58 protein-coding genes (2 of these 58 cut by a window edge) are annotated in these 57671 nt (G+C 27.9%); 26 read left to right on the top strand and 32 right to left on the bottom strand.

Annotation, left to right across the window (positions count from 1 at the left end; translation table 11 throughout):
* The 3 genes in view from CQA44_RS00550 to CQA44_RS00540 are tightly spaced (at most 15 nt apart) and all read right to left on the bottom strand, a layout consistent with a single transcriptional unit that may run on beyond the window.
* Positions 1 to 343: the 5' end (the start) of an NAD+ synthase gene (locus tag CQA44_RS00550; protein ID WP_115545343.1), read on the bottom strand. The gene continues 413 nt to the left of window position 1, outside the view; the window shows 343 of its 756 coding nt (coding positions 1-343); it begins with the start codon at positions 341 to 343; the stop codon falls past the left edge of the window.
* Between the two features lie 15 nt (positions 344 to 358).
* Positions 359 to 1390: a glycosyltransferase family 10 domain-containing protein gene (locus CQA44_RS00545; protein WP_115545342.1), complete on the bottom strand. Its 1032-nt coding sequence runs from the start codon at positions 1388 to 1390 to the stop codon at positions 359 to 361.
* A 3-nt stretch (positions 1391 to 1393) separates the two neighbouring features.
* A complete protein-coding gene (locus CQA44_RS00540; protein ID WP_115545341.1) occupies positions 1394 to 3100 on the bottom strand; it encodes an ABC transporter ATP-binding protein in 1707 nt (568 codons plus the stop codon).
* Positions 3101 to 3233: 133 nt separating this feature from the next.
* Between CQA44_RS00540 and CQA44_RS00535 the strand changes: the two genes are divergently transcribed.
* The 6 genes from CQA44_RS00535 to murA are packed head-to-tail and all read left to right on the top strand — an operon-like array spanning position 3234 to position 9026.
* Positions 3234 to 3530, top strand: coding sequence for an ATP-dependent Clp protease adaptor ClpS (locus tag CQA44_RS00535; RefSeq protein ID WP_115545340.1), 297 nt, complete (start codon positions 3234 to 3236; stop codon positions 3528 to 3530).
* Positions 3531 to 3544: 14 nt separating this feature from the next.
* Positions 3545 to 5746, top strand: a complete 2202-nt coding sequence (locus CQA44_RS00530) for an AAA family ATPase (protein ID WP_115545339.1) — start codon at positions 3545 to 3547, stop codon at positions 5744 to 5746.
* Between the two features lie 4 nt (positions 5747 to 5750).
* Positions 5751 to 6524 (top strand): ATP-binding protein, encoded by a 774-nt coding sequence (locus CQA44_RS00525; RefSeq protein WP_115545338.1) that lies wholly within the window; start codon positions 5751 to 5753, stop codon positions 6522 to 6524.
* 1 nt (position 6525) lies between these two features.
* Positions 6526 to 7341 (top strand): UTP--glucose-1-phosphate uridylyltransferase GalU, encoded by an 816-nt coding sequence (galU, locus tag CQA44_RS00520; RefSeq protein ID WP_115545337.1) that lies wholly within the window; start codon positions 6526 to 6528, stop codon positions 7339 to 7341.
* Between the two features lie 2 nt (positions 7342 to 7343).
* A complete protein-coding gene (locus CQA44_RS00515; protein ID WP_115545336.1) occupies positions 7344 to 7763 on the top strand; it encodes a hypothetical protein in 420 nt (139 codons plus the stop codon).
* Positions 7764 to 9026: a UDP-N-acetylglucosamine 1-carboxyvinyltransferase gene (gene murA, locus CQA44_RS00510; protein ID WP_115545335.1), complete on the top strand. Its 1263-nt coding sequence runs from the start codon at positions 7764 to 7766 to the stop codon at positions 9024 to 9026.
* 42 nt (positions 9027 to 9068) lie between these two features.
* On the opposite strand, the gene CQA44_RS00505 is transcribed toward murA, so the two are convergent.
* The 15 genes from CQA44_RS00505 to secA all read right to left on the bottom strand — a co-directional run bounded on the left by CQA44_RS00505 (position 9069) and on the right by secA (position 27091).
* Positions 9069 to 9647, bottom strand: coding sequence for a type II secretion system protein (locus CQA44_RS00505; protein WP_181881727.1), 579 nt, complete (start codon positions 9645 to 9647; stop codon positions 9069 to 9071).
* Between the two features lie 97 nt (positions 9648 to 9744).
* Entirely contained in the window at positions 9745 to 10305 is a 561-nt protein-coding gene (locus tag CQA44_RS00500; RefSeq protein ID WP_115545333.1) for a hypothetical protein, read from the bottom strand.
* Between the two features lie 2 nt (positions 10306 to 10307).
* On the bottom strand, positions 10308 to 10814 hold the full coding sequence (locus CQA44_RS00495; RefSeq protein WP_115545332.1) for a hypothetical protein: 507 nt from the start codon (positions 10812 to 10814) through the stop codon (positions 10308 to 10310).
* Complete coding sequence (locus tag CQA44_RS00490; protein WP_115545331.1) at positions 10811 to 11728, bottom strand: hypothetical protein; 918 nt, start codon at positions 11726 to 11728, stop codon at positions 10811 to 10813. Before CQA44_RS00490 ends, CQA44_RS00495 begins: the two co-directional genes overlap by 4 nt.
* A 70-nt stretch (positions 11729 to 11798) precedes the next feature.
* Complete coding sequence (locus tag CQA44_RS00485; protein ID WP_115545330.1) at positions 11799 to 12680, bottom strand: tetratricopeptide repeat protein; 882 nt, start codon at positions 12678 to 12680, stop codon at positions 11799 to 11801.
* Positions 12681 to 12752: 72 nt separating this feature from the next.
* Entirely contained in the window at positions 12753 to 16274 is a 3522-nt protein-coding gene (locus CQA44_RS00480) for an autotransporter outer membrane beta-barrel domain-containing protein (protein ID WP_115545329.1), read from the bottom strand.
* Positions 16275 to 16304: 30 nt separating this feature from the next.
* Positions 16305 to 17501, bottom strand: coding sequence for an ABC transporter permease (locus CQA44_RS00475; RefSeq protein WP_115545328.1), 1197 nt, complete (start codon positions 17499 to 17501; stop codon positions 16305 to 16307).
* An 81-nt stretch (positions 17502 to 17582) separates the two neighbouring features.
* Complete coding sequence (cysD, locus tag CQA44_RS00470; protein ID WP_115545327.1) at positions 17583 to 18464, bottom strand: sulfate adenylyltransferase subunit CysD; 882 nt, start codon at positions 18462 to 18464, stop codon at positions 17583 to 17585.
* Positions 18465 to 18477: 13 nt separating this feature from the next.
* Positions 18478 to 19839, bottom strand: a complete 1362-nt coding sequence (locus tag CQA44_RS00465) for a sulfate adenylyltransferase subunit 1 (protein WP_115545326.1) — start codon at positions 19837 to 19839, stop codon at positions 18478 to 18480.
* 21 nt (positions 19840 to 19860) lie between these two features.
* Positions 19861 to 20532 carry a phosphoadenylyl-sulfate reductase gene (locus tag CQA44_RS00460; RefSeq protein WP_115545325.1) on the bottom strand — a complete coding sequence of 224 codons (672 nt, stop codon included), beginning with the start codon at positions 20530 to 20532 and terminating at the stop codon, positions 19861 to 19863.
* The gene (locus CQA44_RS00455) at positions 20522 to 21571 is read right to left on the bottom strand and encodes a sulfate/molybdate ABC transporter ATP-binding protein (RefSeq protein WP_115545324.1); all 1050 of its coding nucleotides are present in this window, start codon (positions 21569 to 21571) and stop codon (positions 20522 to 20524) included. Before CQA44_RS00455 ends, CQA44_RS00460 begins: the two co-directional genes overlap by 11 nt.
* A 4-nt stretch (positions 21572 to 21575) precedes the next feature.
* Positions 21576 to 22388 (bottom strand): sulfate ABC transporter permease subunit CysW, encoded by an 813-nt coding sequence (cysW, locus tag CQA44_RS00450; RefSeq protein WP_115545323.1) that lies wholly within the window; start codon positions 22386 to 22388, stop codon positions 21576 to 21578.
* Positions 22385 to 23215: a sulfate ABC transporter permease subunit CysT gene (gene cysT, locus CQA44_RS00445; protein WP_115545322.1), complete on the bottom strand. Its 831-nt coding sequence runs from the start codon at positions 23213 to 23215 to the stop codon at positions 22385 to 22387. Before cysT ends, cysW begins: the two co-directional genes overlap by 4 nt.
* Entirely contained in the window at positions 23212 to 24237 is a 1026-nt protein-coding gene (locus CQA44_RS00440; protein ID WP_115545321.1) for a sulfate ABC transporter substrate-binding protein, read from the bottom strand. The genes cysT and CQA44_RS00440 overlap by 4 nt, the downstream gene beginning before the upstream one ends.
* Before the next feature lie 301 nt (positions 24238 to 24538).
* Positions 24539 to 27091: a preprotein translocase subunit SecA gene (secA, locus tag CQA44_RS00435; protein WP_115545320.1), complete on the bottom strand. Its 2553-nt coding sequence runs from the start codon at positions 27089 to 27091 to the stop codon at positions 24539 to 24541.
* 99 nt (positions 27092 to 27190) lie between these two features.
* Here secA and lolA point away from each other — a divergent pair, with 99 nt between their 5' ends.
* The 3 genes from lolA (at position 27191) to CQA44_RS00420 (ending at position 29115) form a co-directional block, all read left to right on the top strand.
* Positions 27191 to 27700: a LolA-like outer membrane lipoprotein chaperone gene (gene lolA, locus CQA44_RS00430; RefSeq protein WP_115545319.1), complete on the top strand. Its 510-nt coding sequence runs from the start codon at positions 27191 to 27193 to the stop codon at positions 27698 to 27700.
* A 65-nt stretch (positions 27701 to 27765) separates the two neighbouring features.
* On the top strand, positions 27766 to 28404 hold the full coding sequence (locus CQA44_RS00425) for a superoxide dismutase (RefSeq protein WP_115545318.1): 639 nt from the start codon (positions 27766 to 27768) through the stop codon (positions 28402 to 28404).
* A 156-nt stretch (positions 28405 to 28560) separates the two neighbouring features.
* Positions 28561 to 29115, top strand: coding sequence for a phosphatase PAP2 family protein (locus CQA44_RS00420; RefSeq protein WP_115545317.1), 555 nt, complete (start codon positions 28561 to 28563; stop codon positions 29113 to 29115).
* A 66-nt stretch (positions 29116 to 29181) separates the two neighbouring features.
* On the opposite strand, the gene CQA44_RS00415 is transcribed toward CQA44_RS00420, so the two are convergent.
* The 5 genes from CQA44_RS00415 to CQA44_RS13070 all read right to left on the bottom strand — a co-directional run bounded on the left by CQA44_RS00415 (position 29182) and on the right by CQA44_RS13070 (position 31752).
* The gene (locus CQA44_RS00415) at positions 29182 to 29553 is read right to left on the bottom strand and encodes a twin-arginine translocation signal domain-containing protein (protein WP_181881726.1); all 372 of its coding nucleotides are present in this window, start codon (positions 29551 to 29553) and stop codon (positions 29182 to 29184) included.
* 368 nt (positions 29554 to 29921) lie between these two features.
* Positions 29922 to 30830, bottom strand: coding sequence for a PhzF family phenazine biosynthesis protein (locus CQA44_RS00410; RefSeq protein ID WP_115545315.1), 909 nt, complete (start codon positions 30828 to 30830; stop codon positions 29922 to 29924).
* Positions 30831 to 30844: 14 nt separating this feature from the next.
* Positions 30845 to 31048 (bottom strand): PhzF family phenazine biosynthesis protein, encoded by a 204-nt coding sequence (locus CQA44_RS00405; protein ID WP_115545314.1) that lies wholly within the window; start codon positions 31046 to 31048, stop codon positions 30845 to 30847.
* A gap of 330 nt (positions 31049 to 31378) precedes the next feature.
* Positions 31379 to 31513: a hypothetical protein gene (locus CQA44_RS13075; RefSeq protein WP_258864850.1), complete on the bottom strand. Its 135-nt coding sequence runs from the start codon at positions 31511 to 31513 to the stop codon at positions 31379 to 31381.
* A 104-nt stretch (positions 31514 to 31617) separates the two neighbouring features.
* Entirely contained in the window at positions 31618 to 31752 is a 135-nt protein-coding gene (locus tag CQA44_RS13070) for a hypothetical protein (RefSeq protein WP_258864849.1), read from the bottom strand.
* A gap of 174 nt (positions 31753 to 31926) precedes the next feature.
* Between CQA44_RS13070 and CQA44_RS00400 the strand changes: the two genes are divergently transcribed.
* Entirely contained in the window at positions 31927 to 32328 is a 402-nt protein-coding gene (locus CQA44_RS00400) for a hypothetical protein (protein ID WP_258864848.1), read from the top strand.
* A gap of 156 nt (positions 32329 to 32484) precedes the next feature.
* On the opposite strand, the gene CQA44_RS00395 is transcribed toward CQA44_RS00400, so the two are convergent.
* On the bottom strand, positions 32485 to 32853 hold the full coding sequence (locus CQA44_RS00395; protein WP_115545313.1) for a DUF1090 family protein: 369 nt from the start codon (positions 32851 to 32853) through the stop codon (positions 32485 to 32487).
* Between the two features lie 133 nt (positions 32854 to 32986).
* Here CQA44_RS00395 and hemE point away from each other — a divergent pair, with 133 nt between their 5' ends.
* Genes hemE through CQA44_RS00380 form a run of 3 tightly spaced genes read left to right on the top strand, consistent with a single transcriptional unit; the run spans position 32987 to position 35636 of the window.
* A complete protein-coding gene (gene hemE, locus CQA44_RS00390; RefSeq protein WP_115545312.1) occupies positions 32987 to 34018 on the top strand; it encodes a uroporphyrinogen decarboxylase in 1032 nt (343 codons plus the stop codon).
* On the top strand, positions 34015 to 34926 hold the full coding sequence (locus CQA44_RS00385; protein ID WP_115545311.1) for a radical SAM protein: 912 nt from the start codon (positions 34015 to 34017) through the stop codon (positions 34924 to 34926). The genes hemE and CQA44_RS00385 overlap by 4 nt, the downstream gene beginning before the upstream one ends.
* Before the next feature lie 38 nt (positions 34927 to 34964).
* Positions 34965 to 35636: an ankyrin repeat domain-containing protein gene (locus tag CQA44_RS00380; RefSeq protein WP_115545310.1), complete on the top strand. Its 672-nt coding sequence runs from the start codon at positions 34965 to 34967 to the stop codon at positions 35634 to 35636.
* A 326-nt stretch (positions 35637 to 35962) separates the two neighbouring features.
* Here the strand turns inward: CQA44_RS00380 and metE are convergent, their stop codons facing one another.
* Positions 35963 to 38230 carry a 5-methyltetrahydropteroyltriglutamate--homocysteine S-methyltransferase gene (gene metE, locus CQA44_RS00375; RefSeq protein ID WP_115545309.1) on the bottom strand — a complete coding sequence of 756 codons (2268 nt, stop codon included), beginning with the start codon at positions 38228 to 38230 and terminating at the stop codon, positions 35963 to 35965.
* Positions 38231 to 38409: 179 nt separating this feature from the next.
* On the opposite strand from metE, the gene hypD reads away from it, so the two are divergent.
* Genes hypD through CQA44_RS00360 form a run of 3 tightly spaced genes read left to right on the top strand, consistent with a single transcriptional unit; the run spans position 38410 to position 41212 of the window.
* Entirely contained in the window at positions 38410 to 39513 is a 1104-nt protein-coding gene (gene hypD / locus CQA44_RS00370) for a hydrogenase formation protein HypD (RefSeq protein ID WP_115545308.1), read from the top strand.
* A 9-nt stretch (positions 39514 to 39522) separates the two neighbouring features.
* Positions 39523 to 40080, top strand: a complete 558-nt coding sequence (locus CQA44_RS00365; RefSeq protein WP_115545307.1) for an isochorismatase family protein — start codon at positions 39523 to 39525, stop codon at positions 40078 to 40080.
* Positions 40081 to 40090: 10 nt separating this feature from the next.
* Positions 40091 to 41212 carry a PdaC/SigV domain-containing protein gene (locus CQA44_RS00360; RefSeq protein ID WP_115545306.1) on the top strand — a complete coding sequence of 374 codons (1122 nt, stop codon included), beginning with the start codon at positions 40091 to 40093 and terminating at the stop codon, positions 41210 to 41212.
* Between the two features lie 233 nt (positions 41213 to 41445).
* Here the strand turns inward: CQA44_RS00360 and CQA44_RS00355 are convergent, their stop codons facing one another.
* Together CQA44_RS00355 and CQA44_RS00350 are read right to left on the bottom strand one after the other, a co-directional pair.
* Positions 41446 to 42243 carry a glycosyltransferase family 10 domain-containing protein gene (locus CQA44_RS00355; protein ID WP_115545305.1) on the bottom strand — a complete coding sequence of 266 codons (798 nt, stop codon included), beginning with the start codon at positions 42241 to 42243 and terminating at the stop codon, positions 41446 to 41448.
* Positions 42240 to 43280 (bottom strand): GDP-L-fucose synthase, encoded by a 1041-nt coding sequence (locus CQA44_RS00350; protein WP_115545304.1) that lies wholly within the window; start codon positions 43278 to 43280, stop codon positions 42240 to 42242. Before CQA44_RS00350 ends, CQA44_RS00355 begins: the two co-directional genes overlap by 4 nt.
* A gap of 142 nt (positions 43281 to 43422) precedes the next feature.
* Between CQA44_RS00350 and CQA44_RS00345 the strand changes: the two genes are divergently transcribed.
* The 10 genes from CQA44_RS00345 to CQA44_RS00300 all read left to right on the top strand — a co-directional run bounded on the left by CQA44_RS00345 (position 43423) and on the right by CQA44_RS00300 (position 53532).
* A complete protein-coding gene (locus tag CQA44_RS00345) occupies positions 43423 to 43791 on the top strand; it encodes a DUF1104 domain-containing protein (RefSeq protein WP_115545303.1) in 369 nt (122 codons plus the stop codon).
* A gap of 33 nt (positions 43792 to 43824) precedes the next feature.
* A complete protein-coding gene (locus tag CQA44_RS00340; protein ID WP_115545302.1) occupies positions 43825 to 44520 on the top strand; it encodes a response regulator transcription factor in 696 nt (231 codons plus the stop codon).
* Positions 44510 to 45700, top strand: a complete 1191-nt coding sequence (locus CQA44_RS00335; RefSeq protein WP_115545301.1) for a HAMP domain-containing sensor histidine kinase — start codon at positions 44510 to 44512, stop codon at positions 45698 to 45700. Before CQA44_RS00340 ends, CQA44_RS00335 begins: the two co-directional genes overlap by 11 nt.
* A gap of 91 nt (positions 45701 to 45791) precedes the next feature.
* Complete coding sequence (locus tag CQA44_RS00330; protein ID WP_115545300.1) at positions 45792 to 46760, top strand: glycosyltransferase family 2 protein; 969 nt, start codon at positions 45792 to 45794, stop codon at positions 46758 to 46760.
* Positions 46757 to 48814, top strand: a complete 2058-nt coding sequence (locus CQA44_RS00325; RefSeq protein WP_115545299.1) for a glycosyltransferase — start codon at positions 46757 to 46759, stop codon at positions 48812 to 48814. The genes CQA44_RS00330 and CQA44_RS00325 overlap by 4 nt, the downstream gene beginning before the upstream one ends.
* A 2-nt stretch (positions 48815 to 48816) precedes the next feature.
* Positions 48817 to 49854, top strand: coding sequence for a D-alanine--D-alanine ligase (locus tag CQA44_RS00320; RefSeq protein WP_115545298.1), 1038 nt, complete (start codon positions 48817 to 48819; stop codon positions 49852 to 49854).
* Positions 49855 to 49869: 15 nt separating this feature from the next.
* On the top strand, positions 49870 to 50577 hold the full coding sequence (locus CQA44_RS00315) for an alpha/beta fold hydrolase (protein WP_115545297.1): 708 nt from the start codon (positions 49870 to 49872) through the stop codon (positions 50575 to 50577).
* Positions 50567 to 52006: a UDP-N-acetylmuramoyl-tripeptide--D-alanyl-D-alanine ligase gene (locus CQA44_RS00310; protein ID WP_115545296.1), complete on the top strand. Its 1440-nt coding sequence runs from the start codon at positions 50567 to 50569 to the stop codon at positions 52004 to 52006. The genes CQA44_RS00315 and CQA44_RS00310 overlap by 11 nt, the downstream gene beginning before the upstream one ends.
* 11 nt (positions 52007 to 52017) lie before the next feature.
* Positions 52018 to 52503: an HIT domain-containing protein gene (locus CQA44_RS00305; RefSeq protein ID WP_115545295.1), complete on the top strand. Its 486-nt coding sequence runs from the start codon at positions 52018 to 52020 to the stop codon at positions 52501 to 52503.
* A 69-nt stretch (positions 52504 to 52572) separates the two neighbouring features.
* Positions 52573 to 53532, top strand: a complete 960-nt coding sequence (locus CQA44_RS00300) for a flagellar basal body P-ring protein FlgI (RefSeq protein WP_115545294.1) — start codon at positions 52573 to 52575, stop codon at positions 53530 to 53532.
* A gap of 15 nt (positions 53533 to 53547) precedes the next feature.
* Here CQA44_RS00300 and CQA44_RS00295 read toward each other — a convergent pair whose 3' ends face one another.
* The 5 genes from CQA44_RS00295 to CQA44_RS00275 all read right to left on the bottom strand — a co-directional run.
* The gene (locus CQA44_RS00295; protein WP_115545293.1) at positions 53548 to 53883 is read right to left on the bottom strand and encodes a hypothetical protein; all 336 of its coding nucleotides are present in this window, start codon (positions 53881 to 53883) and stop codon (positions 53548 to 53550) included.
* Positions 53884 to 53922: 39 nt separating this feature from the next.
* Positions 53923 to 54438: a hypothetical protein gene (locus tag CQA44_RS00290; RefSeq protein WP_115545292.1), complete on the bottom strand. Its 516-nt coding sequence runs from the start codon at positions 54436 to 54438 to the stop codon at positions 53923 to 53925.
* Positions 54439 to 54618: 180 nt separating this feature from the next.
* Complete coding sequence (locus CQA44_RS00285) at positions 54619 to 56349, bottom strand: Na/Pi cotransporter family protein (protein WP_115545291.1); 1731 nt, start codon at positions 56347 to 56349, stop codon at positions 54619 to 54621.
* Between the two features lie 28 nt (positions 56350 to 56377).
* Entirely contained in the window at positions 56378 to 57289 is a 912-nt protein-coding gene (locus tag CQA44_RS00280) for an LPP20 family lipoprotein (protein WP_115545290.1), read from the bottom strand.
* Positions 57286 to 57671 carry the 3' portion of an LPP20 family lipoprotein gene (locus CQA44_RS00275; protein ID WP_115545289.1) on the bottom strand. It continues 190 nt past the right edge of the window, so the window shows 386 of its 576 coding nt (coding positions 191-576); its start codon lies beyond the right edge, outside the window — the gene reads right to left on this strand; the stop codon is at positions 57286 to 57288. Before CQA44_RS00275 ends, CQA44_RS00280 begins: the two co-directional genes overlap by 4 nt.

Raw genomic sequence — 57671 nt, 5'->3', positions numbered from 1 at the left:
TTCTGCTTCTAGCACATAGATTCCCTATCCTATGCAAGCTATATGAGCTATTATGAAGTCCTAGCGTTTGAATAAAACTTTGTTGCACTGAAGAAATATCGATTACTTCATAGTATAAACTTAAGCTACTTGCATATTTTATTGCATCTTGAGTATTAGTAGGATTAGTGCTAAGGGAGGGCATAATATAAGCTCTAGCTTTATCTTTAAATACTTCTGTGCAAAAATGTGCTACTACAGCACTATCAATCCCTCCACTTAAGCCAAATACCACACTGCTAAAACCTCTTTTTTTGCTTTCTTTATAAAGAAAACCTTTTATTTTATTGATTTTTTTTTGCATTATTATTCCTTCAAATTATTTTTTAAAGAATCTAAGATAAATCATATTTCTATAAATATTTGTCAGTTTTATTATTAAATCTCTTGCTTTTTGAAATTTTTTATATCTATTTTCTATATTCATTCTCCATTGTCCAAACCCTCTTCTATAAGCGAGATTTAGAGGTTTATTAAAGATGTTTGATAAAAATATAGCAAGATTTTTATCAAAATTTTCTTTATGATTTTTATCTTTGATTAAAGGCTCATTTAGCATTTCTAAATATGCTTTTTTATCATTATCAAGGTATTTTATAAAATCAATCATCTCTTTAATATCCCTAAAATTTACTAGATTTATAAATGCTTTAGGGTTAAAATCACTTACTTTATAGCAAGATTCCATATTCACCCCCCCCCACATATCATCTTTAGAATCTTTAGAGTAATTAGAATTTACACCACCCCAATATATGGGAATTGAGTTTGCAACTTTGGCGTGAATTATTTTTTCTGTTACATATCCATTTGTATATGAGTTTTCAAAGCAAAGATTAAATTTATAAGATGAGAGAAAATCTATTTTATCTTTTACATAAAATCCAATATTATTTTTATACTTTCCACCAGAATCTATCTTTTTATACTTGTTTAATTCTATAAAAGTTTCATTTCTTTTTTCATCAGCTTTTCCATTGCTAACAACGAATGAACAAAATTTTCTATTTGCAAATTCATTTCCTAAATTGCTTTTATTAAAACTTAGTTTAGAAAAATTACTATCTCTTAAATAGTATGGATACCTAAAATGCCTATCTTCAAAGTTTAGGTAATCAAAAGTTATTGCATAATCACAAAAGTTAAAATCAGCCCTACAATTTTCTACTGTATAAAAGATTCTAATACAATCATATTTAATATGTTTTGTTCCAAATACACTATATATTACATAATCCGGGCTAATTTCATCAACTATAAAATTAAATTTATCTCCAAGGATACTTTTTAAAAAATCTATATCATCATAACTTACTCCATCAATACAAGCAATTCTTATGTCTTTTTTCAAGCTCTATCCTTTAATTTTAATATTTTTTATTACACCTTCTTCCATATAAATAATTTTATTTGCTAGTTCAATTGTGCTTGGTCTATGTGCTATTAGAATTATGATTTTATCTTTGCGATTTAAATTTATTGCTTCTTTTATTAAATCTTCAGTTTTTAAATCTAGGGCACTTGTTACTTCATCAAGTATTAAAATATCAGGATTTTTATACATTGCTCTTGCAATTGCAATCCTCTGTCTTTGTCCTCCGCTTAAATTAGCCCCAAATTCATCTAATATTGTATGGATTCCATTTGGCATTTTTTCTACATATTCAAGCATTTGTGCTTCTTTTAATACTTGTATTACTCTTTTCTCATCCATTTTTTGCCCATAAGCTACATTGTTTGCTATTGTATCGTTAAAAATAAAAATTCTTTGTGTTACTATTGCAATATTTTCTCTTAAACTTTTTTGTGTGTAATCTTTGATATTTATATTATTTATTAAAACTTCTCCATTACTGCATTCATAAAGACGCAAAATTAAATTTACTAGAGTGCTTTTTCCGCTACCACTTTTACCAACAATTGCTGTTATTTCATTTCTCTTAAAATTAATGTTTATCCCTTTTAGTGCCACAATATCTTCATAATTAAAAAATGTATTTTTAAACTCAACTATATTTATTGGTTTTTTTAAATTTAATTTTCCATCATTAATTTTTGGGCTTTGATTTAGTATCTCATTAATTCTATCATTTGCTACAATTGCATTTTGCATATTTCCCCAAATATTAACTATACGTTTTAGAGGAGTGAAAATCATAAATAATGCTGTTGCAAATGAGCCAAACTCTTCTACACTTAATTGCCCTTTGCTAATTTGTGTTATTGCAATATATATTATAATAGCTAGGGCAATAGCTCCAAGAGATTCCATAATAGGCGTAGTAAGTTCACTATAACGCACAGATTTCATAGAGACTTTGAAAAATTGCTTATTTTGTTCCTCAAAATGTATAGCCTCAAACTTCTCTCCATTGCTAGCTTTGATTATTTCAATATTATTAAAGATTTCACTTAATTTTGCTGTTATATCTGCATTTTTTTCTTGTAATGTGCGAGAATATTTTTTAATTTTTCTAATAATCATATTTAGTGGAATAATGGAAAGAGGAATTACTACAAGCCCAAAAAATGCCAATTTTGGACTTTGATAAATCACTACGGCAACTAGCCCTATTATAGTTATAGTTTCTCTAAAAAATTCTGCAATATAATTTGATACAGCAGAGCGTATTAAGCTAATATCATTTGTTATCCTAGACATTAACTCTCCGCCATGCATTTTATTAAAAAAGCTTAGCTCTAAAGAAAGCATGTGATTAAGCATTCTATCTCTTATTTGACGAATTATATCTTGCCCAATATAATTCATAAAATATGATTGTATGTAAGTCCCACTTGCTTTTCCAAGATATAGAATAACGATTATTAAAGACATTCCAATTGCCAAGATATTATTTGTAGCTAAATCTTCAAATTTAAAAAACATAATATTTTGAGGGACTTTTCCATTTAGCGTCCCAAGCAAAGGATTTACCATATATGCAATTAGTGCATTGCAAATTGCAGTTAGAAGAGAACCAGTAATTGCGATTATAAATAACTTATAATGTCCTTTGATATATGGTGTAAATTGATTAAAAAACTTAATTAATATTTTCAAAGTTTTTATCCATAATTTTAAAAAGATACTTGAAAAATTATACAATAAATCAATTTTTTTTCATACAATATTTAGTTATGCTAAAATTTAAGTAATAATTTTCATTTTTTGGATTAGCAGGGAGTAATAATTTATGGAAGAATATAAAATTGATTATGAAGTTAAAACAAGAATTCTGTTACCAAAAATGTCAAAAGTAATAATGCTAAATGATGATTATACTGCTATGGATTTTGTTGTAGGTATTTTGAGGGAGATTTTTGCAAAGCAGCCAAGTGAAGCAGAACATATTATGCTAAAAATTCATACCGAAGGTAAGGGAATTTGTGGGATATACCCTTATGATATAGCACAAACTAAAGCAAGAGAAGCAAGAAGAAGATCAAAAGAGGCTGGATTCCCCCTTAGAATCTTAGTTGAAGATGAATAATTTAGGTGAAATTTATGTTAGATAAGAATCTTAATTTAATAATACAAGAAGCACTAGATACTGCAAATATGCTAAAACACGATATGATAACAATAGAGCATATTTTTTTAGCTTTATTAAACAATAATGATGGGGTTAAGTTTTTAACAGAGGTTGGTGCAAATATTGATGAGTTAAAATCTCAAGTAACACATTATTTAAAAACATTTTTAGAACCGAGCTTTGAGGCTACAAAGCCTGTTTATACTACAGCTTTAGAAAATGTTTTTGGAATTATGATAAATTTAGCAGATAATGCAAAGAAAGAATATATTGATATTTATGATTTATTAGTAGCTATTATGAGTGATGAGAATTCATATAGCACTCTTTTGTTGAAATCACAAAATATTTCAAAACTAGATATTTTGGAAGTATTAGTTGATAAAAAAGACAATAAGCAAGACAAAAAAGAGAATAAAAGTGAGCTAGATTTATATACAAGAGAGCTTGTAAAATTAGCAAAAGATGGCTTGATTGACCCTGTAATAGGGAGAGATAATGAAGTCTCTAGGGTGATTGAAATATTAAGTAGAAGAAAAAAGAATAATCCACTTTTAATTGGAGAGCCCGGTGTTGGAAAAACAGCCATAGCAGAGGGCATAGCACTAAAGATTGCGAATAATGATATTATAGATTCTCTTAAAAATTGCAAGATTTATGCCCTTGACTTAGGGTTATTAATTGCTGGGACTAAATATAGAGGTGATTTTGAGAAGAGAATGAAAATTATTTTAGATTTAGTTAAAAAAGATAGGAATGCAATAATTTTTATTGATGAGATTCATACCATAGTCGGTGCAGGTAGCTCTAATGGAGGTAGTTTAGATGCTTCAAATTTATTAAAACCTGCCCTTGCAAATGGCACTTTTCGTTGCATTGGGGCAACCACTTATAGTGAGTTTCGCAATCATTTTGATAAAGATAAGGCACTTTCAAGGAGGTTTGGAACTATAAATATTGATGAACCTAGTATTGATGTTTCAATAGAGATTTTACATTCTCTAGCACCTATTTATGAGAAATTTCACAATGTAGTTTATAGCAAGGATGCAATAGAATCTTGTGTTATTTTATCAAAACGGTTTATAAATGATAGATTTTTGCCAGATAAGGCTATAGATTTGCTTGATGAGGCAGGAGCGTATTATAAAATATATACTAAATCCATAAATAAAACTAAAAAAATTCATATTAATAGAAGTGATATTGAATATTTAATGACAAAAAATACAAAGATTCCAATTATTAAAAATAATAATGATGGAATCTTGCTAAAAAATCTAGTTAAAAAATTAAAAACAAGAATATTTGGGCAAGATAAGGCAATAGAAAATCTATACAAAAGCCTACTAAAAAATAAAGCAGGACTTGGTAATCCAAATAAACCAATAGGCGTATTTTTATTTACAGGACCAACAGGGGTTGGAAAAAGTGAGCTTGCAAAGGAATTATCTATAAATCTTAATATCTCTTTAAAAAGATTTGATATGAGTGAATATAGCGAACCTCATAGTGTATCAAAGTTTATTGGAGCTCCTGCAGGGTATGTTGGCTTTGACCAAGGAGGGTTATTGGTAGAAGCAATAAGAAAAGACCCATATTGCGTTTTGCTTTTAGATGAGATTGAAAAAGCTCATTCTTCAATTTATAATTTATTGCTTCAAGTATTTGATAATGCTTCTTTAGTTGATAATAGCGGCAATAAGGCAGATTTTAAAAATGTAGTAATTATTATGACTTCAAATGTTGGACAAGATGAACTTCCAGCACTTGGATTTAACAATAATGCCCCAAAAGATAGGGCATTAAAGGACTTATTTTCACCAGAATTAAGAAATAGATTAGATTCTATAATACATTTTAATTCTTTATCAAAATCACATTTAAAATTAATTTTACAAAAGCAAATTAATGATTTAAATATGAATTTAAAAAATATTAAATTATTACTTATGCCTAGTGCCTATGAGTATTTATTAAGCTTAGATTATGATAATTCTCTTGGAGCAAGGGAGATTGAGAGGATAGTAGATAATGAAATCAAAATTCCACTAAGTGAGATATTGTTATTTAATAAATTTAAAAAAGATACAATAATAAGAGTTACTTCATTAAATAATAAGTTAGAGTTTAAAAATATTATAAAATCTAAAGACGAAGTGAGGTTAAAATAAATTAATGATTAGGAAAATTGATACAAATTGGAAAATATGTGATGCCTTTATATGGCGTGGAGAGTATCTCCATCCTATAAGGGATTTTAATACATTTGATATGGATAAATTGATAGGAATTGATGAACAAAAAGAATTATTGCTTAAAAATACAGAATCTTTTATTAATAATAAAGGCGGCTTAAATGTTCTTTTGTATGGACCTAGAGGTTGTGGTAAAAGCACACTTGTTAGAGCTGTTTTTACAAAGTATTTGCAAACTAATTTAAAAATAGTTCAAATTTCAACACAAGATGTTTCAATAATCCCTATTTTTGTAGATGCTATGAGGATTCAGCCATATAAATTTATTATATTTTGTGATGATTTAAGTTTTGAGTCAGATGATAATTCATATAAAGCTCTTAAGGTTATTTTAGATGGTTCTATTGAGAGGATTCCAGATAATGTATTATTATATGCTACTTCAAATAGAAAGCATTTAATGCAGGAATTTCAAAGTGATAATACAAATACACAAATTATAAATAATGAAATTCACTTTCAAGATGCTGTTGAGGAGAGAATATCGCTTAGTGATAGATTTTCTTTAAATATACCATTTTATAAATCTAGTGTTGAGGAGTATTTAAAGATTGTGTCATTGTATTTTAATGATGAATTAAGCAATGAGCTTAAAACTAAGGCACTATCTTATGCTACGCAAAGAGGTTCAAAAAGTGGTAGGGTTGCACAGGATTTTTATAGAGCAATAAAAGTAGGCTTAATAAGGATTTAAAATGATTAGTAAATGTTTATTTCCAGCAGCGGGATATGGAACTAGATTTCTTCCAGCAACAAAAGCGATTCCAAAAGAAATGTTGCCGGTAAATACTAAACCATTGATTCAATATGGCGTTGAAGAGGCAATACAAGCAGGTTGCAATACTATGGCAATAGTTACAGGTAGGGGAAAAAGGGCGATAGAAGATCATTTTGATATAAGTTATGAGTTAGAACATCAGCTGAAAAGTGCTAAAAAAGAGCATTTATTAAAGGATATTAGAGAAATTATTGATAATAGCTCTTTTACATATATTAGGCAAAATGAAATGAAAGGTTTAGGTCATGCAATACTTACAGGAGAGAGGCTTATTGGTAAGGAATCTTTTGGTGTAATTTTGGCAGATGATTTATGTATTAATACAGGTTTGAGTGTTTTAGCACAAATGGTTAAACTATATGCTAAATATAAATGTTCTATTGTCGCAATACAGGAAGTAGAGGTAGAAAATCTCAATAAATATGGCGTAATTTGTGGTAAAGAAATTGAAAGTGATATTTTTGAAATATCAAATATGATAGAAAAGCCAGAACCCAAAGATGCTCCAAGCAATCTAGCAGTGATAGGTAGATATATCCTAACGCCAGATATTTTTGAGATTCTAAGAGATACATTACCAGATAAAAAAGGTGAGATTCAAATTACTGATGCATTAAATAAACAAGCGCAAGAAAAACGTGTTTTAGCATATAAATTTAAAGGTGTTAGATATGATTGTGGTAGCATTGAGGGATTTGTAAAGGCAAATGTAGATTTATTTAATAGTTTATAATAATGTATCAACCACTATATTTTTTAATATTTTATGCTATTAATATACTAGCATTTATCATAATCTTAATATTGTTATATATTTTTGTATTTTCTAATAATGAGTCTAAGCCCTCTCCTTCAAAAACTACATTAGATTTTTTATTAGAGCAGGTTAAAAATAGTAATAATAACAAGGAGATTTTAGATTCTGTTATGAGAGAGTTTTATTCACATTTTTATAATATCTATAAAACAAGCCCTATGATAAATACTTGGCTTTCTTTAATACAAAATATAACTATGTTAGATTATATGAGTGTTGAGCAAGTAGCAAAATTTAGAGATGACTTAATGAGTAAAAATAATAGTATTAAAAATGAAATAAAAATAGCTATTGGTGAGAGTTTAAAATATAGAGAAAATACAAAAAAGAAGAAATAAATGGATTATTTAGTAATTAAAGGAAATAATAAACTAAAAGGAAGTGTTAAAATAAGCGGAGCTAAAAACTCTGCTTTGCCGTTGATTGCAGCAAGTATACTTGCAAAAAAAGATATTAAATTCATCAATATTCCTAATATTACAGATATTAGGACTTTGATAAAGATTTTAGTAATGCTTGGAGCTTATAGTAGTGAGATTAATGGAAATGAGGTTGTAATAAATACAAATAATATCACAAATGTAAAAGTTATTTACGATATGGTGCGTAAAATGCGTGCTTCTATACTTCTTTTAGGACCTCTTCTTGCAAGGTTTGGTAAATGTCAAGTGAGTCTTCCGGGAGGTTGTGCCATAGGTGCTAGACCTGTTGATTTGCATATAAAGGCTATGCAAAAAATGGGTGCTAAGATTGATATTAAAAATGGTTATATTAATGCTACTGCTACAAATGGACTAAGAGGTGCTCATATAGTATTTGATAAAATAACGGTTACAGGCACAGAAAATGTAATTATGGCAGCAGCTTTAGCAAAGGGTAAAACAATAATTACAAATCCAGCCAAAGAGCCAGAAATAGTCCAGCTATGTGAGGTTTTAAGGCAAAATGGTGTTGAGATAGTTGGATATGGTAGTGATGAGATTACTATTATTGGCACAGATAGGGAGTTATTAGATATATCTAATGTTAGTATTATTCCAGATAGGATTGAAGCAGGGACATATTTATGTGCAGGTGCTATAACAAATTCTAATATTATTGTTAAAGGTGTTATTCCAAAACATCTAGAATCTATTATTAATAAACTTAGTGAAATTGGATTTAATTTTAATATTAATAAAGATTCTATAGAGATATTGCCATCAAAAGAGTTAAAATCTTTTGAGTTAAGCACAAGCGAATATCCAGGATTTCCAACAGATATGCAAGCACAATTTATGGCTTTAGCTACACAATGCAATGGAGTTAGTATTATTGAGGAGAAATTATTTGAGAATAGATTTATGCATATAAATGAGCTTCAAAGACTTGGAGCAAGTATTTCTTTGCTTGGAAGTATTGCTAAAATAAATGGTATTACAAAGTTAAAAGCAGCAGATGTAATGGCAACAGATTTGCGTGCTAGTAGTGCTTTAATCTTAGCTGGGCTTGTTGCAGATGGTGAGAGTGTAATACATAGAATATACCATCTTGATAGAGGTTATGAGAATATAGAGCAAAAACTATTAAACCTAGGTGTAAATATAAGAAGAGAAAAATAGTTAGGATTTTTATAGATTCTAGCTAGCTAGAATCTATAATAACTAAAACTCGATAGTTCCTGTTGAAGCTAGAGGAATGCTTTTGTTTCCATAGTCTGTAGAATTAGCATAAGAAGCACTTAAAAGTAGACAGAATGTCCCTGAACCACTGCCACTTACTCTATTAATATTTTGTGGTTGGAATTCTAGTGTTCCATTATTTGTATCAATACCTAGTATCATACCACAATAAACTCTTCCAGCTGTGCCATCGTTTAGAGTTCCATTACCCATAGGTCCAATTCCATTTGTAGTTGCTATTCCTATTATAGGATTATTGTTGTTAACTTGCCATCTACTTCTATCTAATCCACCAACTTCAATTAACCATTCACCCCAAGTAATCATATTACTTTTTGTAGGGTCATTTGGAGCTGGAACTTTGCTTGCTGTAGGGTCAATATTATCTGCAAAAACTTTAGCAACAACTGCTTTTTGAACTGAAGCTAAATCACTTCTTGCTGTTGCAACTTGTGCATCTGTCCTTGTAGCAACAAATCTTGGAACTGCTACTGCTGCTAAAACTCCTAGTATTACTATAACAAATACTAACTCTATCATACTAAAAGCATTTCTTTTCATTATATTGTCCTTTAATTTATAATTTTAATTTATAATTTTAATAAATTTCCTTTATAGATTTAAATAAATCTTAAAAGTAGAAGAAAAGAGGTTTTTATTATTGATATAATTCAGGTGATTCGTTAAGCATATATGTGCTAGTGTAGATGGCTATTGAAATTTCTAAATACAATATATTTTGTTTTTTATGGATAACTAACGGGAAAAATACCCTTATGCTAGCATCCAGTGAAGTTAGATTATTTATTAATTCTATGATATTATTAATACTGTTTGCATTTCCATATATTTTTATAGTATTGATTTTTATGTTATTTTCTAACTCTTTTGTTTCTAAATCTTCTAGTTTAGCATTTGATAGATATTTATTTACATAATTTTGTATATTTTCTATCTTAATATTACTTCTTAGATTTTTAAATATTACTGCATTTTCTTTTAATGTATTATTGTTATTTTTATTTAGCTGTCCTAGAGTATTTTTTACCTGCATATCTAAGTTATACATTTTTTTATATTCTGCTACTGTTGTTCTATAAGTATCTAACATAGGAATTAAGTAGAAAAATACACAAATAATAATAATATTAATATAAAGTATTAGGAATATTACATTCTTACCCCAATCAATTTCATTAATAATCTCTATAAATCTCATAATTAGTTTTTCTCTAATGTGCTAATAGAGGTAAAGTTATACCAGCCATTTTGTAATGGGAAGAAATCGACTCTGCTTGTTGTAAATACTGATTTTAATGGTGCTTGCAGTAAGAATGAATATGTCTCTCTTGTAGGGGTAATTCCTTTTATTACTAACTTCTTTTCTTCTAGTGAAATATATGTTATTGTAATTTGATCAGGTATTAGAGTAAATAATTTTAATAATGCATTTTTAAGTTCATTATTGTATTTGTTATTTGTAGAATCTAAATTTATTTCATATCTTAATCTTTCTATATTGCTATTTAACATATCTATATAGCTGTCTTGTGCATTTATATCAGCCTCTGAATGTTGTTGTGTAGTGGTTAATGCATCAATTTGTATATGAAGATAGATTCCATACATATAAATAATAACCACACTAAGTAATATATAAAATATCCATATTTTTGTTAAATGTGATATTATGGATTTTGGTAGAGGTGATGTGAAGCTATATTTCATAACCTTAGCTCCATTTTTACTAATTTTTCAATCTCATCACAAATATTGATTCTTAGAAATTGTGTATCAAGCATAATATTATTTGTTAAATATGTAATTGAGTTATCACTTATTCCACAAGCATCAAGTATCAATAGTTCTTCTATAAAATCACTTGCATATTTATCATCTTTATAAAAGCTATTTAGAGTATCTTTTATAATATCTATCATAGTATTTGCTATATTTAAGTCATTTAGACTTGATGTATTAGTATCTTGCTTATTATCAAACTCTTTTATGATAATATTCTCATCAATATCATTAATTTCTTCAAACTCAACTATACCATCACTTTTTTCTTCTATGTTATCTTGAATATTTAGGCTTTCTTTTTCAAACATTATGTAATTGCCAAAATATACACCATTAATATCTGCTATTAGAAGTGTACAAGAGCTATTATTTTGTAAAATATATAGTTTTTTTGCAGTATCTAGGCGATTTTTTACTTTTTCGTAAATAAAACAAAATGGAGAGAATATAAAATCAACCCCTTTAACTTTACTGAATTTACTTTTATATTTAGCCATATCTTCCTTATCTATATATACAAACCATTTTTTGCTTATAAGCATAATTATAAGTAGATGTGGAGTTAATGAAAATTTTTCAAATGAGCTTAATTTGTTACCATTTACTATACCTTGTCTTTTAACTCTAGCTATTGTTGCAATATAAGTAAATGGATATTTGTTTTGAATATATCTTATATATTTTGCTGCTTCTATTGGTAAATCATTATTGATTGTTTTGTAGGTTTTTTCCTCACTAGCTTGATTTGTATTTTGATATGTTGTTCTAACTTTGCAAGTTTGTATATCAATATCAATTGATATAATTACTTTTTGATATAACCTACTAAGAAATGACACAGCAATACCCTTTTAGACCTTAAAACTTTTGTGAAATTCTACACTTTTATATGTAAGTTTTAAATAAAAATTATGGGCTAGTATTAAAATTTTTAGTATTTAAAATTTTTTCATTTAGATATCTATAATTTTCACAAGCTCCAATTAACCCTCTATCACAAGCAATGCCATATAATTCTTTAGCTTTATCATAATTTTGTCTCACTCCGTTGCCATTTTCATACATTACAGCTAAATTATTACAACTACTTAATACACCGCCTTCGCAAGCTATATTTAGATATTTTACAGCATTGAAGTTATTTTTAGGTGTTCCATGTTTTCCTGATGCATACATATAGCCTAGGTTTGCACAACCTATTAAATCCCCCTGATTACAGGCTATAAAGTTTAAATCTAGTAATCCTAATTTATCCTTATTTAATCCAAATATATTGTAAGTATTACTTAATAAGCCTAAATTATAGCAGCCAAGAGAGCTTCCAGCATCACAAGCAAATTTGTAATATTGTAGGCTTTTAAAATAATCTTTTTGCACTCCTATTCCATTTGCATACATATATCCTAAGTTATTACATGCAAACACATCTCCACCATTACAACCAACCATATATAATTCACTAGCCATTAGTTTATCTTGTGGAATAGTATCTGTTCCATTATCATATATTGAAGCTAGATTTGAACAAGCAAGGGCATTTCCACCACTACAAGCTTTTTTATAATAAATTAAGGCTTTTTGGTGGTCTCCATTTGTCCCAACAGCATACATATACATTAAGCCACTGCCCAAGCAGCCATCTGCATCTCCAATTTCATCACAGGCTTTTTTAAATAAATTAAAAGCTTCAGCATAATTTCCTTTTTGGGCTAGTGCAGTAGCAGCGTTTGTAGCAGATGAAGTTGCAAGTAAGAATGAGCAAGATAAAATAAAGCATATAAGGTGTTTCAATGATATTCTCCAAGTATGATTTATTAATTAAAGTAAGCAAAAATAGTGCCAAAGATATTATAGGCTAGAATATTAAAATAAATATTTTATGCCAGCATTTATAATAGCATAGTTTTCAGATATTGCCCTAGAATTAATCTTAGACCTAAGTATTGCTGCCTTAAAACCAATATTTGCAGTAATATTTAATATGTCTTCAATCACACTAAAGTCCCCTCCAGCTATTACCCAAGCATAATCTTTATATCCACTATATTTTGCTATTTCAAATTTTGTGCTATCTCCTATGAAGTTCATAGTAAGTCCATTTGAGCTATTTAGGATAAATTGTTCTATTTTTGCTTGTATGTAAAAATAATATAGTTTTTTAATTATCACTCTATATTCTAAGCCTAGCTCAAGGCTAATTTCTGTGCTATTTGTGGTATTTATATTTCTTGCATATTCTCCATTTTCTTTATATGATGGAGTAATTGCATAGTATAAGTTTATTCCGCCAAATGGCTTTATATAGTTTTCTTTATAGATATTAAATAAATATCCATAATTTATATTTCCATTCAATCCAAAGCTAAAAATATTTGAATCTTGAATTTTGTCTAAAAAATTATTTTTAAACCCACTAAATCCAAAATTAAAATTAAGATTAAAGTCAATTTCAGAATTTAGTATATATACTCTACCATATCCGCCAATCCCTAGATTATGAGATGAGGTATTAATCACTCCATATGAGATATTACCACCAATTATTATATTATTATTAATTTTTTTATCATATCCTGTAATTATTCCATAAGTATTTGCATTTTTTTTATCAAATTTCCCAAAAATCCCAAAGATTGAGGCATATAAGTTATTATCATAATCTAGTATTTGATTGTATTTTAACTCTACTGCCTCTTTTTCTTCATCTTTAGTTTCTTCTTCAATTTCATCTTTAAAATTTTCTTTTAGATATTCTTCAAATTCTTCATCAATGGAATCTTTAGTTTTTGTAAGCTTTATTAGATCATTTTTTTGTTTATTAAAGCTATAAGTTGGTGCTATTATCTTAGTTTTTTGACTCAATAAAATAGGTGTTGTTTTTTTATTTAATCTATTTAAGTTTGAGAGGGTATTTGCTAATTGTATTTTATTATTTTTTGCATTATTTCTTGCTACATTATAGTTAGAGGATTCTAAGTTATATGCTACTTGTGATGGGTTTGAGAGAATTTTTGCGAGTATTTCGTTACTATTGATGCTTTTAAGAGAATTTAGCATATTAGTTGTTTCCCCAAGCTCATTTAGTGCTTTAGGGGATAGTATGGAATCTAGATTTTGATTTTTAATATCATTTTGTGGAATCGCAGTAATTATAAAGTATCCATTTTGAATGCTTTGTTTAAAATTAATATAATCTTTATTATTTAAATTATCTTTTATATTGCTTTCTATTGTTATATTATTAATATTACTGCTATTTGTTTTAATAATCCTATATTCTTTACCAAAGACTAAAGCCTCATTGCTAAAATCTAGATTTAATTTAGAATCTAATAAAGCATTTATAGTTGTAAAATTTAGTTCGCCATTATAGCCATTGATATATTTTATCGTTCCATTTCCCCAAGATAGAGTATCAGCACTAACTGATGAGCCTTTATAAGATGTAATTATTCCTTTATTATTATCTAATATTTGGCTTTTGATACCGCCACTATAAATATTTATTACACCATTATTTGTTAGTGTTTCTGTATTGATATTTGAAAAAGATTCTAAAACACCTTGCTCTTTATTTAATAACGATTTACTTATTGTTAGGTTTCCTTGTGCTAGTGTGATTTTACTTTTATATTTATTAGTTTGAGTGCTATTTCCATTAATTAGATTTGTTATTGTAGTATTGCCATTTATATATATGCATCCCTCTTTGTATTGTTTATCCCCTATGGGATTACCATCTTTATCTGTAATATCTTTAGCTAAGATTTGATTTGTTAAATCTCCATTAATACTTCCATCACTTATATTGATAATCCCGCCATTATTGTTGATATTCCCTGTTATATTTCCACCTTTTATATTAAAATTACCATCATTATTTATATTGCCTTTTATTGAACCAGAATCTAAACTAAAAGTTGCATTGCTGCTATTTAAAATATCTGAATCTATACTTGCTCCATGAAGCCTTATAACTCCTGTATTTTCTAAAGTATTTTTCTCTCCATTACTATTGTTCCTTGTTATTTTTAGAGTTCCACTTTCTAAATCTAGGATTCCACTATTGTTAAATGTGATTTTAGAATCTATACTTCCACCTTGTAGATAAAAAAAGCCACCATTATGCGCACTAGCTATTAGACTGCATTGCTTAGTAGAATCTCCATTACAAGGACATATTGAATCTTGTTTTTCTTCACATTTTATTTGTGTCTGTCCTTTTATATTTAGTGTGCTATTTTTTAAATATGTATGTGAATATATACCACTATTTCTAAAACTATTAACATCTAAATTTTGTTCTATTATTAGACTTCCTTCGTTATTAAAATTTTTAACACTAAATTTAGGAGAATTGTTATTAATATTTAATGCTGTAAAATTTATAAAATTATCTGTATTTATACTTCCATTAAATCCACTTAAATTACCGTAATGTTGAAAACTACCATCTTGTATTGTTCCATCTCCATTAATAGAGCCATAATTATAAAATGTAGCATCTTTGCTTATTTTTAGGGTTGAGGTTAGGTTTAAAGTTTTTTGATTATTAAAACTTTTATTTATGATATTTGTTCCGCTAATAATGGTAGTAGAATTATTATTTACCAGATTGCTAAAAGTATTATCTCCACCAGCAATAATTATACTTCCGCCATTTATTATATTTTCTAGTGTGTTAGTTCCATTATTTATATTAATATTTGTATTATTTGTTATGTTTGTAAAAGTATTATCTCCACCAGCAATAATTATACTTCCGCCATTTATTATATTTTCTAGTGTGTTAGTTCCATTATTTATACTTGTATTAGCTCCATTTTCATTTGTAAGAGTATTTATAGTGTTTATTCCTTTATTAATTATTATTTCTTTTTGATTATCTAAAGAAGTAATATTGCTAGTTCCATTATTTAGAAGTATTATTCCAGCATTTTTTATATATTCTGCCTTAAAGTTAGGATTATCTTTAGTGCCACTTCCACTAATTGTTATATTAGCATCCCCACCACTTTGACCTGAAATCATTATATATTTACTATATAAGCTACCACCATTGCTTATATTAATAGCACTTGTATTTATATTAAAATACCCGTTAGTTGCGTTTGTATAGTTTATATCTACTTTACCTCCGCTTATACTAAAAGTCCCACTGCCAAGTATCAATTCTCTAACATTTTGTCTGAATGTTATATTTAAATTTCCTCCTGTAATGCCATTAGTAGAGTTTAATATCATTTTGTCATTTTTTACTTGATAATTTACATTATCTACATTTGTTATTTGAGGGCAATATATAATATTATTATTTTCAGTGCATTCTTTAGAATTTACTACTGTTAATAACGCAATTATTAGGGCAATTTTATACCTTAGCAAGATTTATTTCCCATAGTTTTTATATTTCCTTTATTCGCTTCTTAGTGTCGTTAAAGGGTCTATTTTTGAAGCTTTTAGTGAGGGATAATAAGATGATAATATTACTATTATTATTGCTCCAAATATAACAGATAATATATCAATTACTGATATATAAAGTGGTAGTTTAGAGCTGCCATATACATCTGCAGGAAGTGATATGATAGGAAATGTATTTAATATAAAAAGCACTATTATTGCCAATATCACACCAAATATTATTCCACTAAATCCTATTGTGTTACCAAGCCAAAAGAAAGTTTTTTTAATATCTTTTTTACTAGCCCCAAGAGATAAAAGTAGTGCTATTTCTCTCCTTCTAGTCATAATAACCATCATAAGAGAACTGATTATATTTAAAGAAGCCATTATTATAATAAGCATTAGAACTATAAACAAAGCTCTTTTTTCCATTGCAATAGCACTAAAAAAATTACCATTTTGTTGCCACCACCCAACTACCCCAACCCCATTAGGAACAAAGCCTTTAATAGCCTCAATATCACTCATAGGGTTAGTAGAATATATATGGATTCCATCATAGATATTTTCATTAAATCCTCTAATTTTTTGCAATGTTTTAATGTCTATATACATATATCCTTCATCATATGAGTTTAAGCCAGAATTAAATGTGCCATTGATTTGAAATTTTTTCATTTGAGGGCTTAGAGTCATACCATTTGCTTGAAGCTGTGTAAAAATCAGTGTAAGTTTAGAATCTAATTTTAAAGATGACCCTTTTAATGCTCTTTCTCCTAAGATAATGCTGTTTTGATTAAAGGTTTTACCTTTATTGCTTTCACTTAAGACTTTATTAATTTCCATTTCTTTATCCCAATCTATGCCATAAATTAATCCAGCATTTAGGTTAGAACCTATTTTTGCAGCACCTTGAGAGCGAATATATGGGCTAAATTTTAGATTTGGAAATTTAGATTCTAATTTTTCTAATAACTCTAAATTTATAGAATCTTTTTTGGTTGCAAATATAGTTATAGGATAATTCATAACAAAAAGCCTATCTTCAAAGTGCTTTATCATTCCCTCCATTATTGCCATAGCAACAATAAGCACCATAATCCCAACTCCAACACCAAGAAAGGCTAAAATAGCAGTAATTGAAATAAATGGCTGCGTCTTATCAAATCGTAAGTATTTTAAAACTAAAAACTTAAATAGCAAAATTTACCCTTATAAAATTTGGCTGTATTATAGCTAATTTTACCTTTTCTTAAAGAAGCTTGATTTGTTTAATATTACTATAAATTACATATATCCTTCTTTTCTAAGAGTCTCTAGTGTCCCTCCGCCTTCTTTATCCTGTGCTCTGCCACTTCTTTCTGCTATATCTTTAAATTTACCACTAGTTAGTTCAGCTATTATTTCTTTTGGATTTTTGCTAGTTGATTTAACAGGAGATGTGCAAGGATAACACCCAAGAGATCTATAACGTTCTCCATTGCCTTGGTCAAAATATATGGGGATAACAGGTATATTTTCACGTTCTATATATTCCCATATATTTAATTCAGTCCATTCTAATAGTGGATGCACACGCACGTGAGTTCCCGGGGCAAACTCTGTTTTGTATAGATTCCATAATTCTGGTGGCTGACTAGATGCGTCCCATTCGTGTTTATTGTCTCTTACTGAAAACACCCTCTCTTTGCTACGACTCCCTTCTTCATCACTCCTAACACCTACAATTACAGCATTATAAGGCTCTGCATTTGCTATTACACTCCAAGTATTACTTATGGGCTCATATACTTTTCTTTCCCAACTGCCATCAAGAGTGTGGTTTAGGGGTATAGTTTTTAGATTTTTACAGCAAACAATTCTATCAGTTACTCCATCTGGAAATGTTTCTTTTAAATTTAGAGCCTTTTTATTTTGCCCTACTATTAGGCGTAATTGTAACTCTTTTGCAATTCTATCTCTATAATCGATCATTTCTGGTATTTTATATCCTGTATCAATATGTATCAACTCAAAAGGAACATGACCAAAAAAAGCTTTTTTTGCTAACCATAATAATACTGTTGAATCTTTACCAATACTCCAAAGCATAGCAATATTTTTAAATGATCTATAAGCTTCTCTTAAAATAAATATACTGTGATATTCTAATTGTTGTATCTTATCCATATTTGTTCCTTTTTTAAAATTGATGAGGAAAATATTTTCTTAATAGACTAAATAATTCATATTCAAAGTCTTTATTTACATTTTCTTTAAAAGTATTTTGTTCATCTTCTTCTATAATATTTAATATAATCCCGCCTGCTACTGCATCATAACCATCAACTATTACAAATCTTCCTAATGTTTGATTGTCTTTAAAAGTGCATAATGCTACTTTATTTTTTAATCTTAGAATAACGCTTCCAACTTCATTTTTATAGAAAGCCTCTTCTTTTTCTTTAATTTCTTCTTCCTTTATACTAAATGCTCTTTTTATTGATTCTAGTGATGTTTTTACCTTTGCACTTCCTAGCTTAAATAGATACTCTTTCCCTTTTATAAGTGGATTATTTCCTAGCCATATTAGATTGACTAGTATTAAAGATGCAGGTTTTAAGATTTTATTTTTATAATATTCATTTTCTAAAACAATAACTTCTCCATTTTGCACATAGATATCTTCGTTTAAAGATATTCCTACTGCTTCATTTGCTTGAATGATATTTTTATTAGGAGAATTCCATACTTCAAAATTGCTAATTGTGGCACTCTTAAAAGATGGTAGAAATAAAACCTTATCTCCAAGTTTTGCTTTGCCACTTGCAACGCTTCCTGCATAGATTCTTCTATCATCATTATTATTGCTAAAGCGATAAATATCTTGTAAAGGCATCATAAAGTTTTTGCTAGAGAGTTCTTTTTCATTATGTAAAGAATCTAATTCTTCTAGCAAGCTTCTACCTTCATACCAAGGTATTTTAGAGCTTTTTGTAACTATGTTTTCACCATTTCTAGCAGATACTGGCACAACAGATAAAGGAGATAAATCAAGCGTAGATAGAAAGTCTAAATATTTATTTTTCAAATCTTTAAAGATTTCTTTGTTGTAGTCAAAAATATCTAATTTGTTTATTACTACAATTATTTGAGAAATACCAAGTAATGATAATATTATCCCGTGACGTTTCGAGTTTTCTGCAATTCCATCTTTTGCATCAATTACTAAAATTGCAGCTGCAGCTCTACTTGCACCACTTAGCATATTTCGTAAGAATTCTATATGACCGGGGGCATCAATAATTACATATTCTCTTATATTGCTTTTAAAAAAGATTCTAGCTGAATCTATGGTAATTCCTTGTTTTTGTTCATCTTCTAGTGCATCTAAAAGCATAGAGTATTCAAACAGACGAGCATTCTTTTCACAAGATAGTTTAATGTTATCTAGTTTTCCTTGTGGTAAAGAGTTAGTATCTGCTAAAAGTCTTCCTACTAAAGTAGATTTTCCGTGATCTACATGTCCTGTAATTACAATATTCATTCTATCAAAATGCTGCATTATCGTTTCCTTTAATTAAATTTAATGAGAGTGTAAGCCACATTCTTTGTGATTAGGATTTTCCCACCACCAACGACCTGCACGAATATCCTCACCTTCTTTTACTGCTCTTGTGCAAGGAGTGCAACCTATACTTTTAAAGCCTTTTTCATATAGTTTATTTATAGGTAAGCTGTAATTTTTTGTATATTCCCACACCTGTTCATCACTCCAATCAAACAATGGATTAATTTTATAAATGCCAAATTGTTTATCAAATTCTAGTAGTTTTGTATCAACCCTAGTAACAGATTGTGCTATTCTAATGCCACTTATCCAAGCTTTTGAGTTTTTAAGAGCATCTTTAAGAGGAACTATTTTTCTTTCATAGCAACATTGTTTTCTTTTTTCTAAGCTTTCTCTCATTCCAAATTCACCAATAGTTTCATCAATTATTTGTAGAGATTTTTTTGTTGGACTATAAGATTTAATATTGATATTAAAAAAATCCTCAATAATGCTTTGGTATTCTAAACTCTCTTTAAATAGTTTATGTGTATTTAGTGTAAAAAATTCTATATTTTTAATTCCTGTTTTTATTAATAAGTCAATAGTAATTACATCTTCTATTTGGTGTGAGAAAGCTAAAGAGATCTTTCCATCAAACCTTATTAATGTTTCTTGTAGCCTTTGAATGCTTTTATTAAATAACATAATTACTCCATTGTTGCTCTTTATCATCATATGTTTTTAAAGATAAGAATTTTATATATACAAAATATGATGCTTTTTGCTTTATTAAATCAAAATGTGATTTTGAGATTTCAGCTTCAATAATATCACCAGTCTCTAAAATTTCTAAATTTAATCTCACTATAGCTCCTAAGATTCTATGGCTTATTATTTTAACTTTAGTAGTATTATTTTCTTCTTTCAGGCAAACTTTTATTTCGTGTGGGCGTGCAAAAATAATATTATTTGCTTTATTATCTAGCACTATACCATTAGAATCCATTCTCCCAGAAAATAAATTAACATTTCCTAAAAAACTATATACAAATGGATTTACAGGGTGTTCATATACTTCTTCTGGTGTTCCTACTTGTTCAATTTTGCCTTTATTCATCACTACAATTTCATCACTTACTTCTAAAGCTTCTTCTTGGTCGTGCGTTACAAATATGCTTGTAATATGGATTTCATCGTGTAATTTTCTAAGCCATCTTCTTAATTCTTGCCTTATTTTTACATCTAATGCTCCAAAAGGTTCATCAAGTAATAACACCTTTGGTTCAATCGCCAAAGCTCTAGCTAAAGCTACTCTTTGCTTTTGTCCTCCACTTAATTCACTGGGATATTTATTTGCCATTCCTTCAAGTTGCACCATTGATAATAAAAACTTTACTTTTTCTTTAATTTTTTCTTTACTTAGGCGAGTTTTTTTTGGTGCAATTTTTAGTCCAAAAGCTATATTATCAAAAACATTCATATGTTTAAATAATGCGTAATGTTGGAATACAAACCCAAATCCTCTATCTTTTGTATGTTGATTTGTGATATTTTTATTAAAAAATATAATATTTCCACAATCACTTTGTTCTAATCCAGCTATAATTCTAAGCAGTGTTGTTTTTCCAGAACCACTAGGACCTAGAAGTGCAGTAAGATTTCCTTCTTTGATATTTAGATTAATAGAATCTAAGCAAGTAAAGTCATCAAACTTTTTACAAATATTTTCTATTACAATTCCCATTTCTTTAACCTTTATTATTATTTTTTTTATTAATAAAATATTTTAATATTAATGTTAAGATTCCTAAAAATGTAAGCAAGCTAGCAATAGCAAATGCGGTTATATATTCATATTCGTTATATAAAATTTCTATATATAAAGGCATAGTTGTAGTAACTCCTACAATTTTACCACTAACTACTGCAACTGCACCAAATTCTCCCATAACTCTTGCGTTTGTTAAAACCATACCATAAAACACACCCCACTTAATGTTTGGTAAGGTTATTAAGAAAAATGTTTGCCAAGCATTCGCTCCAAGGCTTAATGCTGCTTCTTCTTCCTCTTTTCCTTGTTCTTGCATAAGTGGAATTAACTCTTTTGCTACAAAAGGAAATGTAATAAAAGCACTTGCAAGAATGATTCCGGGTAATGCAAATATTATCTTAAAACCAGCATCTTCTAAAATCTTGCCAAATATTCCGCTATTGCTAAAAAGCAAAACAAACATTAATCCAACTATTACGGGTGAAATTGCAAATGGAATCTCAAGTATTGTGTTAAGAATATTTTTTCCTTTAAAATCAAACTTAGCAATTAAATATGCAATCAAAATACCAAAAAAAGTATTAATTGGTAAAACAATAATTGCAACAATTAATGTTAATTTTATAGCTTTTATTGTGTTTTCTGCATTTATGGCTTCTATATAGCTACTTATACCTCCGCTAAAAGCTTCAATAAAAAGCGTTATTAAAGGTAATATTAAAATCATTCCTAAAAAAGTTAAACTTATACTAATACCTATAAATTTTAAAAATTTTGGTTCACTATTCATTTTCTATTCCAATTTTGTAATATATTAATCAAAAAAAGTAATATAAAAGATATTACAATCATAAATACTCCAATTACACTAGCGCCTATATAATTATGAGATTCTATTTTTCCAACGATAACTACAGGTAAAATTTGGCTCTCAAAGGGTATGTTATTTGAAATAAAAATTACAGAGCCATATTCTCCAAGTCCTCTAGCAAAAGCTAATGCAAACCCCGTTAAACAAGCAGGAAGTAAAGATGGTAAAATAATATATATAAATGTTTGTATGAAATTTGCCCCAAGACTAGATGCCGCTTCAATACTTTGAATGTCTAAGTCTTTTAATAGTGGTTCTAATGTTCTTACTACAAATGGCAAACCTATAAATATAATTGCTATTGTTACTCCAAAAAAACTTGCGTTTGTGCTATCAAATCCAAAAATTCCTAAAAATTTACCAATTATACCTTGATTTGAGATTAAATATGCAAGCGAGATTCCAGCTACTGCAGTGGGTAATGCAAAAGGCAAGTCTATCATAGCATCTATAAGTTTTTTTCCAAAAAAATCATAATTTACTAATGTCCAAGCAATGATAAATCCAAAAATAAGATTAATAAAAGCAGCACAAAATGACACACTTAAAGAAAAGTATAGAGCATTTAATACCTGCCTATCTGCAATGGTATTATAAAATTCCTTAGCTCCAATTTGAATGCTATATAAAACAAGCACTATAATTGGGATAAATACCAATAAGCTCATATATAAAATACCAAGCCCAAAGCTTAATTTAAAGCCGGGCAATACGCTTGGTTTTACAAAAGGTTTTTTGTTTATCATTTGGTTTGTTTAATTGTTTCAAAAATTTTATCAAATATCCCACCATCACTAAAATGCTCATCTTGAGCCTTTTGCCACCCACCAAAAGCACTAATATCAAATAGTTCTATTTTCTTAAATATATTTTGATATTGTTGTAAGATTTCTTTATCTATTGGTCTATAATAATTTTTAGCTATAATTTCTTGTGCTGGTTTTGAATATAGATAACTTAAATATTCTTCAGCTACATTTCTAGTTCCTTTGTTTTCTACAACGCTATCCACTATTGCCACAGGAGGTTCTGCTAAAATGCTAATTGAAGGGGTTATTACATCAAACTTGCTATTTCCAATTTTCTCTAGTGCCAAGTAAGCTTCATTTTCCCAAGCTATCAATACATCGCCAATTCCACGTTTTACAAAAGTATTTGTAGCTCCTCTAGCACCTGTATCTAAAACAGGAACATTTTTGTAAAGATTAGTCAAATATTCTTTTGCTTTCTCTTTATCGTTATTATATTTTTTAAGTGCATACCCATATGCTGCTAAATGATTCCACCTAGCCCCGCCAGAAGTTTTTGGATTAGGGGTGATTACCTTAATATCATCTCTAATCAAATCATTCCAATCTTTAATCCCTTTAGGATTGTTTTTTCTAACTAAAAAAACAATTGTAGAAAAATAAGGAGTGCTGTTATTTTGCAACCTTTTTTGCCAATTTGAATCTATTTTCCCACTCTTTTTGCTAATTATATCAATATCATAAGCTAAAGCTAAGGTTACTACATCAGCAGGAGCACCATCAATAACATTTCTTGCTTGAGTTCCAGAACCTCCGTGAGATTGAGATATTGTTACTTTGTCTCCTGTTTTTTTATAGTAATATTCTTCAAATATTTTATTATACTCTTTATATAATTCTCTTGTTGGGTCATAAGAAACATTAAGTAGAGAGTAGCTAGCAGCAAAAATATTGTTAGTAAATAAAAATATAATTCCAATTATTAAAAAAAATATATTATTTAAGTTGTAAGTTTTCATATTAATTCTCCAAGTATTATTTTTAAATTTTATTAAACTGATGTAAATTGTAAATTTACGATTATAAATTTACTTACATAAAACTTAAAATAATATTAAAATTATACATATTTTTTTAAATTCAATATGAAATTTTATTTTATTGCAATGTTAGAGATATCAAAATAATTATTTTTTTAAATCACTTAATTATAAAAATTTATAGAAACTAGATATAAAAATAACAATAAGCAAGAAGGTTAAAAGATATTCTTTTGTAATGATAATTGCAAGTGAATTTTGTCGCTTTTATCTTTTAAAGCTAATAGTTATTTATTAAGTCACCTTTTTTAGGACCACTTTTTCCATGACATAATTTATATTTTTTACCACTTCCACAAGGGCAGGGTTCATTTCTTGCAACTTTTTTGCTTTTTACTTGGTTTGTGTTTTGTGCAGAATCCTTATTAAAAGATAAACCATTATTTTGATTTTCTAGTTTTTGAAGCATCTGTTTTGCTCTCTCTTCATCTTCATTACTTTTTTCTCTTAGCTTAATTATATGAATCATTTTTGCACTTTCTAGCTTTAGATTATCTTTTAATTCTAAAAATAGATTGTAGCTTTCTTTTTTATATTCTACCAATGGATCTTTTTGATTATATCCTCTAAGTCCAATTCCTGTTTTTAAACTATCCATTAGATATAGATGTTCTCTCCAAGTATTATCTAGCACTTGTAGATATACTATTTTTTCTATTTCACTTCTTTGTTCGTTTGTAAGCACACTCATTTTTTCTTCATAAGTTGAATTTAACTTATCAATTATTATTTTTTTATTTTCTTCTGCACTATTAGCTAATTTTACATTAATTCCAAAGTCTTCTAGTATTTTTGTTTTTAATCCATCGTTATTGTCTGTAAAGTAGCTAAGTATATTGTTAATGCTAAATTCTGTATCTTCAGCAATCTTTTGACTTAAATCATAAGTTTCATCAAGTAGTTTATTTCTAAATTGATAAATAATTTTTCTTTGTTCATTTGCAACATCATCATATTCTAATATATGCTTTCTTGATTCAAAATGTAGATTTTCAACCTTCTTTTGTGCATTTTCAATAGAGCGGGTTACAAAACTAGATTCTATATGTTCTCCATTTTTTAGACCTAGTTTTTCCATTACACCTTTAATTTTATCACTTCCAAATATTCTAAGTAAAGAATCTTCTAAACTAAGGTAAAATTGGCTAGCACCAGGATCTCCTTGCCTACCACTTCTACCACGAAGTTGGTTATCAATTCTTCTACTTTCGTGCCTCTCTGTGCCAATGATATATAGCCCACCTAAATCACGCACATCTTGTTCTATTTTTATATCAACACCTCTTCCTGCCATATTTGTGGCAATAGTTACTGCCCCTAACCTTCCTGCATCTTTTATAATTTCTGCTTCTTTAGTATGATGTTTTGCATTTAGAACTGTGTGAGGGATTCGGCTTTTTTTTAGTATTTCATGTAGAATCTCACTTTTTTCTATGCTTGCAGTTCCTATCAAAATAGGAATACCTTGCTTGTGAAGCTCAACAACCTTAGCACATACTGCATCAAACTTTTCTTTTTCGCTTTTAAAAATTAAGTCATTATAATCTTTTCTAATATTTGGAACATTTGTAGGGATACTTATAACATCAAGATTATATATTTGTAGAAACTCTGTTGCTTCTGTTTGGGCTGTTCCTGTCATACCAGAAAGCTTTTTATACATTCTAAAATAATTTTGGAATGTAATATCTGCTAAAGTTTGAGATTCTTCTTTTATATCTACCATCTCTTTTGCTTCAATTGCTTGATGCAACCCTTCACTAAATCTTCTTCCTTCACTTAATCTTCCTGTAAATTCATCAACTATTACTACTTCATTATCTCGCACAACATAATCTTTATCTTTTAAAAATAGGTAATTTGCCTTTAATGCTTGGTCTAGGTGGTGGGCTAGTGCAGCATTTTCAATATTGTATAAATTTTCTACTTTGAATAATTCTTCTGCTTTTTTAATTCCTTCTTCTGTGATTAAAATAGCACGATTTTTTTCATCAACACTAAAGTCAGTATCTTTTAGCATTTTTTGAGCAACATTATTTGCAAGCCCATAGTTTTCTAATTTCCTATTTGCAGGACCAGATATTATAAGGGGTGTCCTAGCTTCATCAATAAGGATAGAATCTACTTCATCTACAATTGCAAAAAAATGTTCTTTTTGGAATTGATTTTTTAAGGAGAATTTCATATTATCACGCAAATAATCAAAGCCAAATTCATTATTTGTGCCATAAATTATATTACAACTATATTGTTTTAATTTAGATTCATCATCTCTCTCATCGCCTGTAATTACTCCAACTCTATATCCTAAAAATTCATATAAAGGTTTCATTTCTAAAGCATCTCTTTTTGCTAGATAATCATTCACAGTTACTACATGAACACTTTTATCAAGCATTGCGTTTAGAGCTACTGCAAGTGTTGCTACCAAGGTTTTTCCTTCTCCTGTTTTCATTTCAGCAATTTTACCTTCGTGCAATACCATACCACCTATAATTTGGACATCAAAATGTCTCATATTTAAGATTCTTTTTGAAGCTTCTCTAGTGATTGCAAAAGATTCTATTAAAGCATTATCTAAGGCAGCAATTCCATTTTTCTCGTAGTTTAATTTAGTTTCATTCTTTAGCTTCTCAAATAAGATTTGTAATTCTTCATTGCCTAGATTTGATAGTTTTTGTTCTAATTCATTTATTAAAAGAAGCTTTTTTTTGTATTCATTAAGCATTCTTTGGTTGCGTGTACCTAAAATATTTAGAAGTTTTTTTATCATAATTGAAGCCTCAAAATTTAAATTATAAATTGATGATTCTATCATAATTTTAAGGTAGAATAAAATAACAAAAATTATAAACTATTTGTAAGGATTAGTATGAAAACTTTTTGTGCTATTTTGTTTAGTTTTTCTTTTCTATTTGGGTTAGAATTTAGTAGTATTGAAGCAGATTTTATCCAAAATTTAGTAAGTGATGAAGGCAGTGATGCGATTACTTATAAAGGTAAATTGATTGCAACATCAGATTCTAAGGCATATTGGCGTTATGATAGCCCTATTAAAAAAGAGATTTTTGTAAATAATAATAAAGTTATTGTTTATGAACCAGATTTAGAGCAAGCAATTATAAGCGAGAGATTAAATTTGGATTTTTTAAAGATAATTAATACTACAAAAGAAAGCAAAGATGGATTAATTAGTGAGATTAATGGTCAGATTTTTAAAATATTTTTAAAGGATAATAAGCCAGATAAAATAACATATACCGATGAGCTTGATAATAGCGTTGAAATTAAGTTAGAAAATGTGGTTTTAAATAAAAAAATAGATTATGAGAAATTTAAATTTAATATACCAAATAATACTGATATAATTTTTGATAAATAAAGATTTTTTTAATAAATTTTTTATAATATATAGGGTTTTATAACTAAAATTAATAAGGAGAAATAATGTTTGTTTTAAGAAAATTACCATATGATAAAAATGCTTTTAAAGGAGAATTTATAAGTGAGAGAACATTTGATTATCACTATGAGAAACATCATCAAACTTATGTTAATAATTTAAACAATCTTATAAAAGGCACAGATTTTGAGAATAAATCTTTATATGACATAGTATTAAATTCTAGTGGTGGAATTTTTAACAATGCAGCACAAATTTATAATCACGATTTTTATTGGGATTGTATTAGTCCTAATAAAAGTGAAATTAGTAAAGAATTACAAGGGGCATTAAAGGAAAGTTTTGGAGATGATTTTAAAGATAAGTTTTTAAATTCATCTACAACTCTTTTTGGTTCTGGTTGGTGTTGGGTTGTATATAATACTTCTACAAAAAAATTAGAAATTGTTCAAACTAGTAATGCTTCTACACCAGTTGTAGATAAAAAAGTCCCTATCTTAGTTGTTGATGTTTGGGAACACGCTTATTATATTGATTACAAAAATGCAAGACCAAAATACTTAGAAGAATTTTATAATCACATTAATTGGGGTTTTGTATCTTGTGCGTATGAGTGGGCATTAAAAGAGGGTATGGGGTCTGTAAAATTCTATATGAATGATATACATAAAGAAAATATATAGCATAAATAAATTTAATATTACAATTAGCGTTAAACACTAATTGTAATGACCCTAGGTTCAATATTTATAGCCTTAAGATATTAAAATGCTTTTTTCTTCATTAAATTTTTTGATTAATAAATACCTTTTATAATTTTATTTTTTAGGATTCTTAGTATGATTTTACAAAACAAAGCTTCAAATATTGCCTTTATTGCTTTAATATGTATAGCAATATTTTTGTGTGTATTTGATATAGAGGTTTATGGGACTATTTATAGATTTTTACCATTTATTTGCTTTATTCCACTTTTAATCAATAAACAATATGCTATGTTAAGAGAGCTATTCTTGGCATTACTTTTTGCCTCGTTAGTTGCTTATTTCTCTAAATTTTCAATATTATATTTATTAGAGCATTTTAATGGATTGAGTGAAGTTTTATCATTTGCTAAACGACCTATAAATAACGAATTTGATGGCTTCCCTAGCGGACACACCACTACGGCATTTGTTGCAGTCGCATTTGCATATATTTATTATGATTTAAAGTGGAAAGTATTATTTTTAATTTTTGCAATTCTAGTTGGCATATCAAGGATATGTAGTTTTTGGCATACCCCACTTCAAGTTTTTGCTGGTTCTTTAATTGGTTTTTTTATATCATTGATTGTTATTAGAATCTTACAAAAAAATAATATTTTTTCTAAAATACCCATTACTAAAAGCTAAGATAATTATTATATTGAACTAAAGTGTTAATAATCTATAAATATTTAGTTTTATTAGTTTGCATAATTAATCAAAGAGTCGATAGCCGACACTCAAGGCATCAAGCACACTCCTTTGACATTCTTTACCTCTCAATCCATAAGTCCCTAGTCCAATAATAGGTATTTGGACACCATTATTTAAAGTTTGCATACTCACTCCTGAAGTTTGAGAATCAGCTAAAAGCGGGGAGATTCCCCCTATGCCTAAAGTCCCGATAGTAACGCCTAATGTTGCAGAGGTTTTAAGGAAATCTCTGCGATTGAAATCAACTTCCACAGGGCGCAAGGGGAAGCTAGGGAAGTCCATTGAGTAAATGCTATCTCTCTTATTGACTTTAAGCAAGCCACTCTTAGTGTGAAACTCCACATTCTCAAGGTTAGTGTGTTGGTGTTGCATTGTATTCTCCTTGTGTTGGTGTTGCATTGTATAGGGCTGCTTTTGTCGCTTTGGGTTGATTTGTTGCTGATGAGAGTATTTGAGCAAATGATTCTCAAGCAATAAGTCTCACTATGCAAGCTCTCACTATAAAGGCTTAAAGCTAATTTTAGCCTGCATTGACACAGACGCAAAGCAGATTCTCAAGCAAGTCGTGCTTGCAAATTCAAACATCTCTGGTTACCCTAATTAGAGATACTTCGGGCTTCGCCCAAAGTAATGACAAGAAAAAAGAGTCTTACTTAAGTTGCTTTCACTCTCCTCTATAAACAAATCATTCTTCATCAATATTATCATTAAATTTAAACTTAGGTTACTTTCACTCTCCTTTATAAACAAATCTCATTCACAGAATACAACACTGCTTCTCCACCAAGTATGACCCTATCATCTTTGCATTCACAATGCAGGATACCTCCACGAGATGAGGCTTGATAAGCAAGAATCTTGTCTTTGTTTAATTTTCTTTTCCATAGTGGCACAAGGTGGCAATGTCCGCTTCCACACACAGGATCTTCATTTATCCCGTGTTTTGGGGCAAAACTACGAGAGATACAATCATATTTTTCACTTTTTGCATATTTTTCGCCTTTTACATACTTTTCACTTTCTTTTCTTCTTGCATATTCTTTATCTTCTACATACTCCTCGCCTCTTGCAGTGATATGGAGCAACTCACCTTTTAGGCTTTCAATCCTTTGTGTATGAGGCTTTGCTTCTCTGACAGCTTGAGCAGAATCTAGCACACAGACCAAATCCCTACCCATATAAGCCTCTAGGGGCGTGTAGCCAATCGCTTCACTCATTGCAGCATCAACTTCCACAGGGCGCAAGGGGAAGCTAGGGAAGTCCATTGAGTAAATGCTATCTCTCTTATTGACTTTAAGCAAGCCACTTCTAGTGTGAAACTCCACATTCTTAAGGTTAGGATTAAGAATATTCATCACCACAAACGCGCTTGCTAAAGTAGCATGTCCGCATAAATCAATCTCTTTAGCTGGAGTGAACCAACGAAGTAGATAGGGTGCGTTATCAAGACATCTATCGTTTAGAGAATCTTTTTGAGGCGAGACATTCTCACTTTCCTTTAAGATAAAGGCAGTTTCAGAGAGATTATGCTCCCTTGCGATATTTTGCATTAAATTGTCATCTAGCCATTTCCCTTCTAGTATGCAAATGGCAGCAGGATTCCCGCTAAAGATTTTATTGCTAAACGCATCAACAACATAGCATTTCATTACACCTCCTCATATCAAAACAAAGTGTCATTATATCCAATCAACTTGTCTTTATTAGAATCAAGCAAGAAGATAAAGGCAGTTTCAGAGAGATTATGCTCCCTTGCGATATTTTGCATTAAATTGTCATTTAGCCATTTCCCTTCTAGTATGCAAATGGCAGCAGGATTCCCGCTAAAGATTTTATTGCTAAACGCATCAACAACATAGCATTTCATTACACCTCCTCATATCAAAACAAAGTGTCATTATATCCAATCAACTTATCTTTATTAGAATCAAGCAAGATTCTTGCTCGCGCTTTGGCTTAATCAAGCAAGAAGATTCTTATCTCTCTTGGCAAACTCAAACTTTTTGTTAAATACCTATCCATTGTAACAATCTCCTTTTAAGAGAATCTCTTAGCATACTTAAATTAATCTCTCCGTAACTCCCACTCCTTATAGCCTTAAGAGAATCTCTTGGCACACTCAAATAAGTTACACAAACTTGTTTTGTAGCATAATGTAAGGAATCTTTGCCTTGAGAATCCTTAGCAAACTCAAACTCTATTTTTCAATGGCTTTCATCTCACAGGGAATCTTTGCCTTGAGAATCTTTAGCACATTTTGTAGCATAATGTAAGAAATCTCTGCCTTGAGAATCTTTAGCATACTCAAACTTTTTGTTAAATACCTATCCATTGTAACAATCTCCTTTTAAGAGAATCTCTTAGCATACTTAAATTAATCTCTCCGTAACTCCAACTCCTTATAGCCTTAAGAGAATCTCTTGGCACACTCAAACTCTATTTTTCAATGGCTTTCATCTCACAGAGAATCTTTGCCTTGAGAATCTTTAGCACATTTTGTAGCATAATGTAAGAAATCTCTGCCTTGAGAATCCTTAGCAAACTCAAACTTTTTGTTAAATACCTATCCATTGTAACAATCTCCTTTTAGAGAATCTCTTAGCAATTCAAACAGACTACACAAACGCCCTAATGGCATTAAATATTTCTTGGGCATATTCATTGAATTATCTAATATTTTTTTAATTTATTTTTCTATACAATATATATGCTTTTAAAGAGCGTATAATTATTGAAGGAGAAAATTTGAGAAGATTTATATTATTTAGAATAGCAATTGTATCAGTATTAGTTTCAACAATAGCTATGGCAGATTTTGATTTTGATGTTCAAGGGCAAATTTCAGCAGTAGATAATGAAATTAAAACTATTACACTATCAGGTCCCGGTGGAGATTTAGTAATTAAGGTTTTGCCTTATACTGAAATTAAAGGTGATGATTGCGGAGTATTTGGGCAAGATATTTATGGAAGTTTTAGCGACTTAACTGTTGGTAAATTTATAGAAGTTGAGGCTATCCCTTATGGAGGGTATAATGCTTACAATTCTAGCAATGCAAATGCGATTAATCCAAGGACAGGTTTGCCAAATGATATGCAATTAACAGCTAAAGAAATAGAATGGAAATGTCGTCCTAAAGCATATTAATTATCATTTATTATTGATGATTAAGAATCATCAATAATATTTTGTATATTTAAATATTTATACAATTTGAATAGCTATTTTTCTAATCCTAAATTATAAAATAAATTCAAAAATTATTATCTTAGTCTTTAATCGCTAAAACATTAAAAATAAACTTTATTTTGATAGATAATCTGATAATTCTTCTTTAGTTTTTTCTAGTTCATTTTCTAAAGATTTTAATTTTAATTCTAGAGTTTTTTGTTTAGCAGTTTTACCCTTTCCTTTAGCAGCTTTTATATCGTCTTTTGCTTTGTTAATTTTACTTTCATATTTACTTATTTTTTTATTTAATTCATCAGTTATTTTGTTATTAGAGCACTTTTCATTTATGTTGTTTAATACTTTCTTTAATCTATCAATTTTATCTATTTGTTTATATTGTTCAGCTATATTAATTTGTTCTTGTATTTCTTCTACCTTATCTTTACATATACTTGCAAAACAAAAATTTACTACAAGTAATGCTACAATCACAGCTTTCATTGATTACTCCTTAATTTTAAGATTTTAAACAGAATTTATAATTTTAACTAAAAGCACATTTTTAAAGCAAATGCTTTTAAAGTAATAATTTGATAATATTACATCAAATTCAAGATATTTTAAAAGGGAAAATATGATTTTTATTGATGCTTGCAATAGAAAACAAACTCCATATACGCCAATATGGATGATGAGACAGGCTGGTAGATACTTAAGTGAGTATAGGGAAGTAAGACTAAAGGCTGGTAGTTTTTTAGATTTGTGTAAAAATACAGAATTAGCCTCAAAAGTTACTTTGCAACCAATAGATATACTTGATTGTGATGCAGCTATTTTATTTAGTGATATTTTGGTAGTTCCACTTGAAATGGGAATGAAATTAAATTTTGTTAAAAATGAAGGACCAAAATTTGAAACTTGTATTAGGAGTGAGAAGGATTTTAGTATTTTGCAAAATAATATAGGTTCTAAATTAAGCTATGTTTATGATACTATTTCGGTTATTCGCTCTAAACTCTCAAAACAAAAGGCTCTTATTGGGTTTTGTGGAGCTCCTTGGACACTTGCTACTTATATGGTAGAGGGGGAGGGAAGTAAAACTTATGCAAACTGTAAGAAAATGCTATATACAAATCCAAAACTATTGCATAATATTTTACAAAGTGTAAGTAATGAATTAAAAAGCTATTTAGAATCTCAAATCAAAGCAGGTGTAGATTCTGTAATGTTGTTTGATTCTTGGGCTGGAGCGTTAGAACCTAGTTCTTATTTTGAATTTGGCTTTAATTATATTATTGATATAAGTAAGTATATTAAATCTAAATTTCCCAATATTCCAATAATAGTGTTTCCAAAAGGAGTAGGGGGATATTTGCATAAATTTGTAGATATTAAGGCTTATTTTGATGTATTTGGTGTTGATTGGGAAACTTCAATGGCTTATGCTAAAGAAGTATTAGGGGATAAATATGTATTACAGGGTAATTTGGAGCCAATGAGATTATATAATGAGAATAGTATGATTAATGGTATTGATGAGATAGTGTCTATTATGGGTAAAAAAGAAGGGCATATATTTAATTTAGGACATGGAATGTTGCCTGACTTGCCAAGAGAAAATGCTATAAAATTAGTGCAATTAGTTAAAGAAAAAACAAAAAGATGAATATAGTCTTTGGTCCTATTATCTCTAGAAGGTTTGGAGTGTCATTGGGTGTAGATTTATCACCATCTAAAAAACAATGCAATTTTGATTGTCTTTATTGTGAGTTAAAAGCCTCTAGAAGTGTAGAAAGCTTTAGTGATATATTGCCACTTGATATTTTATTAGATAGTGTAAAAAATGCACTTAAAATACATAAAAATATTAATGTTTTAACTATTACTGCCAATGGTGAGCCTACTATGTATCCTTACTTAAAGGAGTTTATTATTGGCATTAAGCCTTATGTTGCTAGTAATATAAAGACTTTGATATTAAGTAATGGTTCTTTGTTTGGTGATAAAAATGTTAGTGGGGCGTTAAAATATTTTGATATAGTTAAGTTTAGTTTAGATTCGCTTGATGAAAAAAGCTATAAAAAGATTGATAGAATCCATAAGAGTCTAAATTTAGATTCTATTAAAGATGGTATAAGAAGTTATGCTATGAGTAGAAAAAATATGTTAATTTGTGAGGTTTTATTAGTTAAAGGGATAAATGATAATGAATCTTCAATGCGTCCTTTAGCTGAATTTTTAAGGGAAATTAATGTTGATAGGGTTGATTTAGGAACTATTGATAGACCACCTGCTTATAATGTAGAATCTGCTTCATTTGAAAAGATAAGTGAGATTAGTAAGCTTTTTTTTGATCTTTATGTAAGCATTCCCAAAAGGAAGAATAGTGAACTTGTAAATTTACTTGATTTAATGGAAGATGAGATATTAGAACTATTAAAAAGGAGACCTCTTGAGATTAAAGAGATAAGAAACATTTTTAGTAAAGATAGTATAAATAGATTAGAAAGTCTGCTAAAAGTAAATAAAATACAAACAAAATCTATTGGTTTAATTGATTTTTATGTTGTGTAAATCATATAATTAGCATTATAAACAAAAAGGCATTTTTAATGGGTATTTTTGATAAACTAAAAAAAACTTTTATTAATAGTGATAATGAGGATATTATAGAGCCACAAAAAGTATATGAAGGAAATATCTTTACTATTGCTAGGTCTGGAAGTTCAAAAGATTTAGAGGAAGCTATTGCTCAAGGTGCAAATATTCACCTTAAAAATGATGAGTGGTGCACTCCGTTGATGTTTGCTGCTGAAGAAAATACTAATCCCAATGTTATAAAAGTTTTATTAAAAGCAGGTGCTATATTAGAGATTCAAACAAAAGGTGGTGCTACACCTCTTATGGGGGCAGCACAGAAAAATAAAAATCCAGAAGTTTTGCAAGCATTAATTGATGCAGGTGCAGATGTAAATAAAGTAAATGATATAGGATTTACACCATTAATTTATGCAGCAACTTACAATGAGAATCCAGAGTTTATAATACGTTTAGTAAAGGCAGGAGCTAATGTTAATTTTGCAAATAAATTAAATAGAAGTGCTTTTATGTATGCGGCATTAAATAATAAAAATATAGAAATATTAAAAACTCTCCTAGAATTTAACGCAAATCCAAATCAGAAAGATTTAGATGGTTTGCGTGTAATTGAGCTAGTAGCAAAGAATAATAAAGATAGTGAAATTTATCATTTTTTAGAAGAAATAGATAAGCATAATTCATAAAAATAAATTTTCTCTTTATCCTTACAATTTCCTTACTATTTTTTGAGTTTTTTCATTGCTATTTTCTTTTATATCTAACTATAATCTCTTTATATAAAGAATCCATTGTTTTATTGGTTTTTGCTAGCTATTAATATTTACCATAATACTGCTAAAACATTTTTCCTATCATAATAATATAGATAGTAAAATTAACCTAAGTTTAACCTATATACGCATAATTGTCTGTGCTAATTTATCCATCTTTATTTTTATCAAATTATCCATTTATGTATATGTCTCCCAATAATTTTAGTTAAAAATAAATTTTAGCATTTAAAAGATTCTTAAGAATCTTTTATTATTTTTACTGCTTTAATTATATTTTCTAAAGCTGGTTTTACTTCATCCCATTGTCTAGTTTTTAATCCACAATCAGGGTTTATCCAAAGCTTTTCTTTTGGAAAAACTTCTAGAAGTAATTTAATTTGATTTACTATTTCTTCTACACTAGGAATTCTTGGACTATGTATGTCATATACTCCCGGTCCTATTTCATTATTGTAGCCTATCTCTTTAAAAATCTTTAATAACTCATTTCCACTTCTAGCACATTCTATGCTTATTACATCTGCATCCATTGCTTCTATGGTTTTAATAATATCATTAAATTCACTATAACACATATGAGTGTGAATTTGCACTTCACTTTTTGCTATTGATGTAGATATTTTAAAGCAATCTAGTGCGAATTTCTCATAATTGGCAATATTTTCAGCTCTTAATGGATAACCCTCTTTAAATGCGGCTTCATCAACTTGAATGATATTTATCCCATTATTTTGTAAATCATTAATTTCATCTCTAATGCAATATGCTATTTGCCTACAAACATCTTTTCTTTCTATGTCATCTCTAACAAAGCTCCAATTTAGTATAGTTACAGGTCCTGTTAGCATACCTTTTAGTGGCTTTTTAGTTTGCTCTTTTGCAAATTTAATCCATTTTAATGTCATAGGGTTAGGACGGGAAATATCTCCATAAATTATTGGTGGTTTTACACATCTGCTTCCATAGCTTTGAACCCACGCATTTTGAGAGAATACAAAGCCATCCATTTGCTCTCCGAAATACTCTACCATATCATTTCTTTCTGGCTCTCCATGAACTAATACATCAAAGCCAACTTCTTCTTGGAATTTAACACAATCTTTAATATATTCTTTAATTGTATTTTCATATTCATCTTTATTTATTTCATTTTTTTTGTATTTTAGTCTTGCAGCTCTTAATTCTGGTGTTTGTGGAAATGAACCAATAGTTGTTGTAGTAAGGTTAGAGTATCCTATCTTTTCTCTTTGTATATTAATTCTATCTTTAAAGTCCTTTTCTCTATTAGTAGAGACACTATCTTTTAGCCTTGCTTTGACACTAGGTTTATGAATTTTATTTGATTGTTTTCTTTCATTGTTAATATTAATAGATTCTTCCCATTTAGCATTATTTTTGCTATTAATCCCATTTTTAAAGACATCTTCTAAGAGTAAAATTTCTTGTATTTTTTCTTTAGCATAACATTGCCACGATAATATTTCTTTATCCATCTTGCTTTCATCATCTTTACTAAATGGGCTATGTAAAAGGGAACAACTTGAGCTAATAAATAGTCTGTCTTTTGGAATATATTTTGCAATCTCATTGCAGGTTTTTAATTTTGATACTAAATCACTTCTCCATATATTTCTACCATCAATTATACCTATGTATAGGCATTTATTTGAATTTGCAATTAACTTTATAGAATCCAAGTTACTCTTTCCATACACAAAATCAAGCCCCAAAGCATAAATATCAGTTTTTACTAATATTTCTGTTAGTTCTTTGCTATGCTCAAAAAATGTAGTTACTATAGCTTTAATACCTTTTTTAGCGATATTATTATAAATACACTCAATTGCTGATATATCATCTTTACTGCATTGCAAACTATTTAACACATTACTAATTCCACATGCAAAAATTGGCTCACTAAATTCTATTAAAACTTCAGAATCTATCTTTGCTAATTCTTCTATAAGAATAAAATATGCACTTTTTAATTTTTTAAATATCTCTTTTGGTGCACCTTTATTAATCTTACTTAAAGCAAAGAATGTAAAAAGACCAATAATACTAATTTTTGGTTTATAGCCTAAACTCTTTGCTTCTTTGTATTGAGATATAATATGAGTTGCATTTACCTTATATTCACACTCAATGTCTAATTCAGGGACAACAAAGTGATAGTTTGTATTAAACCATTTTGTCATTTCACATGCTACAACGTCTCTATGCCCTCTTGCCATAGCAAAATATGCCTCTAATCCATTTAGTTTTTCAAATCTTTTTGGTTTTACACCAAGGCTAATTGCTAAATCAAGCATATTGTCATAGAAACTAAAATCATTAGTAGTTACAAAATCTAATTCTTTTTGTATTTCCCAATGTGTTTTTCTTAAATCTTTTGCTACATTATTTAATTCATCTTCATTTATTTTATTTGTCCAAAATGCTTCTAGAGCCTTTTTTAACTCTCTATTTTTACCAATTCTTGGGAAACCTACTATATTAGCCATATTATTCCTTTCAATTAAAAAATATGCAAAATATTACAATATCATATTGTATTTGTCAATAAATTATAAAAACTAGACTTTATTAATTGTAACTTTTGTTATATTTTTTCGTATGCAATATAAAATATTTGGTGTAATATTTTATATAATATTTTGTATTTATTGTTTAAGGAATAATAATGTTATTAATAGATAGTTTTAGAGATAAAGATAAGATTATAGGAATCCTAAAGAAAATAAAATTGCAAGCAGAGAAAATTCCATATAAAATTAATATTATGGAGGTTTGTGGGGGACATACGCATAGTATTATGAAATATGGTATTAATAAGCTTCTCCCATCAAATATAGACTTTATACATGGACCGGGCTGTCCTGTATGTGTCATTCCCAAAAATCGCATAAATCAAGCTTATGATATTGCAATGCAAGAAGATGTTATTTTGCTTACATTAGGAGATATGATAAAAATACCATCTTCAAAAGGAAGCCTTGCTAAAGCACGAAGTGAGGGTTGTGATGTTAGGTTTTTATACTCTCCTTTAGAAGCATTAAAGATTGCAAAAGAAAATCCAAATAAAAGAGTAGTATTTTTTGCAATAGGGTTTGAAACCACCACACCAATGACTGCTGCATTGATAGATAGGGTGATTTTAGAAGGAATAAGAAATTTATTTTTTCATATTAATCATGTTTTAGTAATTCCTCCCCTAAAGGCATTGCTAGATTCTAAACCTTGTAATATTAATGCACTAATTGCACCATCTCATGTTAGTGTTGTTGCTGGAGCAAAAATATATAAAGAATTGCTTGATTATAATATTCCAATAGTTGTTGGTGGTTTTGAACCTGTGGATATATTAGATTCTATTTTAAGGATAATTGAACAAAAAAAGAATAATGACATAAAGCTTGATATAGAGTATAGTAGAGCAGTGAGTATGGATGGGAATTTGAAGGCTCAAGAATTGGTAGATAAATATTTTTGTGTTAGACATAGTTTTGAATGGAGAGGTTTGGGTGATATAGAGCAATCTGGGCTTAGACTTAGAGATGAATTTAAATACTTAGATGCAGAAATTTTATTTGATGATATTTTAGATAAAACTTATATAAATGATAACAAAGCTTGCATTTGTGGTGAGATTTTAAGAGGTGTTGCAAAGCCTACTGATTGTAAGGTTTTTGGTAAGGCTTGCACTCCAAATAATCCACTAGGGAGCTGTATGGTAAGTAGTGAGGGTGCTTGTGCTGCATATTATAAATATAAAGATGTAAGTTAAGGAGTAAAAATGTTTAATATGAATAGAAATAAATCTCTGTTGCTTGTAGTTGATATACAAGAAAAATTAAGTTCTATTATGCCTCAAGATGAATTTAATGTTATGATTAATAAAACTAAGATTCTAATTAATGGTTGTGATATATTAGGTCTTCCTATTATTCAATCATTGCAGTATGTAAAAGGTTTAGGCAATAGTGTAGATGGTCTTTTTAAGCCAGAAATTAAAAAAATTGATTTTGAAAAGAGAGTTTTTAGCTGTTGCTATGAAGATAGCCCATTATTAAAATATCTTAATGATAATAGACATATTAGTCAAATTATTATTAGTGGAATGGAAAGCCATATTTGTGTTTTACAAACTGTGAGGGATTTATTAAGCCTAAATTATGATGTTGTTATTGCAAGTGATGCTGTTATTTCAAGAGAATGTAGTAACAAACAAAATTCATTAAGTCTAATGCAGAATTTAAATGCTTATGTATTAAATGTAGAGAGTATATTATTTGATTTATTAAAAACCTCCTTAGCAGTAGAATTTAAAGCGATATCATCGTTGATTAAGTAAGGAAATAATAGTGAAAAATATTATCTTATGTTTCTTTATTGGATTATTTTTTATTTCTTGTAAAGATAATTCTAATACACCTAAATCTAATTTAGATTCTAAGTTTGATTACTCTATATTAGATAATTTATCTAAGTTTTATCTTTTAGAAGGAAATGTTGATAATGTATATACTATGGTTTATATTACAATCTCTAAAAATAAAGATTTGGATAATCAAGATATTGCTCAAATAGATGGTAAATATATCTCAAACAATAATCAATATATTTTGAGGGGAAATATTGATAAATCTAATTTAATGACTTTAGAATTTATTAGTGAGAGTGGAGAATCTTTTAAATCTTTTGAAGGAAATATTATGGCAAATGGTTTTATTAGTGGAAAATTTATAGATGATAATGTTATAAAGAGTAACACAGAAGTATTATTCACCCCTATAAATAATAAAATAAATGATATTTCTTTAATTAATGCAAGTATTTCAAAAAAGCACATAGACAAAGATTATGATGGAAGTAATAAGGAATATAGTTATAATGCTTCAAAACAAGTAGCTTTGATAAATAATGCAAATACAAAGGTTTTACAAAAGATTAATTTATTTTTTATAGGAGATAATGCTTCTAATATAAAAGAAAATATAGAAAACAAGCTTTTAAACACTTATGAGGATAATAAAGGTCCATTTAATTATGAATCTATTGATAAATTAGAAGTTAAATATATTGATGATAGAATCCTTGTGTTTAATAATTATATATATGTATATAGTGGTGGAGCTCACGGTTCTTATGGTGATGAAATGATAGCCTTTAGTTTGGATAGTGGAGATAGAATACCAAATGATTTATCATTATTATTAAAAGATGAAAATGATGTTTATTTAAAGAAAATGATATTAAATAAGCTTATATCAGAAAATAATTTAATTGATTTAAATGAATCTGATTTTTCTTTATCAAAGTTTAGGATAGATAGTAATGGTATTGAATTTTATTGGGGGCTTTATGAGATAGCACCTTATGCTGAAGGAGTAGTTAGTGTTAAATTTGATTTTTCTCAAATTGCTCCATTTATAAGAGAAGATTCTATATATTATTATTTATTTAATAAAGGCAATAAGAGTTAAATAAATTTTCTTAATGGTTTTGGAATAAGTTTTTCAATTTTCTTTAATCTTTTATAGTGCCTTTTAGATTCTATATGATTATTTAAATACATTCCATAATTTATTTGTTTGCTTTTTTTAAAAATATTATCAAAGAAGTTAATTAATTTTAATTCAACTGCATTAATTATTTCTTTTTCATTTACCTCCCCCCCCCCCTAAAAATACAGGCTCTTTTAACATAGTCTTATAGGCTAAAATGTCATTATCAATTTTTTTACTTCTTCAACAACTTCTTCTAAGTCTTTAAAGCTATGAACATTAATAAATGCCTTTGGATTAAAAGTCATACGATATTTGGCATAAGATTCATCAGTGATGCTATAATCACCCCAATATATTGGTATGCAACCTGCAGCAAAGCTTTGTATTATTTTTTCAGTAACATAGCCTTTATTAGTAGAGTTTTCAAAGCAAATATTAAATTTATAATGTTCCATCCACATTCTTTTTGTAGTGCTAAAATCTCCATATCTATTAGGTATTGGACCACCAATATTATTTTTATAGCTTCCACCAGAATCTACTTTTTTATAGCTACATATTTTATCAAAAATATTATCTCTAATAGAGTCTGCATTTTGTCCATTACTTACAAGAAATGAGCAAAATCTAGTTCTTTTATCATTGTTAATATTTAAATGCTTATTTAATGCTTTTAAAAAATCTTCTTTAAAAAAATAAAACAATGGATAACATAAATGCCTCTCGCCATAATCCATTAAATCAAAATCTATTCCATAATCTGCTATATTCCAATCAGTATGTATATTTTCTCCACTATAAAATATCCTCACACAAGAGTTTGGATAATCCAAATGGGAATCTCCAAAACAGCTATATAATAAAAAATCTGGTTGATTTGAATATGTAATGTCATATTTATTTTCTAAGTTTTTCCTTAGTAGTTTTATAATTTCATTATTGTAGAAGTTCTCTTCAGTATCTTCTTCCCACCAATCTAGTATTTTAAATTTTATTATATTTTTCATTTTGTTTTATAATGCTCATATACGCTTTTTATACCAGATTCTAGGTCTATTGTAGGTTTAAAGCCAAGGGAGTTTAATCTAGTAGTATCTAAAAGTTTTTGAAATGTCCCATCGGGTTTATCTGTATTAAAAAATAGCTCACCATTAAAGCCTATTATGTTTTTTATGAGATTTGCTAAATCATAAATGCTAATATCACTTCCATATCCTATATTTATATGAGTGTTTTTCATCTCTTTTAAGTTACTTGTTAAATCCCTAAAATTTATATTTTCCATAATATGTACACAAGCTTTTGCCATATCAATAGAATGTAAAAATTCCCTTCTAGGCTTACCACTTCCCCAAATTTCTACACGATCTTTTGATATACCAAATTTTTCTAAGTATTCTTTTAAGTTAGAATTTTCTAGCTTTGTGTCTTTTTGGATTGTTTTTATATCATTATTTTCTAATAACTTTGCTAAATGAATTTTACGCATTAATGCAGGAAGTACATGTGAAGTCTCAAGATTAAAATTATCGTTATTTCCATATAAATTTGTTGGCATAACACTTAAAAAATTACAATTATATTGAATAGAAAAAGATTCTACCATTTTTAATCCAGCAATTTTTGCTATGGCATAAGGTTCATTGGTATATTCTAGCTCTCCGCTTAATAAACTCTCCTCTTTTATTGGTTGTTTTGCATTTTTGGGGTAAATACAAGAACTCCCTAAAAATAGTAGCTTTTTAACTCCATATTTATATGAATTATAAATAACATTATTTTGAATTGATAAGTTTTCATAGATAAAATCTGCTCTATAAGTGTTATTTGCTAGGATACCGCCAACTTTTGCAGCACATAAAAATACATATTCTATATTTTCTTTTCTAAAGAAATCTTCAACTTTAAAGTTATCTTTTAAATCAAGCTCACTATGAGTTTTAAATATAATATTATTATAGCCTTTTATATTTAAAATTTCCACTATGCTTGAGCCAACAAGTCCTCTATGTCCTGCTACAAAAATCTTAGAATCTAAATTCATTTATTATCCTAAATTTAAAGTAAATTTTGGAATTATAAAATTTATTGCATTAAAATTCACAAATATTACACTTTTAACCTGTAAGATTTAATTTGAGAATTGTAAAAATTCTTAAAAATATTTAAACATTAAAGGAGTAAATATGAAAAAGTTAATTTTAGGAGCAATTGTTTTAAGCAGCATTCTTTTTAGTGCAGATTATAGCTCAAAAAGCGATAATGATTTAATTAATCTAGCAGGAACTATTGAACCAAAAGATATTCCTAGTTATTTTGATGAGATTGAAAAGAGAGTTAATGAAATGACTATGAAAGATGCAAGAGAGTTTAAAATGAAAGTTAAAGAGCAAGAAAATAAAGTATATGATAAAATGAAAGTTAAGGATTTTAAAGCTCGTCAAAAAGCAATTATGGAAGTGATGGGTAAAAATAATAAAGGCTTTAGAAGTGATTTTAGGCATTCAATGTGTAATAATATACTAGATGATACTCAAAAATCAAAAAAGAAATAATTTAAGTTTAAAAACTTTAGGGGTTTGCCATAAATGTCTGCAAAGATTTTGCTATTAGAAGATGACTTTAGTTTGTCTGAAATTCTATGTGAATTCTTAGGAGAGGAGGGTTTTGAAGTGCATTGTGTTCAAGATGCTACAAATGCACTAAACCTAGCATATGAAATGCAGTTTGATTTATGGCTACTAGATGTTAAAGTTCCTCTTGGAGATGACTTTAAAACTAGAGATTATTTGCCCGGATTTGAGCTTTTGAAATCACTTAGAAGTCTTAATAAAACAACACCTTGTATATTTATCACCTCTTTATCAAGTGTGCTAGATATAAAAGATGGATATGATGTTGGCTGTGATGACTTTTTAAAAAAACCATTTGAATTAGTAGAGTTAAAGTGTAGAATCCAAACTCTCCTAAAAAGGTCATTTGCACATATAGGTGATGAGTTTTTAGACTTAGGTGATGGCTTTAGGTTTAATCTTATATCTAAACTTTTATATAAAGATAAAAGTATAATTCCCCTTACTAAAAAAGAAAGCAAACTACTAAGTTTATTGCTTAAAAATATAAACTCCTATGTTCCGCTAGAAACTATTTTTGAGGAGCTATGGGATTTTAATCAAGAGCCTAGTGAAATGAGCTTGAGAGCTTATATTAAAAATCTTCGTAAAATTTTAGGTAGAGATAAGATATTAAATCAGCATAGTAGTGGATATTGCTATGTTTGCTAACTCAAAACCAACGATAATTAAGATTTTGCTTCTTTATTTAGGCACTAGTGCAGTGTTTTTGTTTATAGGATTTTATTATATCAATGAAAAAATTACACAAAATATTATTTTTTCTCAAATGTCAAATTTACGGGATATTTCATTTGAAATAATTGAAATTATAAGGAAGAATAATAATAATTTTAAACAAGCACTACCTGAAATTCTAGTAGCTAGCGAACTTCCATTTGGTATATATGATGGAGATAATAATGTTTTATTTTCAAATCTAACTAAAGAACCAAGTAAAAGTGAATTTAAAGAGGGTTTTTATAAATTTGGAAATAAAGTAATAATAGATCCATTTATCACTCCACATAAAAAGCTACATATTGAAAAATTGAAAAAAAGAAAGAATCTTCCTTATAGGGTATTGTTAGAAGATGATAGCATAGAAGATAAAATTAGATTAATGAAATTAAAGCTTATTGGGATATTTGTGTTAATATTTGGATTTATGGGAATTGTTGCAACAATTTTGGTGAATTTATTTTTAAAACCACTAAAAAATTCAATCAAATTACTAGATACTTTTATAAAAGATTCTACACACGAGATAAATACTCCATTAAGTATAATTTTAATGAGTATAGAGCAGCTTAAAAAAGAAAGTTTTAGTGAAGATGGATTTAAAAAGTTAGAGCGTATAAAACTTGCTTCTTTGCAGCTAAATCAAATATATAATGCTCTTGTAGCCTATAATTTTCCACAAGAATCCATTAAAGAAGAATTATCTTTAGATTGGATCTTAAAAGAAAGAATTGATTTTTTTATGCCATTTTTAACTCAGAAAAAAATAAATCTAATATTAGATATTAATAAAAGTAGCTTGTATGCGGATAAAGAAAAGATAATTATTTTGTTTGATAACCTCTTAAGTAATGCGATAAAATATAACAAAAAAGGTGGCAGCATAGAGATAGCTTTAAAAGAGTATAAATTTATTATCAAAGATAGTGGTTCTGGGATAAATAATAAATGTATTAATAGGATTTATGATAGATATGCAAGGTTTAGTAAAGATTCTGGGGGGTTTGGTATAGGGCTTAGCTTGGTTAAAAAAATATGTGATGAGTATAAAATAAAAATTAGCCTAAATACAAATTCTTGTGGAAGTGAGTTTATTTTGACTTGGCAATAATAATAAATTACTAGAATCTAGTCTTTAGTTCTAATATATTTTTAACAAATTTATTTTATAATCTATAATAAAACTATTAAAAGTGAAGAAAATGCCTAAAATCTCAATTGTTATTCCAATTTTTAATGTCCAAAATTTTCTAAAAAAAAGTATAGAATCTTGTATAAATCAAAGCTTTAATGATATAGAAGTAATCTTAATAGACGATAAAAGCACAGATTCTAGCTTAGATATTGCTAAAGGTTTTAAAGATGACTTGAGAATAAAAGTTATTTCTAATGAAATTAATGTAGGCACTTTTTTAGCTAGAGCTAAAGGGATTGAAGCTGTAAGTGGAGAATATATATTATTTTTAGACTCTGATGATTATTTAAGAGAGGATTCTTTAGAGAGTTTATATAGCCTTGCTAAGAAAAGTGATGCTGATATGATTAATTTTGGCATTATAAATGAACCTTTTGTAAAAAATGCTACTTTGCCAAAGGTTTATGATAATGAAATTATAGGAGATGAGATTGCAAATGAAGTTTTTATTAAAAACTTCAAAAAATCTTGGTTTATATTGTGTTCTAGAATGTTTAAAACAACTCTTGTAAAAAAAGCTTTGCAAAAATTATCTTTTATTGATAGGCATTTAATTTCATCTGAAGATAGCATTCTATTTTTTGTTATTTGTGTGCTAGCTAGAAAGAGTGTTGGAATAAATGAAAACTTTTATATTTATTGTGCTAATCCTAATTCAATTATGCGCTCAAGGGATAGAGATAGGCTTTTAAAACAAATAGAAGATAGGAGGTATTTAGATAATTGTTTGTATAAGCTATGTGATGATAAAGAGTTAACTCAAAATATTTATTTTAAAGAATGTTTGTTTAATTTATCAAACTTGCTTAATTACTTTATTTGCTTTTCAAAAAGGTTTTTAAAATCTAAAGAATTAAATGATAAAATACCACCCTATATTAAATATAGCATTTTATCTATGAAATATATGCCACGTTGGCAGATTATAGCAAAACTAGGAATTTTTATTTTAACTTTTGGATATAAAAAATTATGAATTTTAAATTAAGGATTAAATTATTTTTAAAATCTTTATTTAATATTGTTTTTAAAAATAAGACTTTTAAGAATAGTATTTTGAGATTCTTTGGAAGGGATTATGAGCTTAGTAAGGATGAATTAGAGAGTTTGTTTTCTAAACCAATACCTTTAGATTCTAAAAAAGGTGATTTTATAGTATCTCTTACTACCTTCCCACAAAGAATTCATATTTTAAAATATACACTACATTCTATATTTATGCAAAATCTTATTCCTAAAAAAGTAATTTTATCTCTTAGTTTAGAAGAATTCATAGATAAAAAATTACCAAATGAGATAATGGAGTTTAGCAAATTTGGATTAGAAATTTTATGGAATGATAATAATCTTAGACAATATAATAAAATTATTCCTGTATTAAAAGCATATCCAAATGAAGTAATAGTAACACTTGATGATGATATATATTATCCGCAGAATCTTTTAAAAGGTTTATATAACTCATATTTAAGCAATAAAAATGTTATTTGGGTGCAAAGAGGTAGAATCCTAACTTATTCTAGCAATAAGATTGATACTTTTTTTAATTGGAAGTTAGTAAAAAAGCATAATAAAAAATATCAAAATAAACCATTATTCAATATATTTTTAGAGGGGGTTGGTGGTGTTTTATACCCCCCAAACTCTCTCCATAGAGATGTTTTAGATGAGGATAAATTTCTAACTTTATCACCAAAGGCTGATGATGTTTGGCTTTGGGCTATGGCGGTATTAAATAAAAGTAAGATTTGTGTAGTAAGTCAAAATCTAATGGCAAATGGTAATGCTATGATTATATCTCCTTATGAAAAATCTTTGTGGCTTGATAACTTAACATTTGGTAATGATATTCAATTATCAAATATATTAAAGGCTTATCCTAAAATATTGGATATATTAAACCAAGTTGATTATTTAAGGATTCTGCAGTTAGGGAAGTTTTATCCTCCTGATTTAGGAGGTATTGAGAGTGTTATAGAGGATATTACTATATCTCTTAGAAAAAGAGGTTTGCATAATGATTGTTTATGCTCTAATTCAAAACTTTATTATAAAGAGGAAATTTTATCTTGTGGGGCAAAGATTATGCGTTGTGCATCATTTGGTAAAGTTGCCTCTACTTCAATTTCTCCACAAATGATTTTTAAACTTAGGAGTATAATTAATAATTATGATATTATTCATATCCATTTACCTGATCCTATGGCAAATATTGCACTTCTTTTATCAAATTATAAACATAAAAAAATTATTTTGCATTGGCATTCAGATATTATTAGACAAAAGAGGTTATTAAAGCTTTATTTACCATTTCAATATAAGCTTTTAAAATATTCAGATGCAATTATTGCAACCTCTGAAAAATATATTGAAGAAAGTAGTTTTTTACCACTTTTTAAAGATAAATGTTTTGCTATCCCTATTGGTTTTGATAAATCCATATTATTAAACTCTTTTAAGAATCATACTTCACCTTTTCCAAGCAATAAAAAGATTATTTTTTCACTTGGTAGATTTGCTAAAAATAAGGGTTTTGAATATCTAATACAAAGTGCAGAGTTTTTAAGCGATGATTATTTGATTTTTATTGGTGGTGGCGGAAGTGAGCCTTTAAAAAAGAATTTTTTAGATTTAATAAAACGAAAAAACTTAGAAAATAAGGTATTTTTGATTGGCAAAATAGAAAGAGCAAATTTAGCAGAATATTATAAAAATTGTCATATTTTTATTCTTCCATCATTGCAGGAATCTTATGGTATAGTTTTAGTTGAGGCTATGAGCTTTAAAAAGCCTATAATTTGTACTAGATTAAAACCTTCAGGTATTGATTTTATTAATGAAGATAATGTTAGTGGCATTGTGGTTGAATCTCACAATCCAAAGGCAATAGCCGATGCTATATCAATGATAGATAAAAATTATGATTATTTTGCGAAAAATGCTTATGATAGGTATTTAAAACATTTTACACAAAAAAAGATGATAGATAAAATCATAAATTTATATAATGATATTTACAAAAAGGGGTAAAAATGGATTTTATAGTGTTATTTGGGGGTAATTCCTATGAGCACGAGATTAGCATAGTAAGTGCAATAACGCTTAAAAAAGAGTTAGATAATATTTCTCATTTTATATTTGTAGATTCTGCTAAAGATATTTATTTAATACCAAAAGATAAGATGACCTCAAAGCATTTTAGTAGCTTTGGTTATAAGAAAGATTCTAGGTTAAGCATTGTAAATGGAGGGTTTGAAAAGCAGTGTTTTTTAAAAAAGGATATTTTAAGAGGAGTAGTTATTAATCTAATACACGGTAAAAGTGGAGAAGATGGACAAATAGCTTCATTAATGGAATTTTATAATATAAATTATATTGGACCTAGGATTGAAGGAAGTGTCGTTAGTTTTAATAAAGAGCTAACAAAAATTTTTGCTAAAAATAGAGGCGTAAATGTGCTTGATTATTATATCTTAAGAAGAAATGATGATTTTTCTTTTTTAGAGCAAAAGATTCCATTTATTTTAAAGCCACTAAGGCTTGGAAGCTCTATTGGCATATCCATTGTTAAAGATAAAAAAGACATTGAATATGCTCTTGATAATTCATTTGAGTTCGATAATGCTTTACTAGCAGAATCTTTTATTTCAAATGTTAGGGAATATAACCTTGCAGGTTGTTTGGTAGGTGATGAATTTAGGCTCTCTATGATTGAAGAAGTTAAAAAAGATGAATATTTTAATTTTGATAATAAATACTTAGATTTTAGAGGAGATAGAGAAAAAAAAGAGGCACAGCTTGATAAAGAGCTAAAAAATAAGATAATAGACTCCTTTAAAAAGCTATATTTGAATTGTTTTGAGGGAGCTATTGTTAGATGTGATTTTTTTGTAATTGACAATGATGTTTATATAAATGAGATTAATCCAGTTCCAGGCTCAATGTCATATTATTTATTCTCTAATTTTAAAGATGTGATTAATAGTCTATCAAATAATCTTCCAAAGTCAAAAAATATAGCAATAAAATATCAATATATCTCTAAAATTCAATCTCAAAAAGGTAAATAATAAGTAAGGCAATTTATGGCTATTAGACATATAAAATTGGATAATAAAAATTTTGATATTAGTTATATCTTATTAGATAATAAGCAAAAAGATTGGATATTAATCTTACATGGTTGGGGTGCTTCTAAAGAGTTAATGTATAATGCCTTTAGAGCTAGCTTTAAACTATATAATCATATTTATATTGATTTACCCGGATTTGGCAATAGTAGTAATAATTTTATATTAGATTCTAAGTTATATGCAAAAGTAATAAAAGCATTTTTAGATTCTATAAACATTACTCCAAAAGCAATTCTAGGGCATAGTTTTGGGGGTAAGATTTCTCTTTTATTAAATCCTAGGATTTTAATTTTACTTAGTTCTTCTGGGCTTGTTAAAGAAAAATCTCTAAAAGTAAAGTTAAAAATAAAATTAGCTAAAATAGCTAATCTATTTGGTCTTAATATAAATTCTCTTCGTTCAAAAGATGCTCTAAACCTTAGTAAAACTATGTATGAGACTTTTAAGATAGTTGTTAATGAGGATTTTAGTAAAGAATTTAGTGAGTATCAAAATCAAGCCTTTATATTTTGGGGGCGAGATGATGATATTACTCCATTGTATTTGGGAGAAAAAATGAAATTTTTGATTAGAAATTCAGAATTATATGTGTTTAATGGAGGGCACTTTTTCTTTTTAGAGAATACAAATAATATAGATAGGATTTTTAATGGAAAATAATATACTTTTTCACCTATTAAACTTAATTTTTATGTTGTCTTTAGGCTTTTATTTAATGCAAAATTTGCAGTGGTATAATTATAGTTTAATTAGGATTGTTACTAAACACTCAAAGCCTTATTGGCATTTTATATACTTAGCATTGCCTGTTATTTTATTTTTTATTTTAGGAAATTATTTTTATATATATTTAATCATTCATATAGCATTACTTGTTTATTGGTATTATAAGCTTGATAAAAAGTTGGTTTGGACAAATAGAATAAAGAGATTTTTTGTTACATATATAATTTTTCTAGTTATTGATTTTGTAGTTATTATAATAACCGATATGCCAGATTATTTCTCTTTTGTTGCTTTAATTATTGCAATGATTACCTCTAGAGTGGGTGAGTATGCAATAATGCGTCAGTATAGAAAGTTAGCAGAGCAGAAATTAAGTTTTATGAGTAATGTTAAAATAATTGCAATTACTGCAAGTTATGGAAAAACAAGTATTAAAAACTTTATTTTAGCAATTCTTAATAAACAATATAATACTTATGCTACGCCAAGAAGTGTTAATACTATAAATGGAATAATTGATGATATTAACAATAATCTCCCATTTAGTACAGATATTTATGTAGTTGAAGCGGGGGCGAGAAAAAGTGGTGATATAAGTAAAATTTCAAATTTATTAAATCATCAATACGCAGTTATTGGAGAGATTGGTGAGGCACATATAGAGTATTTTAAAAATATAGAAAATATAAAAAATACAAAATATGAGTTATTAGAAAGTAAAAGATTAGAGAAGTTATTTTTATATAAAGATAATGAGACACCCCCTATAAACTCAAAAATTATTACTTTCCCTCCTGAAATAAAAGATATTAAGAGTGATTTATTTGGTTCTAGCTTTTCTATAAAACTTGATGATAAGTTTTATGAATTTAGCACGAATGTATTAGGGGAATTTAATGTAATTAATATTTCTGTTGCAATTCTTGTAGCATATAGTTTTAAGATAGATATAAAAGATATACAAAAATCTGTAAAAAATTTAACTCAAGTTGAGCATAGATTAGAAAAGCTTGAATTAAATGGAAAGATTATTTTAGATGATAGCTTTAATGGTAATTTAAATGGTATGAGAGAGTCTATAAGGCTTTCATCACTTTATAAAGATGGTAAGAAGATCATTGTAACCCCGGGACTTGTTGAGAGTAATGAAGAAAATAATAGAAAACTTGCAAAATTGATTGATAATGTTTTTGATATAGCAATTATTACAGGAGAGTTAAATAGTAAGATTCTTGCACAAAATATTAATAAAGCACAGAAAATTATCATAAAAGATAAAGTAAATTTAAATAATATATTAGCCTCATTTTCTCAAAGAGGAGATTTGATATTATTTGCAAATGATGCACCAAATTATATATAAAGCGAGTTATTATGGATATTTTATATGCTCCTTGGCGTGAAGCTTACTTTACTGAAGATAAAAGTGAATGTGTATTTTGCTCTATTGTAAAAAATAAGCATTTAGATGAGCAAAACAAGGTTATATATAGAAATGAGAATCTATTTATTGTAATGAATAAGTTTCCATATACTCCCGGGCATATTTTAGTAATTCCAAATATACATATAGATTCTCCTGAAAAGCTTCCTAAGGATATTTGGCTTGAGTTATTTTCTAAAGCACAAGATTCTATGCAAATACTATATGATTATGGTGCAAGTGGAATAAACCTTGGTATGAATATTAAGCAAAATGCAGGGGCAGGGATACCTGAGCATTTACATCTACATTTACTTCCTAGATGGAGCGGTGATACTAATTTTATAACCGCTATTTCAAATACTCGTTCTTATGGCATTGATTTTAATAAAGTGTTTGAGAGGATGAAGGACTTAGCAAATAAATATTTAAACTAGAGGTTTTCTTTAAATTATTTTTGGAATATATTTTGCTTTTTAATTATAATTAATTTACAAGGAAGTTAAATGTTTAGGTTTTGCTTAATTATAGCATTGTTTTTAAACCTTAGCTTTTGTGCAAAAATAAAAGATATTAGCAATGTTTTAGGTGTTAGAGAAAATGAGCTTACAGGATATGGTTTAATTATTGGTTTAAATGGCACAGGTGATAAGAGTAACTCTAAATTTACAATGCAAGCAGTATCAAATATGCTTGAAACTATGAATATTAAAGTTTCTCCAAATGATATTAAATCTAAAAATGTAGCTGCAGTAGTAGTAAGTGCTAAACTTCCTCCATTTGCAAGGGCAGGGGATAAAATAGATGTGTTTGTTTCATCAATAGGTGATGCAAAGTCTCTTGCTGGGGGAACTCTAGTGCTAACTCCCTTAAGTGCAATAGATGGTAATGTTTATGCTATAGCACAAGGAAATATCTCCCTTAATTCTAATTCTCCAAGTGCGACTATATCAATGGCTGGAACTATCGAAAGAGAACTAGTATATGATATTTATAATAAGCAAAATGCAACACTAAGCCTAAAAGATGCAGATTTTAAGAATGCAATAAATATTCAAAAAGCAATTAACACTCATTTTAATGAGAATGTAGCTCTTGCAAAAGACCCTAGAACTATATCTTTAACAAAACCTAAAGATATAGGAATGGTAGAGTTTCTATCACTAATACAAGATATTAATGTTGATTATTCCAAAGGTGATAAAATTATAATTGATGAGCAAAATGGCACTATTATAACAGGTAAAGATATAGCTATCGAGCCAATTACAATTAGCTATGGAGATATTACTATTGAGGTTTCATCATTGCTAAAGCTTAATGGAGCAGAATCTAATACTTCTCCTACAATCTCATCTCTAGTTTCAGCCCTACAAAAGATAGGCACTACACCACAAAATATTGTCTCAATTTTAAATGCAATGAAAAAAAGTGGGGCGATAAATGTAAATATAGAAGTTATTTAGAATCTTAAAAAGATTCTAAAATGTATATGAATAGCTTATAAGCCCTAAAACTTTTAGTTGGTAGTAATTATAAGCAAAACTACCATTTATATTCATACTTTTTGCAATATCATTTACATTGATATTATCAAATGGTATCCATCTAGCCAATAATTCTATTCTATGTTTGTGAAAGAAGCCAAAAGAAAACCCTACATTAATAATAGCACCAAATTTATTTACTTTATTAAATAATATATTATCTTTATATATCATATATGCCCCACCAACTCCTAAGATTCCACCAATGCTAAATGCTTTATTTTCACCAAAAGCAAATTCTGGTAATAAATCTACCCCCAAACTTAACATATAAAAATTAGAATCTAAAGGGACATTTTCACTAGTTTGTCATATTATTCCACCACTAATTATATTCCCATCATTATCTTTTTGTCCTATTCCATACCCTATTCCTATCTCTCCAAAACCTCTAATTCCTATATATGGATTAAAAAAATGTATATATCCACCATTAATTCCTAATGCAAAATGACTAGTTGCTATAACTATGTCTCTTTGATTTCTATTCCTTTGATTATTTATATTATTTACTTGGTTAGTTGAAATATTGACATTATTTATTAGCCCTCCACCAAGATTTACACCAATAAAGCCTCCACTTTTAAGCTTTGCAATATCACTAGAATCTAGTGTTTTTAAAGTATTAGAATTTTGCTTATTAACTTCTATTTTTTGCTTAGAATCTTTTTTATCTAAATTATAAGTAGAATCTTTTGCTTTATTTTCTTTAAACTTCTTATATTCTAAGAATTCTTCATAATCACTCATTTCATTTGCATTTATTGATAAACTGCAACCCATTAAACCAAAAGCTAGTATTATTGTTATAATTAATCTCTTCATCTTTAATTTTCCTATAATATTAAAAATAAAGTTGCCATTCTACCCCCCCCCTACATTAATATAAGCTTAAAAATTAATTTAAACTTAAAGTTATCGAATACTTTAATTGGGATTATTACTTTCATTGGAATGTTTTAGGGTAATTTTTTGATAAAAATTAATATTTAAAGAGAGAATTCTTTAAATATCTACATTATATAGATTGCTAATAGCCTCCACCAAAGCTAGGGCTATTCTTTTGATAAATGATAAGTCATTTATCATAGATGTTCCCTCTGAAATATTAATTGATTTTTGTGAAATTAATTGGTCAATTTTATTTAAAATATCAAAATCATCATAATTAAATGAAGATTTATATTTAGATATTTTTTTGAGTATTTGGACATTGTCTTCATCAGAGATTCTTAACTCTTCAATACTCCTTAAAAGATGTGCTAGAGTGATTCTCATCTTATCATACTCTTTGCTTAGTATTTTATTTTCAGACATTGAGTATTTTTGTATATTTTTTTGAACTAATCTCATATGTTTTGTTGCTTCAACTATACTTTTTGAAGCCATTTGTAGCTTGAAAACTTCTTTCATTTGTTCTTCTTTTCCCATATGGGTTTTTGCTTTTGTAGTAAAGTCTATAATTGCATTTGAGAGAGATTTAATTTTTGTATCATATAAGGAATCTATATCAATTTCATCTTTTAGTAATGCTTTATTATTAGATAGATTTTCTATTGGTTCAAAAGAACGGATTGCACTTCTGTCAAAACCTATGCTATGGGCAATAATACTTAGTGAGTTATCATATAAATGTTTTGTTTCATTTCTTATTGCTTCTAGTGAAGCATTTGCAAAATCTATCTTAGATTCATCTAAATATATTGGACTATCTAAGTCTCCTTGTTTTTTGTTTGATATGAACTTTTTTAAATAATATATAAATTTATTTAATATAGGAATCATTATAGCAATGCCTAAGCAGTTAAATAATGTATGAAAAATTGCAAGTTTAAGATTAATATTTTCTATTCCTACTCCCATTGCAATTAAATCAACTATAAATATTATTTGTTTTATAAGTAGTATTGCAAAAAATGCTGTGATTATATTAAATACAATGTGTGCCACAGCAAGACGCTTTCCATCAATACTAGCATTTAGTGCTCCTATCCCTGTGGTGATTGAACTTCCAAGTTGTGCTCCGATAGTTAGGGCTGCTCCATTATCAATAGAAATTTGTCCTGTGCTAAGCGTTGCCATAATTAAGACTAATGTAGCGTGGGTTGATTGCATAATTAATGTAGCAATAAGCCCAATTCCTAAGAATACAAACATTCCTTTTATGCCTGCTATATTGTATTGTGCAAATTCAATTGTGCCTTGATATTTATGAAATCCCATTTGAATATAGGCTATTCCTAAAAATACAAATCCAATTCCAGCAAGTATATATCCAAATCCTTTTATAGCTTTTAATTTATGAAATAAGAATATAACACCAAATGCAATTATAGGTAATGCAAATGCCGAGATATTAGCTTTATTCCCTATACTTGCAATAATCCACGCTCCTGTGCTATTGCCTAGATTTGAACCAAATATTATTCCAACTCCTTGTATAAGTGAGATAATGCTAGCTGATACAAATGATATAGCAAAAAGTGAAATTAATGTGCTTGATTGCATAATAGTAGTAGATATTGCACCAAATGCTATGCTTTTAAAAATATTGCCTGTAACTTTTTTCATCATTTTTTCTAAAAAGCCACCACTAAGCATTTTAAAACCATCTTGTAATACTAACATTCCAAAAAGAAAAATTGCAACTCCAGATATTATCTCAATGCTTGCACTAAACTTATAAAATACATAACATAACATTATTATCGCTGCTGGAGTAAATATTTTTTGCATATAAAACCCCTCCTATAAATAATTTATTTTATTCTTTTATCCAAGTAGATAATTTTTTGTATAGCTGTGCTTTTATTCTATTAATTGCACTTGTTAGATTCTTATTCTTATCTTTTAGATTAGTGTTAAAAACTACATTTCCATTGCAATCTTTAATGTTTATAATAAGATTTAATTCATTATTATTAATATAATAAATATTTTCAATATAGTATATTGTTTCATCTTTTGAAGTTATATTAAAAAATTTTTTATATTCACTCATTAAGGCATTATCTATATCTTTATATTTATTACTATTGCCATTTTTTGCAAAAGACACATAATAAGCATTGCTAGACTGACTTAGGATTTCTTTTGTATTTTTTAGTATGTTTTTTTCTACCACATTTCCTTCAAGTGCTAAAATGTATTTAGCCTTTTGGTTTGCTTTAGAATATAGTTCATTTAATTTATATTGTTCTTTAGGTGAGTATGTATTGCAACCTAGCGTTTTTATATCATTTATAATATTTTTAATTGATATTATTTGCTTTTGTATATCAGCATTAAATTTTTTAGTTAGTAACTCTTTTTTTATTTTAGCTTGAGTAAAAAATCTATTGTTTATTTCTTCTGTATTGATATATTCTACATTATCTAATTGTATATCATCTACACTAATTCCAATATTGCTATTAATTTTATTTGATATATTAGAATCTATAGCTTTTTTTTCTATTTCAAGGCTAGATTCTATATTTAGTGATATTTTAGAAGCTATATCTTCTATTGCCATTATTTTTGCTTCTTTAAGATTATCTCCTTCTCCTATGCCATATATATAATTAGTATTGCTAGGGGTATTTAAATACCACTCTGGATATTGTATTTTAGGGTTTGAGCTACAAGCTATGATTGTAAATAGAATGATTAAAAAAAATAATTTTTTTTTAATCATTCTAAGCCATTGCCTAGAGCTTTATCTAACGCATTTAAAAATTTATCTTTTTGCACAGGCATAGTTTCATTAGAAATACTTTGCATAATACTTTCTTTTGCTTTATTACTAATTGAACTATCCATTTCAACTAATACAAATATTTGTTTGCCATCAGGTGTAATCCAAGTATCTTTTTGCTTAGTGCCAATCATAGTTTGAGATACTATTTGTTTTGTTATTTGTTCGCTATATTTTTCTACATTTTCATTATAGCTATTATTGCCAATACTTTGGGAGATAGCATTATTAATTACACCTTCAACCTTTACAGATACCATTCTTGCTAGTTCATCTCTTGCCATAGCTAAAGCCTCATTCCTTGCAAATTGAAGCCCAGCTT

Source organism: Helicobacter sp. MIT 14-3879 (assembly GCF_003364125.1).
This window is presented reverse-complemented; position numbering and strand designations above follow the sequence as displayed.

What these genes read in the sequence shown, in the direction of transcription:
- CQA44_RS00535 (WP_115545340.1), top strand. Translation starts at nt 3,234, where the DNA reads ATGGAAGAATATAAAATTGATTATGAAGTTAAAACAAGAATTCTGTTA.
- CQA44_RS00530 (WP_115545339.1), top strand. Translation starts at nt 3,545, where the DNA reads ATGTTAGATAAGAATCTTAATTTAATAATACAAGAAGCACTAGATACT.
- CQA44_RS00525 (WP_115545338.1), top strand. Translation starts at nt 5,751, where the DNA reads ATGATTAGGAAAATTGATACAAATTGGAAAATATGTGATGCCTTTATA.
- galU (WP_115545337.1), top strand. Translation starts at nt 6,526, where the DNA reads ATGATTAGTAAATGTTTATTTCCAGCAGCGGGATATGGAACTAGATTT.
- CQA44_RS00515 (WP_115545336.1), top strand. Translation starts at nt 7,344, where the DNA reads ATGTATCAACCACTATATTTTTTAATATTTTATGCTATTAATATACTA.
- murA (WP_115545335.1), top strand. Translation starts at nt 7,764, where the DNA reads ATGGATTATTTAGTAATTAAAGGAAATAATAAACTAAAAGGAAGTGTT.
- CQA44_RS00505 (WP_181881727.1), bottom strand. Translation starts at nt 9,647, where the DNA reads ATGAAAAGAAATGCTTTTAGTATGATAGAGTTAGTATTTGTTATAGTA.
- CQA44_RS00500 (WP_115545333.1), bottom strand. Translation starts at nt 10,305, where the DNA reads ATGAGATTTATAGAGATTATTAATGAAATTGATTGGGGTAAGAATGTA.
- CQA44_RS00495 (WP_115545332.1), bottom strand. Translation starts at nt 10,814, where the DNA reads ATGAAATATAGCTTCACATCACCTCTACCAAAATCCATAATATCACAT.
- cysD (WP_115545327.1), bottom strand. Translation starts at nt 18,464, where the DNA reads ATGGATAAGATACAACAATTAGAATATCACAGTATATTTATTTTAAGA.
- CQA44_RS00465 (WP_115545326.1), bottom strand. Translation starts at nt 19,839, where the DNA reads ATGCAGCATTTTGATAGAATGAATATTGTAATTACAGGACATGTAGAT.
- CQA44_RS00460 (WP_115545325.1), bottom strand. Translation starts at nt 20,532, where the DNA reads ATGTTATTTAATAAAAGCATTCAAAGGCTACAAGAAACATTAATAAGG.
- CQA44_RS00455 (WP_115545324.1), bottom strand. Translation starts at nt 21,571, where the DNA reads ATGGGAATTGTAATAGAAAATATTTGTAAAAAGTTTGATGACTTTACT.
- cysW (WP_115545323.1), bottom strand. Translation starts at nt 22,388, where the DNA reads ATGAATAGTGAACCAAAATTTTTAAAATTTATAGGTATTAGTATAAGT.
- cysT (WP_115545322.1), bottom strand. Translation starts at nt 23,215, where the DNA reads ATGATAAACAAAAAACCTTTTGTAAAACCAAGCGTATTGCCCGGCTTT.
- CQA44_RS00440 (WP_115545321.1), bottom strand. Translation starts at nt 24,237, where the DNA reads ATGAAAACTTACAACTTAAATAATATATTTTTTTTAATAATTGGAATT.
- secA (WP_115545320.1), bottom strand. Translation starts at nt 27,091, where the DNA reads ATGATAAAAAAACTTCTAAATATTTTAGGTACACGCAACCAAAGAATG.
- lolA (WP_115545319.1), top strand. Translation starts at nt 27,191, where the DNA reads ATGAAAACTTTTTGTGCTATTTTGTTTAGTTTTTCTTTTCTATTTGGG.
- CQA44_RS00425 (WP_115545318.1), top strand. Translation starts at nt 27,766, where the DNA reads ATGTTTGTTTTAAGAAAATTACCATATGATAAAAATGCTTTTAAAGGA.
- CQA44_RS00420 (WP_115545317.1), top strand. Translation starts at nt 28,561, where the DNA reads ATGATTTTACAAAACAAAGCTTCAAATATTGCCTTTATTGCTTTAATA.
- CQA44_RS00415 (WP_181881726.1), bottom strand. Translation starts at nt 29,553, where the DNA reads ATGCAACACCAACACACTAACCTTGAGAATGTGGAGTTTCACACTAAG.
- CQA44_RS00410 (WP_115545315.1), bottom strand. Translation starts at nt 30,830, where the DNA reads ATGAAATGCTATGTTGTTGATGCGTTTAGCAATAAAATCTTTAGCGGG.
- CQA44_RS00405 (WP_115545314.1), bottom strand. Translation starts at nt 31,048, where the DNA reads ATGAAATGCTATGTTGTTGATGCGTTTAGCAATAAAATCTTTAGCGGG.
- CQA44_RS13075 (WP_258864850.1), bottom strand. Translation starts at nt 31,513, where the DNA reads ATGGATAGGTATTTAACAAAAAGTTTGAGTATGCTAAAGATTCTCAAG.
- CQA44_RS13070 (WP_258864849.1), bottom strand. Translation starts at nt 31,752, where the DNA reads ATGGATAGGTATTTAACAAAAAGTTTGAGTTTGCTAAGGATTCTCAAG.
- CQA44_RS00395 (WP_115545313.1), bottom strand. Translation starts at nt 32,853, where the DNA reads ATGAAAGCTGTGATTGTAGCATTACTTGTAGTAAATTTTTGTTTTGCA.
- hemE (WP_115545312.1), top strand. Translation starts at nt 32,987, where the DNA reads ATGATTTTTATTGATGCTTGCAATAGAAAACAAACTCCATATACGCCA.
- CQA44_RS00385 (WP_115545311.1), top strand. Translation starts at nt 34,015, where the DNA reads ATGAATATAGTCTTTGGTCCTATTATCTCTAGAAGGTTTGGAGTGTCA.
- CQA44_RS00380 (WP_115545310.1), top strand. Translation starts at nt 34,965, where the DNA reads ATGGGTATTTTTGATAAACTAAAAAAAACTTTTATTAATAGTGATAAT.
- metE (WP_115545309.1), bottom strand. Translation starts at nt 38,230, where the DNA reads ATGGCTAATATAGTAGGTTTCCCAAGAATTGGTAAAAATAGAGAGTTA.
- hypD (WP_115545308.1), top strand. Translation starts at nt 38,410, where the DNA reads ATGTTATTAATAGATAGTTTTAGAGATAAAGATAAGATTATAGGAATC.
- CQA44_RS00365 (WP_115545307.1), top strand. Translation starts at nt 39,523, where the DNA reads ATGTTTAATATGAATAGAAATAAATCTCTGTTGCTTGTAGTTGATATA.
- CQA44_RS00355 (WP_115545305.1), bottom strand. Translation starts at nt 42,243, where the DNA reads ATGAAAAATATAATAAAATTTAAAATACTAGATTGGTGGGAAGAAGAT.
- CQA44_RS00350 (WP_115545304.1), bottom strand. Translation starts at nt 43,280, where the DNA reads ATGAATTTAGATTCTAAGATTTTTGTAGCAGGACATAGAGGACTTGTT.
- CQA44_RS00345 (WP_115545303.1), top strand. Translation starts at nt 43,423, where the DNA reads ATGAAAAAGTTAATTTTAGGAGCAATTGTTTTAAGCAGCATTCTTTTT.
- CQA44_RS00340 (WP_115545302.1), top strand. Translation starts at nt 43,825, where the DNA reads ATGTCTGCAAAGATTTTGCTATTAGAAGATGACTTTAGTTTGTCTGAA.
- CQA44_RS00335 (WP_115545301.1), top strand. Translation starts at nt 44,510, where the DNA reads ATGTTTGCTAACTCAAAACCAACGATAATTAAGATTTTGCTTCTTTAT.
- CQA44_RS00330 (WP_115545300.1), top strand. Translation starts at nt 45,792, where the DNA reads ATGCCTAAAATCTCAATTGTTATTCCAATTTTTAATGTCCAAAATTTT.
- CQA44_RS00325 (WP_115545299.1), top strand. Translation starts at nt 46,757, where the DNA reads ATGAATTTTAAATTAAGGATTAAATTATTTTTAAAATCTTTATTTAAT.
- CQA44_RS00320 (WP_115545298.1), top strand. Translation starts at nt 48,817, where the DNA reads ATGGATTTTATAGTGTTATTTGGGGGTAATTCCTATGAGCACGAGATT.
- CQA44_RS00315 (WP_115545297.1), top strand. Translation starts at nt 49,870, where the DNA reads ATGGCTATTAGACATATAAAATTGGATAATAAAAATTTTGATATTAGT.
- CQA44_RS00310 (WP_115545296.1), top strand. Translation starts at nt 50,567, where the DNA reads ATGGAAAATAATATACTTTTTCACCTATTAAACTTAATTTTTATGTTG.
- CQA44_RS00305 (WP_115545295.1), top strand. Translation starts at nt 52,018, where the DNA reads ATGGATATTTTATATGCTCCTTGGCGTGAAGCTTACTTTACTGAAGAT.
- CQA44_RS00300 (WP_115545294.1), top strand. Translation starts at nt 52,573, where the DNA reads ATGTTTAGGTTTTGCTTAATTATAGCATTGTTTTTAAACCTTAGCTTT.
- CQA44_RS00295 (WP_115545293.1), bottom strand. Translation starts at nt 53,883, where the DNA reads ATGTTAAGTTTGGGGGTAGATTTATTACCAGAATTTGCTTTTGGTGAA.
- CQA44_RS00290 (WP_115545292.1), bottom strand. Translation starts at nt 54,438, where the DNA reads ATGAAGAGATTAATTATAACAATAATACTAGCTTTTGGTTTAATGGGT.
- CQA44_RS00285 (WP_115545291.1), bottom strand. Translation starts at nt 56,349, where the DNA reads ATGCAAAAAATATTTACTCCAGCAGCGATAATAATGTTATGTTATGTA.
- CQA44_RS00280 (WP_115545290.1), bottom strand. Translation starts at nt 57,289, where the DNA reads ATGATTAAAAAAAAATTATTTTTTTTAATCATTCTATTTACAATCATA.